The 56549-nt window shown below is 72.7% G+C and carries 51 protein-coding genes and 3 pseudogenes (1 of these 54 running past the window's edge); 25 read left to right on the top strand and 29 right to left on the bottom strand.

Features of this window, described 5'->3' with window-relative positions; all coding sequences use genetic code 11:
- A protein-coding gene (locus ACWEQO_RS21015) for a glycosyltransferase (RefSeq protein ID WP_361457760.1) crosses the window boundary here: on the bottom strand, nt 1–787 show its 5' portion. The gene continues 407 nt to the left of window position 1, outside the view; only the first 787 of its 1194 coding nucleotides appear in the window; it begins with the start codon at nt 785–787; the stop codon falls past the left edge of the window.
- 39 nt (nt 788–826) lie between these two features.
- On the opposite strand from ACWEQO_RS21015, the gene ACWEQO_RS21010 reads away from it, so the two are divergent.
- The 8 genes from ACWEQO_RS21010 to ACWEQO_RS20975 all read left to right on the top strand — a co-directional run bounded on the left by ACWEQO_RS21010 (nt 827) and on the right by ACWEQO_RS20975 (nt 11302).
- Nucleotides 827–1612, top strand: coding sequence for a glutamate racemase (locus tag ACWEQO_RS21010; RefSeq protein ID WP_361457757.1), 786 nt, complete (start codon nt 827–829; stop codon nt 1610–1612).
- Between the two features lie 88 nt (nt 1613–1700).
- Nucleotides 1701–2246, top strand: coding sequence for a phage holin family protein (locus ACWEQO_RS21005; RefSeq protein ID WP_361457754.1), 546 nt, complete (start codon nt 1701–1703; stop codon nt 2244–2246).
- An 85-nt stretch (nt 2247–2331) separates the two neighbouring features.
- A complete protein-coding gene (gene lnt / locus ACWEQO_RS21000) occupies nt 2332–3942 on the top strand; it encodes an apolipoprotein N-acyltransferase (protein WP_452984791.1) in 1611 nt (536 codons plus the stop codon).
- 68 nt (nt 3943–4010) lie between these two features.
- Nucleotides 4011–4490, top strand: coding sequence for an NUDIX hydrolase (locus ACWEQO_RS20995; protein WP_361457748.1), 480 nt, complete (start codon nt 4011–4013; stop codon nt 4488–4490).
- A 210-nt stretch (nt 4491–4700) separates the two neighbouring features.
- Nucleotides 4701–6695, top strand: coding sequence for a helix-turn-helix domain-containing protein (locus ACWEQO_RS20990; protein ID WP_452984790.1), 1995 nt, complete (start codon nt 4701–4703; stop codon nt 6693–6695).
- Between the two features lie 81 nt (nt 6696–6776).
- Nucleotides 6777–8195: an amidase gene (locus ACWEQO_RS20985; RefSeq protein ID WP_452984789.1), complete on the top strand. Its 1419-nt coding sequence runs from the start codon at nt 6777–6779 to the stop codon at nt 8193–8195.
- 156 nt (nt 8196–8351) lie between these two features.
- Entirely contained in the window at nt 8352–8501 is a 150-nt protein-coding gene (locus ACWEQO_RS20980; RefSeq protein ID WP_452984788.1) for a hypothetical protein, read from the top strand.
- Nucleotides 8498–11302 (top strand): hypothetical protein, encoded by a 2805-nt coding sequence (locus ACWEQO_RS20975; RefSeq protein ID WP_452984787.1) that lies wholly within the window; start codon nt 8498–8500, stop codon nt 11300–11302. The genes ACWEQO_RS20980 and ACWEQO_RS20975 overlap by 4 nt, the downstream gene beginning before the upstream one ends.
- 632 nt (nt 11303–11934) lie before the next feature.
- Here the strand turns inward: ACWEQO_RS20975 and ACWEQO_RS20970 are convergent.
- The 7 genes from ACWEQO_RS20970 to ACWEQO_RS20940 all read right to left on the bottom strand — a co-directional run bounded on the left by ACWEQO_RS20970 (nt 11935) and on the right by ACWEQO_RS20940 (nt 17295).
- Entirely contained in the window at nt 11935–12270 is a 336-nt protein-coding gene (locus ACWEQO_RS20970; RefSeq protein ID WP_361457733.1) for a TcmI family type II polyketide cyclase, read from the bottom strand.
- A gap of 28 nt (nt 12271–12298) precedes the next feature.
- Nucleotides 12299–12778, bottom strand: a complete 480-nt coding sequence (locus ACWEQO_RS20965) for an SRPBCC family protein (protein ID WP_361457730.1) — start codon at nt 12776–12778, stop codon at nt 12299–12301.
- A gap of 1 nt (nt 12779) precedes the next feature.
- Nucleotides 12780–13040, bottom strand: coding sequence for an acyl carrier protein (locus ACWEQO_RS20960; protein WP_452984786.1), 261 nt, complete (start codon nt 13038–13040; stop codon nt 12780–12782).
- Nucleotides 13041–13068: 28 nt separating this feature from the next.
- Nucleotides 13069–14325, bottom strand: a complete 1257-nt coding sequence (locus ACWEQO_RS20955; RefSeq protein WP_452984785.1) for a ketosynthase chain-length factor — start codon at nt 14323–14325, stop codon at nt 13069–13071.
- The gene (locus tag ACWEQO_RS20950) at nt 14322–15590 is read right to left on the bottom strand and encodes a beta-ketoacyl-[acyl-carrier-protein] synthase family protein (protein WP_452984784.1); all 1269 of its coding nucleotides are present in this window, start codon (nt 15588–15590) and stop codon (nt 14322–14324) included. Before ACWEQO_RS20950 ends, ACWEQO_RS20955 begins: the two co-directional genes overlap by 4 nt.
- Entirely contained in the window at nt 15587–16069 is a 483-nt protein-coding gene (locus ACWEQO_RS20945) for a cupin domain-containing protein (RefSeq protein WP_361457718.1), read from the bottom strand. Before ACWEQO_RS20945 ends, ACWEQO_RS20950 begins: the two co-directional genes overlap by 4 nt.
- Nucleotides 16070–16137: 68 nt before the next feature.
- Complete coding sequence (locus ACWEQO_RS20940; protein ID WP_452984783.1) at nt 16138–17295, bottom strand: SchA/CurD-like domain-containing protein; 1158 nt, start codon at nt 17293–17295, stop codon at nt 16138–16140.
- A gap of 248 nt (nt 17296–17543) precedes the next feature.
- Between ACWEQO_RS20940 and ACWEQO_RS20935 the strand changes: the two genes are divergently transcribed.
- Nucleotides 17544–19199 (top strand): FAD-dependent oxidoreductase, encoded by a 1656-nt coding sequence (locus ACWEQO_RS20935; protein WP_361457715.1) that lies wholly within the window; start codon nt 17544–17546, stop codon nt 19197–19199.
- Between the two features lie 22 nt (nt 19200–19221).
- On the opposite strand, the gene ACWEQO_RS20930 is transcribed toward ACWEQO_RS20935, so the two are convergent.
- Together ACWEQO_RS20930 and ACWEQO_RS20925 are read right to left on the bottom strand one after the other, a co-directional pair.
- Entirely contained in the window at nt 19222–20196 is a 975-nt protein-coding gene (locus ACWEQO_RS20930) for a hypothetical protein (protein ID WP_361457712.1), read from the bottom strand.
- 197 nt (nt 20197–20393) lie between these two features.
- Nucleotides 20394–21839 (bottom strand): glyceraldehyde-3-phosphate dehydrogenase, encoded by a 1446-nt coding sequence (locus tag ACWEQO_RS20925; RefSeq protein WP_361457709.1) that lies wholly within the window; start codon nt 21837–21839, stop codon nt 20394–20396.
- Between the two features lie 219 nt (nt 21840–22058).
- Here ACWEQO_RS20925 and ACWEQO_RS20920 point away from each other — a divergent pair, with 219 nt between their 5' ends.
- Complete coding sequence (locus ACWEQO_RS20920) at nt 22059–22463, top strand: SseB family protein (protein ID WP_361457706.1); 405 nt, start codon at nt 22059–22061, stop codon at nt 22461–22463.
- A gap of 4 nt (nt 22464–22467) precedes the next feature.
- On the opposite strand, the gene ACWEQO_RS20915 is transcribed toward ACWEQO_RS20920, so the two are convergent.
- From ACWEQO_RS20915 to ACWEQO_RS20895, 5 genes are all read right to left on the bottom strand, one after another.
- Nucleotides 22468–22857: a MarR family winged helix-turn-helix transcriptional regulator gene (locus tag ACWEQO_RS20915; protein WP_452984782.1), complete on the bottom strand. Its 390-nt coding sequence runs from the start codon at nt 22855–22857 to the stop codon at nt 22468–22470.
- A 68-nt stretch (nt 22858–22925) separates the two neighbouring features.
- The gene (locus ACWEQO_RS20910) at nt 22926–23957 is read right to left on the bottom strand and encodes a LacI family DNA-binding transcriptional regulator (protein ID WP_452984781.1); all 1032 of its coding nucleotides are present in this window, start codon (nt 23955–23957) and stop codon (nt 22926–22928) included.
- Nucleotides 23954–24844: a carbohydrate ABC transporter permease gene (locus ACWEQO_RS20905; RefSeq protein WP_452984780.1), complete on the bottom strand. Its 891-nt coding sequence runs from the start codon at nt 24842–24844 to the stop codon at nt 23954–23956. Before ACWEQO_RS20905 ends, ACWEQO_RS20910 begins: the two co-directional genes overlap by 4 nt.
- Nucleotides 24841–25818 (bottom strand): carbohydrate ABC transporter permease, encoded by a 978-nt coding sequence (locus tag ACWEQO_RS20900; RefSeq protein WP_452984779.1) that lies wholly within the window; start codon nt 25816–25818, stop codon nt 24841–24843. The genes ACWEQO_RS20905 and ACWEQO_RS20900 overlap by 4 nt, the downstream gene beginning before the upstream one ends.
- The gene (locus ACWEQO_RS20895) at nt 25815–27131 is read right to left on the bottom strand and encodes an ABC transporter substrate-binding protein (protein WP_361457694.1); all 1317 of its coding nucleotides are present in this window, start codon (nt 27129–27131) and stop codon (nt 25815–25817) included. The genes ACWEQO_RS20900 and ACWEQO_RS20895 overlap by 4 nt, the downstream gene beginning before the upstream one ends.
- A 184-nt stretch (nt 27132–27315) precedes the next feature.
- On the opposite strand from ACWEQO_RS20895, the gene ACWEQO_RS20890 reads away from it, so the two are divergent.
- From ACWEQO_RS20890 to crcB, 6 genes are all read left to right on the top strand, one after another.
- Entirely contained in the window at nt 27316–29337 is a 2022-nt protein-coding gene (locus ACWEQO_RS20890; RefSeq protein WP_452984778.1) for a beta-galactosidase, read from the top strand.
- Nucleotides 29338–29449: 112 nt separating this feature from the next.
- Nucleotides 29450–31009: a glycoside hydrolase family 53 protein gene (locus tag ACWEQO_RS20885; protein WP_452984777.1), complete on the top strand. Its 1560-nt coding sequence runs from the start codon at nt 29450–29452 to the stop codon at nt 31007–31009.
- A 221-nt stretch (nt 31010–31230) separates the two neighbouring features.
- Nucleotides 31231–31527, top strand: coding sequence for an ArsR/SmtB family transcription factor (locus ACWEQO_RS20880; RefSeq protein WP_452984776.1), 297 nt, complete (start codon nt 31231–31233; stop codon nt 31525–31527).
- A gap of 163 nt (nt 31528–31690) precedes the next feature.
- Nucleotides 31691–32137, top strand: coding sequence for a FluC/FEX family fluoride channel (locus tag ACWEQO_RS20875; RefSeq protein ID WP_361457682.1), 447 nt, complete (start codon nt 31691–31693; stop codon nt 32135–32137).
- Nucleotides 32134–32520, top strand: coding sequence for a DUF190 domain-containing protein (locus tag ACWEQO_RS20870; protein ID WP_361457679.1), 387 nt, complete (start codon nt 32134–32136; stop codon nt 32518–32520). The genes ACWEQO_RS20875 and ACWEQO_RS20870 overlap by 4 nt, the downstream gene beginning before the upstream one ends.
- Nucleotides 32517–32891 (top strand): fluoride efflux transporter CrcB, encoded by a 375-nt coding sequence (gene crcB, locus ACWEQO_RS20865; protein WP_452984775.1) that lies wholly within the window; start codon nt 32517–32519, stop codon nt 32889–32891. The genes ACWEQO_RS20870 and crcB overlap by 4 nt, the downstream gene beginning before the upstream one ends.
- A 46-nt stretch (nt 32892–32937) precedes the next feature.
- On the opposite strand, the gene ACWEQO_RS20860 is transcribed toward crcB, so the two are convergent.
- Nucleotides 32938–33984, bottom strand: a complete 1047-nt coding sequence (locus ACWEQO_RS20860) for a fatty acid desaturase family protein (protein ID WP_452984774.1) — start codon at nt 33982–33984, stop codon at nt 32938–32940.
- 133 nt (nt 33985–34117) lie between these two features.
- Here ACWEQO_RS20860 and ACWEQO_RS20855 point away from each other — a divergent pair, with 133 nt between their 5' ends.
- Both ACWEQO_RS20855 and ACWEQO_RS20850 read left to right on the top strand, forming a co-directional pair.
- Complete coding sequence (locus ACWEQO_RS20855) at nt 34118–34858, top strand: FadR/GntR family transcriptional regulator (protein WP_361457670.1); 741 nt, start codon at nt 34118–34120, stop codon at nt 34856–34858.
- Nucleotides 34855–35871 carry an asparaginase gene (locus tag ACWEQO_RS20850; RefSeq protein WP_452984773.1) on the top strand — a complete coding sequence of 339 codons (1017 nt, stop codon included), beginning with the start codon at nt 34855–34857 and terminating at the stop codon, nt 35869–35871. Before ACWEQO_RS20855 ends, ACWEQO_RS20850 begins: the two co-directional genes overlap by 4 nt.
- Nucleotides 35872–35901: 30 nt before the next feature.
- On the opposite strand, the gene ACWEQO_RS20845 is transcribed toward ACWEQO_RS20850, so the two are convergent.
- From ACWEQO_RS20845 to ACWEQO_RS20835, 3 genes and pseudogenes are all read right to left on the bottom strand, one after another.
- Complete coding sequence (locus ACWEQO_RS20845) at nt 35902–37083, bottom strand: D-alanyl-D-alanine carboxypeptidase family protein (protein WP_361457665.1); 1182 nt, start codon at nt 37081–37083, stop codon at nt 35902–35904.
- A gap of 101 nt (nt 37084–37184) precedes the next feature.
- Nucleotides 37185–37453 (bottom strand): annotated as a pseudogene (locus tag ACWEQO_RS20840) (transcription termination factor Rho); the annotation flags it as partial.
- A gap of 11 nt (nt 37454–37464) precedes the next feature.
- Nucleotides 37465–37863: a nuclear transport factor 2 family protein gene (locus tag ACWEQO_RS20835; protein ID WP_361457662.1), complete on the bottom strand. Its 399-nt coding sequence runs from the start codon at nt 37861–37863 to the stop codon at nt 37465–37467.
- 80 nt (nt 37864–37943) lie between these two features.
- On the opposite strand from ACWEQO_RS20835, the gene ACWEQO_RS20830 reads away from it, so the two are divergent.
- Nucleotides 37944–38672 carry a class I SAM-dependent methyltransferase gene (locus ACWEQO_RS20830; RefSeq protein WP_452984772.1) on the top strand — a complete coding sequence of 243 codons (729 nt, stop codon included), beginning with the start codon at nt 37944–37946 and terminating at the stop codon, nt 38670–38672.
- 312 nt (nt 38673–38984) lie between these two features.
- Entirely contained in the window at nt 38985–40676 is a 1692-nt protein-coding gene (locus tag ACWEQO_RS20825; RefSeq protein WP_452984771.1) for a multicopper oxidase family protein, read from the top strand.
- A 158-nt stretch (nt 40677–40834) separates the two neighbouring features.
- On the opposite strand, the gene ACWEQO_RS20820 is transcribed toward ACWEQO_RS20825, so the two are convergent.
- The 4 genes from ACWEQO_RS20820 to ACWEQO_RS20805 form a co-directional block, all read right to left on the bottom strand.
- Complete coding sequence (locus ACWEQO_RS20820) at nt 40835–41902, bottom strand: right-handed parallel beta-helix repeat-containing protein (protein WP_452984770.1); 1068 nt, start codon at nt 41900–41902, stop codon at nt 40835–40837.
- A gap of 106 nt (nt 41903–42008) precedes the next feature.
- A complete protein-coding gene (locus ACWEQO_RS20815; RefSeq protein ID WP_361457650.1) occupies nt 42009–42977 on the bottom strand; it encodes an acetylxylan esterase in 969 nt (322 codons plus the stop codon).
- 190 nt (nt 42978–43167) lie between these two features.
- Nucleotides 43168–43887, bottom strand: coding sequence for a ferredoxin reductase (locus ACWEQO_RS20810; RefSeq protein ID WP_361457849.1), 720 nt, complete (start codon nt 43885–43887; stop codon nt 43168–43170).
- Between the two features lie 73 nt (nt 43888–43960).
- Nucleotides 43961–44566: a sulfite oxidase-like oxidoreductase gene (locus tag ACWEQO_RS20805; RefSeq protein WP_452984769.1), complete on the bottom strand. Its 606-nt coding sequence runs from the start codon at nt 44564–44566 to the stop codon at nt 43961–43963.
- 367 nt (nt 44567–44933) lie between these two features.
- Between ACWEQO_RS20805 and ACWEQO_RS20800 the strand changes: the two genes are divergently transcribed.
- Complete coding sequence (locus tag ACWEQO_RS20800) at nt 44934–45770, top strand: putative protein N(5)-glutamine methyltransferase (protein WP_452984768.1); 837 nt, start codon at nt 44934–44936, stop codon at nt 45768–45770.
- Here ACWEQO_RS20800 and ACWEQO_RS20795 read toward each other — a convergent pair.
- On the bottom strand, nt 45760–47856 hold the full coding sequence (locus ACWEQO_RS20795; RefSeq protein ID WP_452984767.1) for a SpoIIE family protein phosphatase: 2097 nt from the start codon (nt 47854–47856) through the stop codon (nt 45760–45762). The two genes, ACWEQO_RS20800 and ACWEQO_RS20795, sit on opposite strands and share 11 nt — an antisense overlap.
- Nucleotides 47857–48121: 265 nt before the next feature.
- Here ACWEQO_RS20795 and ACWEQO_RS20790 point away from each other — a divergent pair, with 265 nt between their 5' ends.
- From ACWEQO_RS20790 to ACWEQO_RS20780, 3 genes and pseudogenes are all read left to right on the top strand, one after another.
- A complete protein-coding gene (locus ACWEQO_RS20790) occupies nt 48122–48493 on the top strand; it encodes a hypothetical protein (protein WP_361457638.1) in 372 nt (123 codons plus the stop codon).
- Between the two features lie 149 nt (nt 48494–48642).
- Nucleotides 48643–50658, top strand: a complete 2016-nt coding sequence (locus ACWEQO_RS20785) for an FAD-dependent oxidoreductase (RefSeq protein ID WP_452984766.1) — start codon at nt 48643–48645, stop codon at nt 50656–50658.
- Nucleotides 50659–50689: 31 nt separating this feature from the next.
- Nucleotides 50690–51232, top strand: a pseudogene (locus ACWEQO_RS20780) (PadR family transcriptional regulator); the annotation flags it as partial.
- Nucleotides 51233–51397: 165 nt separating this feature from the next.
- Here the strand turns inward: ACWEQO_RS20780 and ACWEQO_RS20775 are convergent.
- From ACWEQO_RS20775 to dhaK, 5 genes are all read right to left on the bottom strand, one after another.
- A complete protein-coding gene (locus tag ACWEQO_RS20775; RefSeq protein WP_361457632.1) occupies nt 51398–51943 on the bottom strand; it encodes a hypothetical protein in 546 nt (181 codons plus the stop codon).
- A gap of 164 nt (nt 51944–52107) precedes the next feature.
- Nucleotides 52108–53139 carry a fibronectin type III domain-containing protein gene (locus ACWEQO_RS20770; protein WP_452984765.1) on the bottom strand — a complete coding sequence of 344 codons (1032 nt, stop codon included), beginning with the start codon at nt 53137–53139 and terminating at the stop codon, nt 52108–52110.
- Between the two features lie 232 nt (nt 53140–53371).
- Nucleotides 53372–53782, bottom strand: a complete 411-nt coding sequence (locus ACWEQO_RS20765) for a PTS-dependent dihydroxyacetone kinase phosphotransferase subunit DhaM (RefSeq protein WP_361457629.1) — start codon at nt 53780–53782, stop codon at nt 53372–53374.
- On the bottom strand, nt 53775–54401 hold the full coding sequence (gene dhaL / locus ACWEQO_RS20760; protein WP_361457626.1) for a dihydroxyacetone kinase subunit DhaL: 627 nt from the start codon (nt 54399–54401) through the stop codon (nt 53775–53777). The genes ACWEQO_RS20765 and dhaL overlap by 8 nt, the downstream gene beginning before the upstream one ends.
- 48 nt (nt 54402–54449) lie before the next feature.
- The gene (dhaK, locus tag ACWEQO_RS20755; RefSeq protein ID WP_361457623.1) at nt 54450–55442 is read right to left on the bottom strand and encodes a dihydroxyacetone kinase subunit DhaK; all 993 of its coding nucleotides are present in this window, start codon (nt 55440–55442) and stop codon (nt 54450–54452) included.
- Nucleotides 55443–56386: 944 nt separating this feature from the next.
- Here dhaK and ACWEQO_RS20750 point away from each other — a divergent pair.
- A pseudogene (locus ACWEQO_RS20750) lies at nt 56387–56549 on the top strand (transposase); the annotation flags it as partial.

Raw genomic sequence — 56549 nt, 5'->3', positions numbered from 1 at the left:
GGTCCGCCAGCCCCAGCCAGACCCGTCCGCCGCCGGACTTGACCGCCCGCGCGAGGGCCACGTCGTCGATGACGGCCTGCCGGACGGCGTCGGGGATCCGCGCCCGCTCGGCCGCCTCGGCGCGCAGCAGCACACAGCCTCCGGCCGCCGCGGCCGTCCGCGTCCCCCTCCGCCCGATCCGGCGGAACGGATACAACTGCGCGAAGAAGTACACGAACGCCGGTACGACCAACCGCTCCCAGGCGCTCTCCACGCGCAGCCGCGCCATCTGCGAGACGAGGTCGAACCCCCCGGTACGGGCCGCCGCGACCAGCCGGCGCAGACTGTCGGGCGCGTGCGCGATGTCGGCGTCCGTCAGCAGCAGGTACTCGGGCGCCCGCGCGCGGGCCAGCTCGATGCCGTGCCGCACCGCCCAGAGCTTGCCGGTCCAGCCGGCCGGCGGTTCACCGGGCGAGCCCACGGTCAGCGGCAGCCCCCCGGACCGGGCCGCCAGCTGCCGTGCGAGCTCCCCGGTGCCGTCCGTGCTCCCGTCGTCGACCAGGAAGACCTCCGCCCGCCCGGGGTAGTCCTGGGTGAGCAGCGACGGCAGGCTCGCGGGCAGCACCGCCGCCTCGTCGCGCGCGGGGACGACCACGCACACCGACGGCCACGCCTCCGGCTCCCGCCGGGACGGCAGCCGGACGTCCGTACGCCAGAAGAAGCCCTGGAAGAGCAGCAGCCACAGCCAGGCGGCGAGGGACACGGCGGCGGTCCACACTACGGCGCTCACAGGCGCAGTCTGCCCCACGGAGGCGGCCGGGAGCGGCTCATCGTCTATCGTGGCCGGGTGAAGATCGCGCTCATGGACTCCGGAATCGGCCTGCTGGCGGCCACCGCAGCTGTACGGCGCCTGCGCCCCGACGTCGATCTCGTCCTCTCCCTCGACCCCGACGGCATGCCCTGGGGCCCCAGGACTCCCCAGGACCTCACCGCCCGCGCCCTGGCCGTCGCCGAGGCGGCTGCCGCACGGCGGCCCGACGCCCTGATCGTCGGCTGCAACACCGCCACCGTGCACGCCCTCACCGCCCTGCGCGCCCGCTTCGAACCGGTCCTGCCCGTCATCGGCACCGTCCCGGCGATCAAGCCGGCGGCCGCCGGCGGCGGACCGTTCGCCATCTGGGCCACCCCGGCGACGACCGGCAGCCCGTACCAGCGGAATCTGATCCGGGACTTCGCCGACGGCGTGACCGTCACCGAGGTGCCCTGCTGGGGGCTCGCGGAGGCCGTGGAACGCGCGGACGAGAACGCGATCGACGCGACCGTCGCCGCCGCCGCCGCACTCACCCCGGAGGACGTGACGACCGTCGTCCTGGGCTGCACCCACTACGAACTGGTCGCCGAACGCATCCGGGCCGCCGTGCAGCGCCCCGGCCGGCCGCCACTGGTCCTGCACGGGTCCGCCGGAGCGGTCGCCGCCCAGGCCATGCGCCGTATCGGCGGACGGCCCGCCCCCGAGGCCCCGGCGACCGGCGCCCTCACGGTGCTGCTGAGCGGTCGCGAGGGCACGCTTCCGCCGACCGCCCTCGCCTACGCGGAAGGCCGGCTGCTGCAGGAGGTCACCCCCGCCGGATGAGACCGTCGAGGGGACCGGTCCCCCGGTCGGCGCAGTCGCACCGGGTGACCCCGCACTCGCGCGGCGAAACCGAAGTAGCCTCAAGCGCATGAGGGACCACCCCCACCGTGCCCGCCCCCCGCACCCCGATGTCTGGACCGGCCGCGCGACCAACCGCATGCAGTGGCTCCTGGCACTCATCGGCGTCGCCTGCATGACGCTCGGCATCGTGCTGGCCCTCGACTCGGCATGGACGACCGGCGTCGCGCCGCTGGTCATGGCCGTCGTCGGATGCATCGCCGCCGGGCTGCTGGTGCTGTTCGGCACGCTCGCCTTCGTGCACGTCGCGCTGCGCGTCGACGAGGACCACCTCGAGGTGCGCTGCGGCCACATGGGCGTACCGCGCCGCCGCATCCCGCTGTCGCACGTCGCCGGAGCCGACTTCGTACCGCACGTCACCCCCCGGCACTGGGGCGGCTGGGGCTACCGCTGGCGGCCCGAGAAGGGCACGGCGGTCGTCGTGCGCCGTGGTGAGGGACTCGTCCTGAGGCTGTGGGACGGACACACCTTCACGATCACCGTGGACGACGCGGAGGCGGCGGTACGCGTCATCCGCGACCGCCTGCACCCGCACCGGCCGGGCCCGGCCCACTGACCTGCGGGGGAGGGCGGTCACCGCGCTCCCGGCGGCCGGGCGCTCGTGCGGCCGGAGCCCAGAACACGCGCCGTAGACTCTCCGGGTGACCGTCACCGCAACCTCCGTCGGCGAGTCGGCCCCGATGCCGCCGCGGACCGCGCCCAGGGCGTGGTCCGGGTGGCTCGCGCGCCTCGTTCCGGCCGCAGCGGCAGCACTCTCCGGGCTGCTCCTCTACGTCAGCTTCCCGCCGCGCACCCTGTGGTGGCTGGCGCTGCCCGCCTTCGCCGTCTTCGGCTGGGTGCTGCGCGGGCGCGGCTGGAAGGCCGCCCTCGGCCTCGGCCAGCTCTTCGGGCTGGGCTTCCTCCTGCCGCTCCTGGTCTGGACCGGTGTGGAGGTCGGGCCCGGTCCGTGGATCGCCCTCGCCGTGATCGAGGCGCTCTTCGTCGCGCTGGTCGGCGCGGGTGTCGCCGCGGTGTCGAAGCTGCCCGGGTGGCCGGTGTGGGCCGCCGCGCTGTGGACCGCCGGTGAGGCGGCACGCGCGCGGGTGCCGTTCCACGGGTTCCCCTGGGGCAAGATCGCGTTCGGGCAGGCGGACGGCGCCTTCCTGCCGCTCGCCGCGCTGGGCGGGACCCCGGTGCTCGGCTTCGCCGTCGTGCTGTGCGGCTTCGGCCTGTACGAGATCGTGCGGGTGGCGGTGGACGCCCGGCGCACCGGGACCGTACGGCGCGTCGCGGCGGCCGTCGGAGCGCTGAGCGTGGCGGTGCCGGCCGCCACCGCGGTGGCCGCCCGGCCACTGGTCAGCGACACGGCCGAGACCGGTACGGCGACCGTCGCGGTCGTCCAGGGCAACGTGCCGCGGCTGGGGCTCGACTTCAACGCGCAGCGGCGGGCCGTCCTCGACCACCACGCGCGCGAGACGGAACGCCTGGCCGCGGAGGTGGACGCGGGCCGGGCGGAACGGCCCGACATCGTGCTGTGGCCGGAGAACTCCTCCGACATCGACCCCTTCACCAACGCCGACGCGTACGCCGTGATCGACCGGGCCGCCAAGGCGATCGGCGCGCCCGTCTCGGTCGGCGCCGTGGTGAACAAGGACGGCAGACTGCTCAACGAGCAGGTCCTCTGGGACCCGGTGAAGGGCCCCGTCGACACCTACGACAAGCGGCAGATCCAGCCCTTCGGCGAGTACCTCCCGCTGCGCTCCCTGGTCGGGGCGATCAACGACGACTGGACGTCGATGGTCCGCCAGGACTTCAGCCGGGGCTCCGAACCCGGAGTGTTCACCATGGCCGGAACCGGGGTCGGCCTCGTCACCTGCTACGAGGCGGCCTTCGACTGGGCGGTACGCGACACCGTCGAGGACGGCGCCCGGCTGATCTCCGTACCCAGCAACAACGCGACCTTCGGCCGCAGCGAGATGACCTACCAGCAGCTCGCCATGTCCCGGGTCCGCGCCGTCGAGCACAGCCGCACCGTCACCGTCCCGGTGACCAGCGGGGTGAGCGCGATCATCATGCCGGACGGGACGGTCAGCCGGAAGACCGGCATGTTCGTCGCCGACTCCCTGGTGCAGGAGGTGCCGCTGCGCTCCTCGCAGACCCCCGCCACCCGCCTCGGCGTCCTGCCGGAGACCGCTCTCGTCCTGGTCGCCGCGGGCGGCCTGGGGTGGGCCGTCGCCGCCGGTGTGCGCGGGCGGCGCGCCGGTGACGCGTAGTCGTAGGGCCGGCGCACACACTCCGAAGCGCCGTGGAGCGGCCCGGCCCGCCCGTTAGGGTCACTGCCATGGCTACTCCTGACTTCATCAGCGCCCTGCGCGCCTCCGCCGGCCACCAGTTGCTCTGGCTCCCCGGGGTCACCGCCCTCGTCTTCGACGACGAGGGCAGAGTGCTGCTGAACCGCCGGTCCGACACCCGCAGGTGGTCGGTGATCGGCGGCATCCCCGACCCCGGGGAGCAGCCCGCGGCCTGTGCCGTGCGCGAGGTCGAGGAGGAGACCGCGGTGCGCTGCGTGGTCGAGCGGGTCGTCCTGGTCCAGGCGCTGAGCCCGGTGACCTACGGCAACGGCGACATCTGCCAGTACATGGACATCACGTTCCGCTGCCGGGCCGTTGGCGGGGAAGCCCGGGTCAACGACGACGAGTCGCTGGACGTCGGCTGGTTCGCCGTGGACGCGCTGCCGGACCTCGACGAGTTCGGGCGCTTCCGGATCAAGCAGGCCATGACCGACGCACCCACCTGGTTCGACCCCACCGGTTCCGGCTGAGCTGTGGGGCGTCACCCCGCGGGGCGGAGGAGAGGGCCGAGGCGGCGGCGTGTCCGTGCGCTCCGCGGGCGTCCTTCGTGACCGGCCCCCCGCTGTACCGGGCGGCGGCCGGACCGCGGACCGAGCCGCCGCCCGACCCGCCGCCCGACCCGCCGGCCGAGTGGTCCACAGGCCTGCCGGAAAGGCCGCGGGATGGGGAATCCTGAGGCCATGTCCCGCGATCACGTGCAGTCCACCGAGCCCTCGGTCCCCGGTCCGACCGTGCCGGGCCGGGGCCGTCCCGACGACCGTTTCGCGTACGGCAGTGCCGAGACGCCGTTCCTGGAACTCCTGGCCCGGGGCGCGTCCGCCGAGGCCTACGAGCAGCCGGTGCTCCTGGCCCGCGCGGAGGGACTGCCCGCCGAGCGGATCGCCGCCCTCGAACAGGCCAGGCGGCTCGCCCTGCGCGTCCGCTCCGACCTGGAGGGGCGGCGGCGCCGGGAGGCCGAGCTGTCCGCGCTCTTCGAGACCGCGCACGACCTGGCAGGGCTGCGCGACCTGGACGCCGTGCTCCGGGCGATCGTGCAGCGCGCCCGTTCGCTGCTCGGCACCGACGTCGCCTACCTCAGCCTGAACGACCCGGCCCGGGGCGACACCTACATGCGGGTCACCGAGGGCTCGGTCGCGGCCCGCTTCCAGCAGTTGCGCCTGGGCATGGGCGAGGGTCTGGGCGGCCTGGTCGCCCAGACCGCCCGCCCCTACGTGACCGACGACTACTTCCGCGACGACCGCTTCGAGCACACCCCCTCCATCGACACCGGCGTACGGGACGAGGGACTGGTGGCCATCCTCGGAGTGCCCCTCATGCTCGGGCACACCGTCATCGGCGTGCTGTTCGCCGCGGACCGCCGGGCCCGGGTCTTCGAGCGGGAACAGATCGCCCTGGTCGGCTCCTTCGCCGCGCTCGCCGCGGCGGCCATCGACACCGCGAACCTGCTCGCCGAGACCCGCTCGGCCCTCGCCGACCTGGAGCGCGCCAACGAGATCATCCAGGACCGCAGCGGGGTCATCGAACGCGCCTCCGAGGTCCACGACCGACTCGCCGAACTCGTCCTGCGCGGCGGCGGGGTCCACGACGTGGCCGCCGCCGTCTCCCGGGTCCTGGACGGCACCGTCGAGTTCACCGAGGCCGCCGCCGCCCCCGCCCAGGCCCTCGAGGCGTCCCGGGCGGAAGGGCACGCGGTACGCCACGGCCGCGACTGGATCGCCGCCGTGGCCGCGGGCGACGAGCTCCTCGGCGCCCTCGTGCTGCGCGGCCACCCCGGCCTGGACCCCGTCGACCAGCGCACTCTGGAACGCGCCGCCATGGTCACCTCGCTCCTGCTGCTCGCCCGCCGCTCCGCCGCCGAGGCGGAGCGGCGCGTCCGCGGCGAGCTGCTCGACCACCTGCTCGACGCCCGGGACCGCGATCCGCGCCTGCTGCGCGAGCGCGCGGCCCGGCTGCACGCCGACCTCGACGCCACCCACGTCGTGCTCGGCGCCCGCCTGGAGGGCGCCGCCGCCGACGCCGACGAGGAGGAGGACGCCCGGCGGCGTCTGTGGGCCGCGGCCTCGCACCTCGCGGCGACCCGCCACGGCCTCGCCTCCGCGCGTGACGGCGGCACCGTCCTGCTGCTGCCCCTCGACCCCGGCGACACCGCCACCGACCTGGCCCGTCGCACCGCCCGACACCTGGGAACGGCCGTGCACGAGCCGGTCACCGTCGGCGCGTCCGCCCCGGTCGAGCACCTCACCGCCCGCCCCGACACCGTGGCGGCGGCCTACGCGGAGGCCCGGCGCTGTCTCGACGCGCTGCGCGTACTGGGCCGCCCCGGCGACGGCGCCGCCGCCGAGGACTTCGGCTTCCTGGGCCTGCTCCTGGCCGGGGAGCGGGACATCACGGGCTTCGTCGACCGCACCCTCGGTCCGGTCGTCGCGTACGACGAACGACGCGGCACCGAACTGCTGCGCACCCTCGACGCGTACTTCGCCTGCGGCATGAGTCCCGCCCGCACCAAGGACGACCTGCACGTGCACGTGAACACGGTCGCCCAGCGCCTGGAGCGCGTCGGCCGCCTGCTGGGCGACGACTGGCAGAGCCCGGCCCGCGCCCTGGAGATCCAACTGGCCCTGCGCCTGCATCGGTTCTCGGCACCGGCGGACCCGTCGGGGCCCGGACGGAGCTGACGGGCGGCCCTCTCGCGCGTTACCCGCCGGTACGGAATGATGCCGGGGCAACCATCCGTACGGCCGGGAGCTGAGGCAGCGGTGACGACTTTCGAGGAACGCGGCACGGTGCACGCCTTCCGGGACGACGCCCTGGGGGAACACGACGCCGTCGGCCTCGCCGCGGCGATCCGGCGGGGTGAGGTGAGCGCCGCCGAGGCCGCCCGGGACGCGGTGGAGCGGGTGCGGTCGGTCGAGGCGAGACTCAACGCGGTCCAGGTGTACGCGGAGGTCCCGGCGCACGTCGGCGGGGCGGGCGGCGGAGCCTTCGCCGGGGTGCCGACGTTCGTCAAGGACAACACCGACTACCGGGGCCTGCCCACCGGCCACGGCAGCGCCGCCTTCACCCCGGCGGTCGCGCGGCGGCACGCGCCGTTCGCCCGGCAGTTCCTGAGCACCGGCGTCACGGTGCTGGGCAAGACCCGGCTGCCCGAGTTCGGGTTCAGCCCGACCACCGAGTACGAGGACGCCGAGCCCGTTCGCAACCCGTGGAACACGGGCTACTCGGCGGGTGGTTCCTCGGGCGGCAGCGCGGCGCTCGTCGCCGCCGGGGCGGTGCCGATCGCCCACGCCAACGACGGCGGCGGCTCGATCAGGATCCCCGCCGCCTGCTGCGGACTCGTCGGTCTCAAGCCCACCCGCGGCCGGGTCGTGGCCAATGCACAGGGCCGCCGACTGCCTCTGGACGTGGTCTCCGACGGCATCGTGAGCCGTTCCGTGCGGGACACCGCCGCGTTCCTCGCCGCCGCCGAGAGGTACTGGCGCAACCCCGAGCTGCCGCCCCTGGGCCTGGTCGAGGGGCCCTCGGGACGGCGGATGCGCATCGGATTCCTGCTGGACTCGCCGAACGGCGTCCCCTCCGACACCGCCACCCGGGAAGCCGTCACCGAGACCGCGGCGACACTCGAACGGCTGGGCCACACCGTGGAGCCCGTGGAACTGGCCATCGACCCCCGCTTCACCGAGGACTTCCTCACCTACTGGGGACTGCTGTCGTTCCTCCTCGGCGTCACGGGCCGGACCCTCGGCGCGGACTTCGACCGGCACCGGATGGACGGTCTCAGCAGGGGCCTGCGCGAGGAGTACGTCAGATCCTGGCGGCGTACTCCGGGCATGCTGCGGAGGCTGAAACGTACCCGGGAGGCGTACGCGGCGGCGTTCCGCGGGTTCGACCTCGTCCTTTCCCCCGTGCTCGCCCACACCACGCCGCCGATCGGTCATCTCGGCCCGGCCGTCCCCTACCCGGCGCTGATCGAGCGGATCCTGGCCTACGTCGCGTTCACACCGGTCGACAACGTCGTCGGTACGCCGTCGGTCTCGGTGCCCGCCCCGGGCGCGACGGAGGACGGGCTGCCCGTCGGCGTCATGTTCTCCGGTCGCCCCGGCAGTGAACAAACCCTGCTGGAGGTCGCGTTCGCACTGGAGGCGGACCGTCCTTTCCGGCGCGTCCAGGACGTGTGAGCGCGGCCGTCGCGCCCGACGCCTTGTCCGTTTCTGACCGATTGAAGGTAATCGCCTTTCCGGGTGGGCGTCTTGCGCCTTGACCGTGTCTCATTCACGTAATGCGGGGTGATGCTCCCTCATGTCGCGCTAACGTCGGCGATCGGGTTTGGCGCCATGCCCGGCGGCTCCGTCGACCTGCGCCGCTACGGGAACGTCAACCTCGTCGACGGGGGATACCGCATCGTGGGCCCGCTCCGCCCGTACAACGTCATGGACCCGCAGGTGGCCCCGCCGCTCGACATGCGGAACGGAGGCCGTCCGTGAACGACACGTTCACCGTGAGGGCGCTGTGGGCCTGGTACAGCAGACAGGCCGGCTCGCTGGACGAGTACGACGTGCTGCGCTGCACCGGCGGAGCACGGCGCCGCGCCGCGTTCTTCGACCACATCACTGCCGCCGGTCTCGGCGACCCGCCCTCCGCGGCGGCCACGCGCGACCGGCTGCCCTGGGTCTCCGTGACGGGCCTGCCCTGCACCGACCGGCAGTGGACGGGCATCTCCGTGCTGGAGCCCTCCCCCCTGCGCGACGGCGCGAACCGGGACGTCACATCGACGCGCTACGTACTGCTCGACTCCACCGAACCGGTGCGCCGGAGGGTGGAGTACGTCACCCTGTGGGACGCCGTTGCCTCCCTGCGTCTGCCGCCGGAGCACGAGGAGACCATCCCGCTGGAGGTGCCCCCTCCGGCCGGCGACGGCCTGCCGGAGGGTCTGGAGACCATCGCCGGCCATGCGCCCGGTACTGCCGGCGACAGCGATCGGCGGCGGACCGCGGCCGTGCACTGGGCCGCGGCCGTGGCCGCGCTCCTGCTGCAGGGCGGTCCCGTCGTCATCACCGGCGGCGGTGCTCTCGGCGCGCGGGCCCGGCTGGCCGTGTTCGACGCGATCGCCGGTCTCCTGCCGTACGGGGTGCGCGGCGGACTGGCCGTGGGCAGCTGCGTCGACGGCGGCGACGAGCCGCCCACCCACCTGGCCTTCGGGCCGGCGCACACGCCGTCCGCCCGCTGTGTCGAACTGGGCACCCTCCCGCAGGTTCCGGCCGGAGCCCCGGAGGAGTACCGGCGACAGCTCCTCCGCCTGATCGGGGGCCTGGGACTCGACGCGGTCACCGCCGGCCTGCGCGAGTCCGACGCGTCCGTCGCACCGGCCGACCCGGGGGCCGCCCTGGGCGTCCTCGACCGGCTCGACCCCTTCCGCGCCGCGGTGCACGCCGTGGAGGCCGGGGAGCAGTCCGTGCAGCTGGTGGCCAGGGGGCTGAACAGCCGCACGGACGGCGAGGACACGGAATCCGAGGGCTTCCTGCGGCTCGTCAGGTGCGGGATCGACTACGCCGTCGAACCCGGGGGCCGGGAGGTGCACGACGCGCTGAACCGCCACTGGGCGCACGGGAAGACGGGACCGCGGGTGTCCGCGCTGATGGCGGAAGCCCTGCTGGACATGGCGCTGAGCGGTGTCTCCGCCGCAGCGGACGGCACCTCGTGCCGCACCGGGCTGCACGGACTCTGGCGGCTGGTCGAACTGTGCCGCAAGGAGGCCGAGGTACTGCGGCTGCTCCCCGGCAGCGGTGGACCGGCCGATGCCCAGCGCCTGCGGTACGCGGCCGACTGCCTGTGCCTGCTGGGTCCGGGCAGGGTCGCCGACGGCCGGCCCGACGCCGTGCACGTGCTCCGGGACACGCGCCGGCTCACCCGTGCGGTGCTGGCGCGGGAATCGGCCGACCCCGCGCGGCTCGCGGGCTGGCTGACCCGGCTCGAGCCCACCGCGCACGAGGCCCCCGCCTGGCTGCGGGCCTGGGCGGTGCTGGCGGTGGGCGAACGGAAGAGGGCGGCCCTCGTCGAACCGCGTCCCACCGTCGAGGACGCCCTTCACGTGCTCACCGCCACCGTCCGTTCCGGGCAGCCCGACTGGACGGCCGAGGCCGTCCGGTGGCTGTGGCCGCAGCTGTGCTCCGCCGCCGTCGGACGCGGGGAGAGCGGGCGAACGGACGACGACGGAGCCACCCCCGGGCCTCCCCTCCGGGGCCGGAGCGGAGCGCGGAGACCCCCGGCCCGGACCCCGGAGCACCCGGGCGGCCCCGCGCATCCGGCGGATCCGGCGGGCCGGCCGGACGCGCGCGGCGCGTTGCGGACCCTGCTCGCCACCGACCCGGAGGTGTGGCGGCAGTGCCGGGCGCGGGCCGACGTCCTGAACTGCCTGCTGGGCGCCTTGGCCGCCGGGCCCTCGTGGCGGGAGTCGGCGTGCCGCGCCTACGCACGGAGCCTGCACCGCGTCCTCCGGGACGAGGGACTGGCGCCCTTCCTGGCACTGCTCGTGGAGGGGCTCGCCACGCCGGCACTCGACGGACCCTGGGGAAAGGAGGGCGAGTCCACCGTGCTGACGGCCCTGCTGCGGGTGCCGGACGAGGCGGCCGCGGAGAAACTGCGCCGCCGCGTCGACGCCCGGAACAACGCGTGGCGGCGACGGCAGGACGCCCTGGAGGCGGACCGAGCCGTCCAGGCCCGGCGCCTCGCCGACCGGGAAGCCGCCCAGAACACCCGACTGCGGGCCGCCCGGGAACGGCACACCGGAACCGGGATCGGCGCCGGTGACCGGACCGGCGACGGGCCCGCCCCCCTGGACGCCCTCGCCACGGCCGTCCAACAGCCCCGCTCCCCCCGCGACATCGCGGTGTTGTGGGCGCCCTTCACCCTCGACCTGGACTCCGGGACGGGCCGCCGGGCACTCGAACTGACCGGCCGCTGGTGGGGGAGGGCCCCTGAAGAGGAACGCGACGCGCTCTTCGGCCACCTGGAACGCGCCTTGCTCACCGAGCACCGGTGCAGCGTCGACGTCACCGCGGACATCCTGCACGAGATCAGGAGCCTGATCATGGCCGGCCACGCCTCCGGGCACAGCAGCGGCGGATGGCTGGCCGGGCCGGTGTTCCGGGAGGCGAAGCGGGAGCTCAGGGACCGCCGCTCCCGGGTGCGCGAGCTGCGGCGGATACGGCTGAGGTCCGCCTTCGACCCGGCACCGGGAACGCCGCGCAAGCACAAGAAGTGGACCAGAGGGAGCAGCGACCGATGAACGACACCCCCACCCGGCGGCCGGCCCGACGCGCAACTGCACGCACCCGACGATCCCGAGGACCGGAACTCCTCCGCGACCGGCCGGCCCGGCCTGCGCAAGCAGGCCTCGGGACCGCCCCGGCCCCGGCCACCGGATGCTGGACGAGTCGGGGCCCCGGACCCGGGCCGCGATGGCGGCGGCTCAGGACGACCCCCGCCCACGGCAGGCCGATCCCGCCGTGGCCGGGGACCAGGACAAGGGGGTGTCCGTCCCGGGGCCGGACAGGCCGGACAGGCAGGAGAACGGGCCGGTGCCGGCCGGATCCGGCCTCCGGGTACGGCTGACCGCCCCCACCGACGCGCTGCCCGCGCACATCGGCGACCTGCTCCGCTCGGTCGGCCTCGGGCCCGGGGAGTCCCGCGACACCGATTTCGAGCTGAGCTCCGCCACCGCTCGTCGCAAGGGGCCGGGGAGCGGCCCCAGGACCGAGACCTGGCAGCCGTCCGTCGACGGTCGGGCGGCCCACGCCGCTTCGCCGGGTGCCGTGACACCGCGGCCCACCCGGGTGCTCCGCACACGGCTCAGCCCCGAGGCCGCCGGCTCCGCGGCGTGCGCGGCAACGGCGGCCTCGGGGCTGTCCGGTCGCCCGCTCAGGAGCCGGCGTCGCGCTCCCAGTGGTAGAAGCACTGCGCCATGGCGTCCTTGGGGCCGCGCCAGGTCGCGGGGTCGTACGGGCTGACGTACGCCTCCAGCCGTTCACTGATGCCGCGGAACTCGGGGTGCCCGGCCGCCTTCGCGATGGCGGGCGCCGGGTCCTGCTCGGATTCGATGAGGTGCAGGTACACGTCGTCACCGAACTGGAAGAGCCTGCGGCGGTTCACCCCGATCAGGTGGGGGAGCTCGCCCCGGTCGGAGGCGGCGAACACGTCGGCGATCTTCGGCGCCGAACCGGGCGCCATACGGGCGACGATGAGAGCGTGGTGCATCGACGGTCCTTTCCGGGTGGGCCGGCGGTCAGCCGGACGTGACGGACGCGCCCTTGCGGTCGCGGGCGGCCTGCTCGATCCGGTCCCGGATGAGCGCCATCTGCGTGCGCGAGTTGCGGTTGATGTTGTCCGTCATCCAGTCGTCGTCGACCGGGGCGTCGGGCTTCATCGCGAAGTCCTGGGTCCAGCGCATCCGGACACCGTCCGGGAGCTCCTCGTACTCCCACAGGATGTCCATGTGGGCGAAGGGCCCCGTTTCGACGCGACGGGCGCGCACGGTCCGGGCGGCGCGGTCGGGGGTGCGCTCGGAGACCCAGCTCCACACCTTCCCGTTGTCGTCCGGGTGCATGGTCAGCCGGAACGTCGTGGTGTTCCCCTCACGGGAGAGCACCTCGACGGACGCGTACTCGCTGAACAGCTGCGGCCAGTTCTCGAGGTCGTTGGTCATCTCCCAGACGAGGTCGAAGGGAGCGTCGACGGTGATGCTGTTCTCGGTGTGTCCTGTCACTTCAGGCTCCAGCCTTGAGGGTGCTGTTGACGAGGTCGAGGAACTCCCGGGGCGTCCTGCAGCGCTCCGAGTCGGGGGGAAACGAACCGCTGTACCGGTTCTCCAGCTCGCCCACGATGCCGAGCAGGCCGAGCGAGTCGAGTCCGAAGGAGTCGAAGGGGGACTCCGCGGCCTGCCTGAGGTCCTCGGGGTCGACGGTGATGCCGGCCGCCTTCTTCATCAGGGCGGCCAGTTCGTCGAAGGTCACTTCGGTGGTGATCATGGGTTGTCTGCTCCTTCCCCGCCCGGCGCTACCGGGCGGATTCGCCACCGCGGCGCACGACCAGCGCCGCGTTGGAGCCCATCAGTCCCCTGCTGAGAACGAGGGCCGTGCGCAGCTCGGCGGGCCGAGCACGTGACATCACCAGGTCGAGGTCGTGGCAGATGTCGGACACGTTGGGCGTGGGGGGCACCTGGCCGTGTTCCATGGCGAGCACCGCGGCCACCGTGTCCAGCACGGGCGCCGCGCAGTGTGCCCGGCCGAAACCGGTCTTGGGCGCCGTGACGGGCACCCGTGTGCCGTGCGTGCCGAGCGCGTCGGCGATCGCCAGCGCCTCGGCGCGGTCCGCCTCCGGGACGCCCATGGCGTCGGCGAACACCACGTCGATCTCCTCCGGGGCCGCGCCCGCCTCGTCGAGGGCGCCGCGGATCGCGCGGGCCAGCCCCTCCCGGGACTCCTCCCAGCGGGAGGCGCCGGTGAAGGTGGCGGCGTGGCCGGCCACGGTGGCCCGCACCGGCGCCCCGCGTCCGCGGGCACGCTCCTCGTCCTCGACGACGAGCAGGGCGCCGCCCTCGGCGGGTACGAACCCGCAGGCGTGCGGGGTGAACGGACGGTAGGCCAGGTCCGGGTCCTCGGCGGTGCTGAGCTCGGGATAGCCGAGCTGGCAGACCATCGAGTAGGGGGCGAGGGGTGCCTCCGCGGCGCCGACGATCATCGTGTCGGTGCCGCGCCGGACCGCCCCGGCGGCGTGCGCGAGGGAGTCGAGCCCGCCGGCCTCGTCGCTCGCCACCACCCCGCACGGGCCCTTGAAGCCGCCGCGGATGGAGATCTGGCCGGTGCTCGCGGCGTAGAACCAGGCGATGGACTGGTAAGGACCGACGAACCGCGGGCCCTGCCCCCAGAGTTTCTGCAGTTCCCGCTGCCCGAACTCGCCGCCGCCGGAACCGGCCGCGGTGACCACGCCGATGGAGAACGGCTCCGCGGGGTCCCCGCTGCCGAGCCCGGCGTCGTCGAGGGCGAGGGCGGCCGCCGCCATCGCGAAGTGGCTGAACCGGTCGGTCTGGACCAGGAAACGGTCCTCGATGAGGTCCGTCGCGTCGAAGGCCCGGACCTCGCCCGCCACCCGCAGCGGCAGGTGCCCGCAGCCCTCGCGGGTGATCCGGTCCAGCACGCTGATGCCCTCGCTGACGGACTTCCAGTAGGCGTCGGTCCGCAGCCCGTTCGGCGCGATCACCCCGATGCCGGTGACGGCCGCGCGGCGGGGGCGCTGAGTGCGCTGAGTGCTCATCGGATCCTCCCACCCGGTTCGGTCAGCAGCACCGCGGACTGGAAACCGCCGAATCCGCTGCCGACGGAGAGCACGTTCCTCAGCCTCCGCGGACGGGCGGTGCGCGGCACGTAGTCCAGGTCGCACTCGGGGTCGGGGGTCTCGTAGTTCGCCGTCGGCGGTACGACCTGGTGTTTCAGGGCGAGCACACAGGCGACCACTTCGATCGCGCCGATCGCGCCGAGCGAGTGCCCCACCATCGACTTGATGGAGCTCATGGGCGTCTCGTGGGCGTGGGCGCCGAGGGACCGCTTCACCGCGGCCGTCTCGTGCCGGTCGTTCTGCCGGGTACCGGAACCGTGCGCGTTGACGTAGTCGATCAGTGTGGGGTCGAGACGGGCCTGGTCGAGCGTGCCGTCGATGGCCCGCGCCATCTCCAGACCCTCGGTGGTCAGACCGGTCATGTGGTAGGCGTTGCCGTACGTGGCGTACCCGCCGATCTCGCAGTGGATCTCCGCGCCGCGGGCCCGGGCGTGCTCGTACTCCTCGAGGACGAGGACCGCCGCGCCCTCGCCCATCACGAAGCCGTCGCGGCGGGCGTCGAACGGCCGGGAGGCGTGCTCCGGGTCGTCGTTGTTCGGCGAGGTCGCCTTGATGGCGTCGAAGCAGGCCATCGTGATCGGCGAGATCGGGGAGTCCGACGCCCCGGCGATGCAGACGTCGGCCCGGCCCTCGGCGATGGTGTGGAAGCCGTAACCGACCGCGTCGAGGCCGGAGGTGCAACCGGTGGAGACGGTCTGCACCGGGCCCCGCGCGTCGAACCGCTCGGCTACGACCGAGGCGAGGGTGCTCGGCTGGAACGCCATGTGCAGGTTCGGGTCGGCCTGCCGATGGTCCACGTCCCAGCGCTTGCCGTGCTCGCTGACCTGCACGTAGTCATGCTCCAGCCGGGTGGTGCCGCCGACCGCGCTGCCCAGCGACACCGCGGTGCGCCAGGGGTCGCCGGTGGCGGCGTCGAGCCCGGAGTCGCGGACCGCCTCGTCGGCGGCCACCGCGGCGAACTGGATGTACCGGTCGGCGTGCTGGCACAGATCAGGGTCGAGGCCGTGGGCGAACGGGTCGAAGTCGCACTCGGCTGCTATTCGGGAGCGAAGACCGCTCGGATCGAACAGGGTGATGCCGCGGGTCGCGGTGCGGCCGGCGGCGAGCAGATCCCAGAACGCCGTCGCTCCGGTGCCGCCGGGAGCGACCACACCGATACCGGTGACGGCCACTCGCCGGGTCATGTGATGGCCTCACTGCGATCGGCCGGCCGCCCCTGTCCCGGACCGGACGCACCCGGCCCGCCCACGGTCAGCTGGGGACCGGCCAGGGAACCGGCGTTCTCCTCGGTGTCGACGTGACCGAGACTCGGGTGCGGGGCGAGCGGACCCAGGTGGAACACCATGCGGGCCTCGGCGTCGGAGACGTTGCGGAAGCGGTGCCGCATGTCGATCGGGATCATCAGCCCCTGATCGGCCCGGAGCGCGAACGGCTCCCCGTCCAGGTCGACTTCGAGGGCGCCGCTGACGACGTAGACGAACTCCTCGGAGTACGGGTGGTAGTGCTCGCCGATGCGCTCGCCGGGCTGGATGACGGCCAGCCCCATGAAGCCGCTGGTGGAACCGACCGTGGCCGGGGTGAGCAGGGTTCTGAGATCGCCCCCGCGCCGTCGGTTGGGTTCCGTCTCGCTCAGGTCCACGATGCGTGGATGCTGTTTGGACATGGTTGGTACCTCCGGGTGTGGCGGGAACGTCCGGACGCGCGGGCCGCGGACGTCCCCACGGTGTGCCGTCAGGAGTCCGCCGCGCTGCGGTCGGCGACGGCCAGCATGTCGGCGTGCGACAGCAGCCGGTTGATGTTGCGCTCCGAGTCCAGCGGGCCCTCGACGCCGACCGCGGCGCCGTCCAGGAGCCGCTCCAGCTCCGCCGCTTTCCCCGCGCCCTTGATGCCGAGCGCCGCGAGGGGGTCGAGGTCGAGGTCGCCGGTGGCGTCGATCAGACGGACCACGACCTCGTCGCGCTGGAAGACGGTGCTCGAGTACACCGGTCCGTCCGGCTCGTCGGCCGCGGCCTCGTCCTGTCGGGAGAGGAACCGGGCCAGTTCCTCCCCGCGGCCCTCGACGGCCGGGTAGTACAGTGCGTGCCGCCGCAGCCCCGCGGGCCGGGGCCCGTTCCTGTCGACGTGGTGCACGGCGGGGAGCGCGGCCCTGGTGGAGAACACCCGCGCGGAGCCGGGGTCACCGAGATTGCGGGCGTACTCCAGATGGGGGTTGACGGCCTCTTCGACCGCCCGTGCCTCGGGCTGCTCGGCCACGTGACGCAGCGCCGTGGCCAGGTCGCCCTCCACCTCGACGGTCCGCACCACGCGGTTGCCGTGCATGAACACGGAGGTGCGGCGCAGTCGCGTGCTGTCGTCCAGCGCGGCTTCGGGGGACGCGTACCCGGCCAGGTGCTTCGCCACCTTGGACTCGGTGCCCGGCTTGACGGTGAAGGTGAGGGCGTGCCGGGCCACACCCTCGCCCACGCGGGCCTGCGCCTGGAGGTCCGCGGCGGCCTGCCCGGTGAGCGGCCGGCCGTCCCGCATCTCGCGCAGGACGCTGTAGCGCATCGACCGGGTGTCGCGCACGCAACTGTGCAGCGGGCGGACGGTCTCGATGTGCTCCTCGCTGTTCACCCAGGCGAGGAAGGGCGGGGCGCTCTCCCACTCGCTGGTGATGAGCCACTGCGAGGGGTTCTCGATGGACTGGCAGAGCTGGTCACTGATGTGACCGGGGACGGACGCGATCATGCTGCTCATGTGCTCGTACGCGTCGAGGAACTGCTCCTGGGCCCCGTCGTACAGATCGAGCATCAGGATCACCCGCAGCCTGGAGCCGTCGAACGCCGACTGCGGTATGCGTCCCGCCATAGGTCCCGTCGTGCGGTCCGTCGTGCGTCCCGTGGTGGTCATCCGGCGCACCTCTCCTCATTCTTCACGGAAGGTTCTTGACTGGAGGTCGGGAACGGCCGCCGCATCCGAAGGTCCGGGGTCGCCCTGCATCGATCGTCGACGCGCCCGGTGATCCGCGCGAGCGCCACGGGGCAGGTGGGTGAACCCCGCGTCAACCGGGTGCCGCCAGGACGCGGGACGGCCCGTACCGGGCATGGATCCGGCGTCCTTTCCCACCGCCCGTCGCGGGCGACGCTGGAGGCAGTTCAATGAACCGTTCGGAAACGGCCGACGAGATCGGCCACCGCACGCCCGTCCTGATCGTCGGCGGCTCCCTGGTGGGCCTGTCCATGTCCGTGTTCCTGGGACGTCTGGGAGTGCCGCACACGCTCGTCGAACGTCACCCGGGCACGTCGATCCACCCGCGCGGGCGCGGGAACAACCTGCGCACCATGGAGCTGTACCGGGTGGCCGGAGTCGAGCAGCAGATCAGGGAGGTCGCGTCGGTCCTCGCGGACAACCACGGGATCATGCAGACGCCGAGCCTGGTGGAGGGGGACGGCGAGTGGCTCTTCAAGGAGATCGACCCCGGCGGCGGGCTGGCCCGGTTCAGCCCCGGCGGGTGGTGCCAGTGCAGCCAGAACGACCTCGAACCGGTGCTCCTGGCGCGCGCCCGCGAACTCGGCGGCGACCTGCGCTTCGCGACCGAGATGATGTCGTTCGAGCAGGACGGCGACGGTGTGACGGCGCGGGTCAAGAGCCGGGAGACCGGCGAGCACACCACCGTCCGGGCGGACTACCTGGTCGCCGCGGACGGCCCGCGCAGCCCTGTCCGGGAGCGGCTCGGCATCGGGCAGAACGGACCGGGCGACCTGTTCCACAACGTGAGCGTCACCTTCTCCTCCCGCGACCTCGCGGCCATCGTCGGCGACCGGCGGTTCATCCTCTGCTACCTCACCGGCCCGGAGGCCGACGGGGCGCTGCTCCCGGTCGACAACGCCGAGAACTGGGTGTTCCACGCCCCCTGGCACCCCGAACACGGCGAAACCTTCGAGGAGTTCACCGACGAGCGGTGCGTCGCCCACATCCGGCGGGCGATCGGAGCCCCCGACCTCGACGTCAAGATCACCGGCCGGGCCGCCTGGCACGCCGCCGAACGGGTCGCCGAACGCTACGCCGACGGCCGGGTGTTCCTCGCCGGTGACTCGGCCCACGAGATGTCGCCCACCGGGGCGTTCGGCTCCAACACCGGCATCCAGGACGCGCACAACCTGGCCTGGAAACTGGCCGCGGTCCTCGGCGGCTGGGCGGGGCCCGGACTGCTGGACTCCTACGACGCCGAGCGCCGTCCGGTCGCGGAGGCGACCAGCGCCCGCGCCTCGAACCGCTCGGCCGAGCACAGCCACCCCGGCTACACGCCCGCGGCGGGCGCCGGCGGCAAGGGCCCGAAGGGCGGAATCCTCAACGTGGCGCTGGGCTACCGCTATCCGCGGGGCGCGGTCCTCGGCGGCGACCCGACGGCGCCGGTCGTCCCCGACGGTCTGCAGCTGACGGGGGAGCCCGGCAGCCGGGCCCCCCACCTGTGGCTGGACCGCGCCGGCGCCCGCGTCTCCACCATCGACCTCTACGAGCGGTCACTGGTGCTGCTCAGCTCCGAGGACGGCGCCTGGCACGCCGCCGCGGAGCAGGTGGCGAAGCGCCTGTCGGTGCCGCTCGACTCGTACCGGATCGGCAGCGGTCCGGCCGCGGACCTGACGCCGGACGCCGACGTGGACTGGGCGCAGGCCCACGGCGTCACCGAGGACGGCGCGGTCCTGGTCCGCCCCGACGGGTTCGTGGCGTGGCGCTCCGAAGGGGCGGCCCCGGACGCCGCGACGGCGCTGCACGACGCCGTCGCGGCGATCCTGGACCGGCGACAGGACTGAGGAGGGGCGTGGAGCGGAGGCGTCAGGCTCCTCCGATGCCGCCCTGCCGCCCCCGCTCCGCCTTGGCCTGGTGCTGTTCGAACCGCTGGACCGCCGGCCCGTCGTCGTTCCACGGCCACGGGGTCACCGTGCCCTGAAGCGCCTGGAACACCGGGTACGCGTCGGCGGCCCGGCCGGCCGCGCACAGCGCGTACGCCAGCACGTTCAGATCGGCCTGGGCCGCCGCGTGCTGGAAGAAGCCGGGCTTGGCCCAGAGGGAGGCGGCCTGCTCCAGTGAGGCCGCGATCTGTCCGCCCTCCCACAGCTGACCTGCCGTCATGGCCCGGACACCGCCCTGCGCCACCAGTCCCTGGTACTGCCGCACGGCCGCGGTCACCTCGATCGCGGCGCACGGCGCGTTGGCCGGTATCCGGGCGCGCACCACGTCGATGAAGTCGAGGACGGCCGCACTCGAACCGCCTTCCTCCGGCGACAGATGGGCGAGCATCTGCAGGTACGCCTCACGGTGCCAGCGGTCGCGTGCGGTGGCCTCCCGCCAGATGGCGTTGACCTCGCTCTGCGCGTACCGCTCGATCCGGGCCATGCCGAGCAGGGTCACCCAGGGCAGCGGATCCGCCGGATTCAGCTCCGCGGCCCGATGGCACTGGTCCACCAGCTGCCCCGCGTCCTCCAGATGCCTGTCCCGCAGGCCGCGGGCCAGGCCGGTCCTGGAGTGGAACATCAGAGCGTCGGGGTTCTCCGGCTCCTTGGCCAGCCAGGCGGACGCCAGATCCGACCCCGACTCGACCGTCGAGTCGGCCAGTACGGAGACACGGTGGCCGCGTCGGTCCCAGTCGCTCCCGGTCTCCTTGAGAAGCGTGGCGACGAGTGTCACCTCCGCCTGCTTGACGCTCCCACCGCGCTTGTTCACCTGCTTGAGGACGCGCGCGAGGTCGGCGTCGTCGAGGGCGGGGACGATTCGGGGACGTTTGGCGGTACGACTGCTGAAGAGGGACATGCCCGCAGACTAGGAACTTTATCGAGCCGGGCAACCGGTACGAGACGATCGTTACCGATCCGGCTCTCTGGGTCACGTTCTGCGTCCGTCGGTCCGGCGCAGGGGGCCCGAGCAGGGCAAACGCCGGCGGGGGCGGGGCCGGACCGCTTGCCGGTCCCGCCCCGCCCTGTCCGTCCGTCAGTCCGTCAGAGCGTCCGTCAGGGAGCCGGTGCCGGGAAGGTCGGGTACTCCACGCCGGAGACGTACTGGACGACCCGGACGACCTGGCAGGAGTAGCCGAACTCGTTGTCGTACCAGAGGTAGAGGATCGCGTTGTCGCCCTCGACCTTGAGGGCGCCGGCGTCGACGATCGAGGCGTGCCGCGAGCCGATGAAGTCGCTGGAGACCGCGTCGGGGGCGCTGGTGAAGTCGATCTGACGCTTCAGCGGCGAGGTGAGCGACACGTCGCGGAGGTGGTCGAGGACCTCGGCGCGGCTGGTCGCGCGGCCCAGCTGGAGGTTGAGGATCGCGATGGACACGTCCGGCACGGGGACCCGGATCGAGCTGCCGGTGATCGTCGCCTCGAGGTCGGGCAGCGCCTTGGCGACGGCGGAGGCGGCACCGGTCTCGGTGATCACCATGTTCATCGGCGCGGAGCGGCCCCGGCGCTCGGACTTGTGGTAGTTGTCCAGCAGGTTCTGGTCGTTGGTGAACGAGTGGACGGTCTCCACGTGGCCGCGCAGCACGCCGTACTCGTCCGCCATCGCCTTCAGCGGCGGGACGATCGCGTTGGTGGTGCAGGAAGCGCAGGACAGGATCTGCTCGTCCGGCTTGAGGGTGTCGTGGTTGACGCCGTGCACGATGTTGGGCACGTCGCCCTTGCCGGGGGCGGTCAGTACGACCTTGTCGATACCGGGGCGCAGGTGCTGCGAGAGGCCCTCGCGGTCGCGCCACTTGCCGGTGTTGTCGATGAGGATGGCGTTCTTGATGCCGTACGCCGTGTAGTCCACCTGCGCCGGGTCGTCGGCGTAGATCATCTTGATCGTGTTGCCGTTGGCGACGATCGTGCCGGCCGCCTCGTCGACGGTGATCGTGCCCTGGAACTGGCCGTGCACCGAGTCGCGGCGCAGCAGCGAGGCCCGCTTGACGATGTCCTGTTCACCGCCCCGGCGGACCACGACGGCACGGAGCCTGAGGCCGTTGCCCGAGCCCGACTTCTCGATGAGCAGGCGGGCGAGGAGCCGGCCGATGCGGCCGAAACCGTAGAGGACGACGTCGCGCGGCTCACGGCGGTCGATCTTGTTGGCGCCGGTGGCGCCTGCCACGGCCTCGGCGGTGAACTCCGCCACCGACAGTCCCCGGTCGTCGCTCCGGTAGGTCGCGGCGAGCAGGCCGAGGTCGATCTGGGACGGACCGAGGTCGAGCGTGGTGAGGGCCTGGAGGAACGGCAGCGTCTCGGTGACGGAGAGTTCCTGGCCGGCGATCTGGCGGGCGAAGCGGTGGGTCTTGAGGATGGAGACCACCGACTTGTTCACCAAGGAGCGGCTGTGCAGCAGGACGGTGACGTCCCGCTCGCGGTGCAGCTTCCCGATGATCGGGATCATCGACTCCGCGATTTCCTCGCGGTGCTTCCAGTTGGTGAACGAGTCTTCGTTGACAGTCACAGGATTATCTTTCGAGCTAGGCGGCGCTCATATGATAACCATGCGGGTCAAGGGGGTCTCAGGGGGTGTCCTTCCGGCCTCTCGGGGGGTGTTCTTCCGGCAGGGTTGCGTTCCGTGCGATCGGGTACGCGTGCAGGACCGTGCCCGGAGCGGATCTTGTTCCGATCACCGATCCGGTCCGGGGCGGTCCGTACGACCACCGCTACGAGGGAAACAGCCATGGAGACACCCGCGCACGAGAACAACGGACCCACGCCCGCCCAGCGGGCTCTGGACGCTCTCTCGGAGAACACCGAGGACACGGCGGCTCTGGACGCCCTCGCCAACAGTGACGTACTGATCCCCGTGCCCGACGACACGGGCGACGAGGCGGCCGCCGACCCCGGCGCCGTCGCGCTGCCGGTGATGGAACAGCCGGACGGCATCCAGGTGGTGCCCGTGTTCACCTCGGAACTGGAGATGTCGGGACTGCTCCCGTTCGTCTCCCGCTACCGTCTGGTACCGCTCGGCGCCCTGGCCGCGCAGTGGCCGGCCGACGAGCTGTCCCTCACCATCGACGGCAGCTCCGAACACCGCCTCACGCTGACCTCCGAGGGGGTCCGCACCCTGCTGGCCCGTCCTTAGGAGGTCATCGGCCCAGCGCGCGGGCGAGGGCCGCGCGCTGCAGGGGCAGTACCTCGGCATGCAGGGCGCGGCCCTTCTGGGTGAGCGTCACGTACACGCCCCGCCGGTCCTCCGCGCAGACGCTCCGGGCGACCAGGCCGTCCCTCTCCAGCCGGGCGATGAGACGGGACAGCGCGCTCTGGCTGAGGTGGATCCGCCCGGCCAGGTTCTGCACCCTGCACTGCTCGCCCTCCGCGGGCGGGGAGGACGTCAGGAGGTCGAGCACCTCGAAGTCGGAGGCCCCCAGGCCGTACGGATGCAGCGCGCGGTCGATCTCGCCGAGGGTGCGCGCGTGCACCGACAGGATCTCCCGCCACCGCTCCTCGAGCCGCGAGTCCACCGCCTCAGCTGCCATGGGTGAACGGTAGCACTTGTTGGTTTTTCAACGAACCTGTGCGTTCCCGTCGGTGGCCGGGACCGGCACTACGTCGACCCGCGCTTCACCAGTTCCGTCGGGAGGATCACCGTGGCCGGGTCCTCGCCGCCGATCCGTGCCAGCAGGACCCGCACCATCTCGGCGCTGATGCGGTCCCAGGGCTGGCGGATCGTGGTGAGGCCGGGGCTGGCGGCGACGGCGGCCGGGGAGTCGTCGAAGCCCCCGACCGCCACGTCCTCCGGTACCCGGCGCCCCGCGCGGTGCAGCGCCGTCAGCACCCCCTGCGCCATCAGGTCGGAGGCGACGAACACGGCGTCCATGTCCGGCGCGCGGGCCAGCAGCCGCTCCGCGCCCGCCTCACCGCTGGCCCTGCTGTAGTCGCCGGAGACGACGAGCCGCTCGTCGGCCTCGAGACCGGCCTCGGCGAGCACCTCCCGGTACCCGGCGAGGCGCTCCACCCCGCCCGGGGTGTCGAGCGGTCCCGTCACCGTGCCCACCCTGCGCCGGCCCAGGTCCAGCAGATGACGCACCATGTCGCGGGCGCCGTCCCGGTCGTCCGCGGCCACGTAACTCACCTTGGAGCCCAGCCCGATCGGTTTGCCGCACGCGACCAGCGGCACGCCCGCCGCCCGCAGCTCCTCGGCCACCGGATCGCCCGAGTGACTGGAGACCAGCAGCACCCCGTCCACGTGTCCCGCGGTGATGTACCGCACGATGCGCCGCCGTTCGTCCCGCGTCCCGGCGATCATCAGCAGCAGCGGAATGTCGTGCGCGGCCAGCGCCTGCGTACAACCCCGCAGCAGGACGTTGAAGTTGGGGTCCTCGAAGAACCTCTCCTGGGGCTCGGTGAGCAGGAAGCCCACCGAGTCGGAGCGGCCGGTGATCAGTGAGCGGGCGTGCCGGTTGACGACGTAACCCGTCTTGCGGATCGCGGCGTCGACCGCCCGGGCCGCGGCGGGGCTGACGTAGTGGCCGCCGTTGAGCACCCGCGAGACGGTGCCGCGCGAGACACCGGCCTCGCGCGCCACGTCGTGGATCGTCGGCGGCTTGCGCCTGCCCCCCGTGTTGCTCATGGTCATGACTTTACGGCCCCGGAGAGCAGGTCCAGGCTCCAGAACCGCTGGATGACCAGGAAGAGCGCGATCAGCGGGAAGACCGCGAGGAACGCACCCGTGATCACCAGGGTGTACAGCGCGGGGGTGTTGGCGCCCTGTTCGAGGAGCGTGTACAGACCGAGGGTGATCGGGAACTTCTCGTCGTCGCTGAGCATGATGTACGGCAACAGGAAGTTGTTCCAGACCGCCACGGACTGGAACAGGAAGACCGTCACCAGACCGGGCGCCATCATCGGCAGCGCCACCCGGGTGAAGATGCGCCACTCGCCCGCGCCGTCCATCCGCCCGGCCTCCACCACGTCCGCCGGCACCGCGGCCGCGGCGTAGATCCGCGCGAGGTAGACCCCGTAGGGGGAGAGGATCTGCGGCAGCAGCACGGACAGGTAGGAGTCGGTGAGATCCGCCTGCGCCAGCAGCAGGTACTGGGGGACGGCGAGGATCACCGGAGGCATCAGCACACCCGCGAGCAGCACGTGGAACAGCGCCTCGCGGCCCCGGAAGCGGTAGACCGCCAGCGCGTAGCCGCTGACCGCCGACACACACGTCGACAGCAGTGCGCCCAGACCGGCGTACAGGGCGGAGTTGCCCATCCACTGCCAGTAGACGCCGCCGCGGTAGGCGCCGAGGTCGGAGAGGTTCTCCGCGAAGCCGGTGCCGGGCCGGAACGTGAAGGTGGAGAACAGTTCCGAGCCCGACTTGGTGGACGCGACGACCACCCAGACGACCGGCAGCAGGCAGTACAGCGCGCCCAGCAGCAGGGTCACGGTCGGGATCAGCGCGGTCCGGCGGCGGCGTGCCGGACCGTGGGCGGTGGTGCCGGCCGCAGGCTCGGGCAGGGCGGGGGAGCTCATCGCGCGGCCCCCTGCCCGGTGCGCCGGTTCCCGGCCCTCAGGAAGCCGAAGGACAGCACCAGGGTGGCGAGCGCGATGATGGTCGCCTGGGCGGCCGCCGCGTGCAGGTCGCCGTTGCCGAAGGCGTCCTGGTACACCTTCATCAGCGGACTCCAGGTGGTGGACACGGAGTTGGTGAGCGGCTTGAGGGTGGTCGGTTCGTTGAACACCTGGAGCGTCGCGATGATCGAGAAGAAGAAGGTCAGCACCAGCGAGGGCGCCACCATCGGGATCTTGATCCGCAGCGCGATCTGCAGCGGGCCGGCGCCGTCCAGCTTCGCCGCCTCGTACACCTCGGCGGGGATCGCCCGCAGCGCGGTGTAGACGACGATCATGTTGAAGCCGGTGCCGCCCCAGACCGCGATGTTCGACAGCGCCAGATACAGCGGGCCGCCGTCCAGCAGGTCCGGCTGCGGCAGACCGAGCCGGTCGAGCACGAAGTGGAAGGGGCTCACGTCCGGCAGGTAGAGGAAGCCCCACAACAGGGCCGCCACCACACCGGGGACGGCGTACGGCAGGAAGATCGCGAGCCGGGTGAAGGGAGCGAGCCGCACCTTCTCGGAGTCGAGCATCAGCGCGAACAGCAGCGCCAGGCCCAGCATGACCGGTACCACGATGCAGCCGTAACCGAGCACGCGCAGCGCGCCGCCGAGCAGTTCGCTGTCGGACAGGGCGCCGGTGTAGTTCTCCAGACCGGCCCAGACCTCCTCACGGGCGCCCGCCCCCAGCCCTAGACCCGAGACCCGCACCTTGCGGAAGCTGAGCCAGAGGGCGTACCCGATGGGCAGTGCGAAGAACAGGAGGAACAGGAGGATCGCGGGGACGAGGAAGAAGTAGGGGGCGCTTCGCGCTCGTTCGAGGGTGGCGGTGGGAGACGGGTGTGCGTACGGGGCCCTCTTGGCCCCGGACGACGTCCGGTGGACCGGGGACCTCACTCCGCGACCCCGAAGCCCTGCTTCTTCAGGTCGGCGACCGTGTCCGCCTGCACGGTGTCCAGGGCGGCGGTGAAGTCCGACTTGTTCTTCGCGGCGGCACCGAAGGCGTCCTTGAACGTCGTGTAGGCGACGTTGACGTTCGGTCCCCAGGCGGAGGGCGCGGTGGTCTTCGCGATCTCGGCGGCCTTGTCGTAGAAGTCGGGCTGGTTGGAGAAGTACTCGGGCGGGCTGCTGAAGGCGCCGCTGAGCTGGGCCGAGGTGGAGGCCGGGTAGATGCCGCTCTCCTTCGCCAGCGCGTTGAGCGCATCGCCGTCGGTGTTCAGCCAGGCGGCGAACTTCGCGGCGGCGTCCTTGTTCTTCGAGTCCGTGGTCACGGCGGTGGAGGAGCCGCCCCAGCTGCCGGTGCTGCTCTCGCCCTCGTCCCACTGGGGGAGCGGGGCCATGGCCCACTTGCCCTTGGTGTCGGGGGCCGCCGTGGTCAGGGTGCCCGGCGCCCACACGGCGCTCACCCACGCTATCTGCTTGCCGGTGTTGAGCGCCTTGTTCCAGGCCGGGGTGTACATCGGCTGGTTGTCGACGGCGCCCTCCGCGACCAGGCCGCCCCAGAACTCGGCGACCTTCCTCGTCGCCTCGTCGTCGATGCCGACCTTCCACTTGTCACCGGAGGTCGTCCACCACCGGGCGCCGGCCTGCTGGGCGAGGCCCGCGAACAGTCCGGAGTCGCCGGCGGAGAAGGTGGTCAGGTCCTTGTCGGGCGCCGCCTTCTTCAGCTTGCGCGCGGTCTTCGCGAACTCGTCCCAGGTGGCCGGGACGGTGAGGCCGTACTCCTCGAACAGGTCCTCGCGGTAGTAGAACATCATCGGCCCGATGTCCTGCGGGACCGCGTAGACGGCGTCCGTGCCCAGCGTGGTCTGCTGCCAGACGCCCTCGGCGAACCTGCTCTTCGCGTCGCCCACCGTGTCGCCGATGTCGGCGAGCGCGTCATGGCTGACCAGGGTGGGCAGCGCCTGGTACTCGGCCTGCACCAGGTCGGGCGCCTTGCCGGCCTTGTGCGCGGTGAGGATCTTGGTGACCAGCGTGTCGCCGGACGCCTGCTTCTTCACCGTGACGGTGATCTGCTCCTTCTTGCCCGGCCCCTCGTTCCACAGGTCCACGACCTTGTCCATGCCGGGGGCCCAGGTCCAGTACGTCAGTGAGACCGGACCCGACCGGGCCTCGCCGTCGTCGGACGAGCCACAGGCGGCGAGTGCGGAGGCGCCGAGCGTGACGGCGACGGCGGAACTCACGAGGCGACGGCGCTTCGTGTACGGCATGGATCTCTCCCCTGACCTGGGGCCTCCGCCCGATGCGAAGACCAGCCATGCTTCTGTGAGCGTTCACAGTAGAGAAACAGATCGGACACTTGTCAATGGTTGTTGCTGTGCGGTTATGTTGGCTTCGCGCCGCCGAGAATGTGTGTGCACGTTCTCAGAACATCGACACATCGGGAGAGAATCCATGCCGGAGACCACCCCCAGGGGCCTCACCGGGCTCGCCTTCGGTGGGGACTACAACCCCGAGCAGTGGCCGGAGACCGTCTGGGAGGAGGACGTCCGGCTGATGCGGGAGGCCGGCGTCACCATGGTGAGCGCCGGGATCTTCTCCTGGGCCCTGCTGGAACCCTCGCCCGGCGTGTACGACTTCGGCTGGCTCGACCGCAGCCTGGACCTGCTGCACGAGGGCGGCATCCGCGTCGACCTCGGCACACCCACCGTGGTGCCCCCCGCCTGGTTCTACCGCGCCCACCCCGAAGCGCTGCCGGTCACCGCGGACGGTGTACGCCTGGAGTTCGGCTCCCGCGGCGCCATCTGCCACAGCAACGCCGACTACCGGGCCGCCGCCGCGAACATCACCACCCGGCTCGCCGAACGCTACGGCGACCATCCGGCGCTGGCGATGTGGCACGTCCACAACGAGTACGGCGTCCCCGTCTCCGCCTGCTACTGCGACTCCTGCGCCGCGCACTTCCGCCGCTGGCTGGCGTCGGTCCACGGCACCGTCGAGGCCGTCAACGAGGCCTGGGGAACGGCCTTCTGGGGCCAGCGCTACTCCTCGTTCGCGGAGATCGACCCGCCGCGCGCGACCCCCACGGTCGGCAACCCGGCGCAGGCGCTGGACTACCGGCGGTTCGCCGACGCCACGATGCGCGAGAACTTCACCGCCGAGCGGGACATCCTGCACCGCCTGACGCCCGGCGTCCCGGTGACCACGAACTTCATGACCGCCCTCAGCCAGTGCGACTCCGTCGACTACTGGGCCTGGGGCCGGGAGGTGGACCTCGTCACCAACGACCACTACCTGATCACCGACGGCCGCCGCACCCACGTCAACCTCGCCATGGCCGCCGACCTCACCCGCTCCGTCGGCGGCGGCGCCCCCTGGCTGCTGCTCGAGCACTCCACCTCGGGCGTCAACTGGCAACCACGCAACCCCGCCAAGGCACCCGGCCAGATGGCCCGCAACTCCCTCGCCCACGTGGCCCGCGGTTCCGACGGCGCGATGTTCTTCCAGTGGCGCCAGTCCCGGCGCGGCGCCGAGAAGTTCCACTCCGCGATGCTGCCGCACGGCGGCACCGAGACCCGTGTCTTCCGTGAGGTGACCGAACTCGGAGCCGTCGTCGGCTCGTTGGCGCCGGTCCGGGGCACCCGCACCGAGGCCGACGTGGCCGTGGTGTGGGACTGGCAGTCCTGGTGGGCACAGAGCCTCGACTGGCGCCCCAGCGAGGACCACGACGCCCGCGAACGCGCCGACGCCTACTACGAGGCCCTCTACGACCACCACCTCACCGTCGACTTCGCCCACCCCGAAGCCGACCTGTCGGGGTATCCCCTCGTCGTCGTACCGGCCCTGTACCTGATGACGGAGGCGGCCGGGAACAACCTCAGGGAGTACGTCGAAGGCGGCGGCACCCTCGTCGTGTCGTACTTCTCCGGCATCGTCGACGAACACGACGCCGTGCACGAGGGCCCCCACCCGGGCGCCCTGCGCGACGTCCTCGGCCTGACCGTCGAGGAGTTCTCCCCCCTGCTGCGGGGCGAGCGGGTCCGCCTCACCGGCCCCGGCGGAGCGGAACTCGACGCCGACGTCTGGACGGAGTTCGTGGTGCCGCGGGGCGCCGAGACCGTGTGGACGTACGCCGACGGCCTCACCACCGGCCGTCCCGCCGTCACCCGGCACCGCCTCGGCGAGGGCGCCGCCTGGTACGTCTCCACCCGGCTCGGCGCCGAGGGCCTCGCCGCGCTCCTCGGCCGGGCCGCCGAGGACGCCCGGATCGCCCCGCGCACCGACCTGCCCCGCGACGTCGAAGTGGTGCGCCGCACGGGCGAGTCGGGCACCTTCCTGTTCGCGGTCAACCACACCGCCACCGACGCCGAGGTGCCGCTGGACACGCCCGGCACCGAGCTGCTGACCGGTGAACGCGCCGCGGACCGCCTCCCGGTCCCGGCCGGAGCCGTCCGGGTCGTACGACTCGACGCCTGAGCCACGACTCCCCTCCGCCCGCGTGAACACACCGCCCGCGGGCGGAGGGGGCCCCACTCCCTCCCCGGGCGCGGGGCACCCCCTCCCCACGTCGAAGGGACGACGAACACCCATGTTCCATCCCAGACGCACACTCCGGGCCCTGCTGCTGCCGCTCGCCGCGGGACTCTCCCTCACCGCACTGCCCGTCCAGACCGCGACCGCGGCGAGCACGCTCACCAACGGGGGCTTCGAGACCGACGGTTCGGGCACCGCCACCCCGGCCGGCTGGTCCGAGTACGGCGCCACGGCCGCCTCGTACACGGAGTCCGGCGGCCGTGGCGGCGGGCACCGCCTGTCCCACTGGTCCTCCTCCGCCTACAAGGTCGAGACGTACCAGTACCTGTCGGGCCTGACCAACGGCGACCACAGACTCACCGCCTGGGTCCGCTCCGGCGGCGGCCAGAACGCCGCCCACCTCGCCCTGAAGAACTGCGGCGGCACCGAACAGCGCACCGATCTGCCGGTGTCCGACTCCGGCTGGATACGGATCGTCGTGCCGGTGAGGGTGACGAACAACCAGTGCACGATCAGCGTCACCAGCGACGCGAACGCGGGCAACTGGATCAACGTCGACGACCTGACCTTCACCCCGGGCGCCTCCGGCCTGACGATCAAGGGCGCCGACATCTCGTCCCTGCCCAAGAGCGAGGACCGGGGCGGCGTCTACCGGACCGCCTCCGGCGCCGCCGGCGACGGCGTCGCCATCCTGAGATCCGCCGGAATGAACTACGCCCGGCTGAAGGTCTGGGTCGACCCGGCCGACGGCTACCACGACAAGGCGCGCGTCCTCGCCATGGCGAAGCGCGTCAAGGCCCAGGGCATGAAACTGCTGGTCGACTTCCACTACTCGGACACCTGGGCCGATCCGGGCAAGCAGACCAAGCCCGCGGCCTGGTCGGGGCACTCCTACAGCCGGTTGAAGACGGACGTGTACCGGCACACGTACGACGTCCTGAGCGCCCTCGAGGCGCAGGGCACCACGGCGGACATGGTCCAGGTCGGCAACGAGATCAACGGCGGCATGCTGTGGAACGAGGGCTCCACGAGCAACTGGACCCAGCTCGCCGGACTGCTCAACTCCGGCTACGACGCGGTCAAGGCGGTCAGCCCCTCCACGGTCGCCGCCCTGCACCTCGCCGAGGGCGGTGACCTCGACGGCACCCGCTGGTGGTTCGACAACGCGGTCTCCCACGGCGTGAAGTTCGACGCCGTCGGCCTGTCGTACTACGGCTACTGGCACGGCACCCTGCACGACTTCCAGACCACCCTGGACGACGCGGCCGCCCGGTACGGCAAGCCGGTCTTCGTCGCCGAGACGGCCTACCCGTTCCGCCTGGACAGCGAGGACGGCCACGAGAACATCATCGACCTCGCCGAGGAACTCGTCCCCGGCTATCCGGCCTCCCCGGCGGGGCAGACCCGCTGGATGAACGACGTGGCGAGCATCGTCGAGGCCGTCCCGAACGGACGCGGCCTCGGCGTCTTCTACTGGGAGGCCACCTGGATCGCCCGTACCGGCAACGGCTGGGACCCGGCCGACCCGGCCTCCGGCAACGGCTGGGAGAACCAGGCGCTGTTCGGCTACGACGACCGGGCGCTGCCCGCGACGGCGTGGTTCCGCCACCGGTGAGTCCCCGAGTCCCTGAGTCCCTGAGTTCCTGAGCCGCGGCGGGGCCCGGCCGCACGAGCGGTACCCGTGCGGCCGGGCCCCGCCGCGGGACGAGGGCTGTTCGACCACCTTGCGAACAAGGGGCCGACTCTCGGACAAGACGCCGGAGCGCATGACACGGGGGCTCCGGCCGCGGGACAGTGGACGTGCCCGGAGAGGACGCCGGGACGGAGGTGAACGGCATGCCGAGGAATCCCGCCGACGGGACCCGACTGCAGATCCTGACGTGGCTGAAAGAACCCGGCCACGCCGCACACGGCGTCACCGCGAAAGCCGTCGCCGCCCGGTTCGGCATGTCCCACCCCGTGGCCCTCACCCACCTCCGGCTGCTCACGGCCGTCGGCCTGCTGCGCACCGGCCAGGTCGCCGGACGCCCGCACTACCGGCGCGACGAGGTACGGATCGCCGAGGTCGCGGCGTTGTTCGAGGAGGGCTGGCGGACCCCACCGCCGCGCGACGACCACGGCAGCGCGCAGTGACCCTCTCGCGCCCCGGCGTCACGCCGGCCTTCGGCCGCGAGCGCGTATCGTGGCGCGGCGGTGGGGTCCGCCGTACCCGAACCGCGGCACGCCGCCGACGGTCTCCGCTTGTGGAGGCGCGCCCGCACGTCCGGGCCGCGCGACGAGTAGGAGACGCACACCCGTGACAGGCACGCCCACCGAGGTTCTCCGCGGACGCCGCCCCGCCCGGCGCGCCGCCGCTCCCGTCGTCGCCGTGGTCGCCCTCGGCGGGGCAGCGGGCGCCACCGCCCGGTACGCGGCCTCCCTGTGGTGGCCGACACCGGCGGACGGGTTCCCCTGGACGACCCTGGGGGTCAACATCACCGGCTGTGCCGTGATCGGCGTGTTCATGGTGATCATCACCGAGGTCCGTACCGCCCACCCCCTGACCCGCCCGTTCTTCGGCACCGGCGTCCTCGGCGGTTTCACCACCTTCTCCACCTACGCCGTCGAGGGCCGGAACCTGTTCGACGGCGGCAGCCACGGCCTTGCCCTCGCCTACCTCGCCGTCACCCCGTTCGCGGCGCTCGGCGCCGTGTGGGCGGCCGCGTCCGCGACCCGCCGCGTTCTGAACAGGAGGCAGCCATGACAGGTCCGACCGGCAGGGCGCTGCGCCTGACCGTGTTCATCGGCGAGAACGACACCTGGCACCACCGGCCGCTCTACTCGGAGATCGTCCACCGGGCCCACGCGGCGGGACTGGCGGGCGCCAGCGTCTTCCGCGGCATCGAGGGCTTCGGCGCCTCCTCGCTGGTCCACACCTCCCGGCTGCTGTCCCTGAGCGAGGACCTGCCGGTGGCGGTCGTCGTCGTCGACACCGAGGAGCGGGTACGGGCCTTCCTGCCCGAGCTCGACACGCTCGTCACCGAGGGCCTGGTGACCCTCGACGCCTGCGAGGCGGTCCGGTACCCGGGCCACGGACGGCCTTCCGGCCCTCCCACCGCTTCCGGAACGGAGGGCGAGGGGCCGTGAACTGGCTGCTGGTCGTCCTCGGCGCCGTCGTCGGGGCACCCCTGCGCTACCTCACCGACCGCGCGGTGCAGTCCCGGCACGACTCGGTGTTCCCCTGGGGCACCTTCGCGGTGAACGTGACCGGCTGCCTGGCGCTCGGCCTGCTCACCGGCGCGGCGGCGGCGGGCGCCGCGAGTTCGCACCTCCAGCTGCTGCTCGGTACAGGTCTGTGCGGTGCCCTGACCACGTACTCCACCTTCTCCTACGAGACCCTCCGCCTCGCCGAGGCGGGGGCCGTCCGCCATGCCGCCGCGAACGTCGTGGCGAGCGTCGCGGCCGGCCTGGGCGCGGCCTTCGCCGGCGCGGTCCTGGCCGACGCGCTGTGGGCGTGACGGACCTCCCGGCCGCTCGCCGGGCCACACGGGGGCCGCAGTCCCCTCAGCGGGCCTCGCGCAGCGGTTCCCCCACGCTCCTGAGGTGGCGTAGCGCCGTGCCGTACGAGGAGAACAGCCCTGTCCGGCAGTACGGGACGCCCAGCTCCGCGCAGTACCGCTCGGTGATGACCTGGGCCCGGCCGAGGGCGGGTGTGGGCATGCTGGGGAAGAGATGGTGCTCGATCTGGTGGTTCAGCCCGCCCATGAAGACGTCGACGAACACACCGCCCCGGACGTTGCGGGAGGTGAGGACCTGACGACGCAGGAAGTCCAGGCGCGTCCCCTCCTCGATCATCGGCATGCCCTTGTGGTTGGGGGCGAACACCGAGCCGAGGTAGATCCCGAACAGACCCTGGTGGACGGCGAGGAAAGCGAACGCCTTGCCGGGGGAGAGCACCGTGAACAGGCCGCCGAAGTACACGGCGAAGTGGGCGACCAGCAAGGTCCCCTCCAGCACCGGCCGCTTCACCGACGGGCCGCGCAGCGCCTTGAAGCTGCTGAAACTCAGATTGAGGCCCTCCAGCGTCAGCATCGGAAGGAACAGCGCCGCCTGGTGCTTTCCGACGAACCGCGCGATGCCCTGGGCCCGGCTCGCCTGGCGTCGTGACCAGACCAGGAGGTCGGGGGCGACGTCCGGGTCCTTCTGCTCGTGGTTGGGATTCGCGTGGTGGCGGGTGTGCTTGTTCATCCACCAGCCGTAGCTCATGCCCAGCAGGACGTCGGCCACCAGCAGTCCACCGGCTTCGCTGGGGCGCCGGCGGGAGAACACCTGACGGTGCGCCAGGTCGTGCGCGGCGAGTGCGAGCTGCCCGAAGACCAGGGACAGGGCCGCCGCGACGAGCAGCTGGCTCCAGCTGTCGCCCAGGACGAGGAAGGCGGTCACCCCTCCCGCGAGGGCGAGAGCAAGGGCCCCGAAGCGCAGGGTGTAGTAGAGCGGGCGGCGCCTGAGCAGCCCTTCGGCGGCTATGCGCCGCGACAGTTCGGCGAAGTCGCTCCCCTTCTCGCGGTCGCGTGGGGACGGGGTTCCGGTGAGCACCGTTGGGTTGGCCATGCACTTGAGTATGTGAACGGTCGCCCGGCCGCAGAATGATGTTGACCCCCAGAACGAGGGGGTGGGCAGCCCCACCGCGCACCGGGCGGGCCCCCGCTTGACAGTTCCCGCGCCCGCCCGCACGATCACTTCCGTGAACCTGTCAGACAGCCGGACAGGTGGGCCGGGGCCGCGGCGCGTGAGCGCGATGGAAGCGGTTCTCTCCCACCTCCGCGACGCCATCGAGCGGGGCGCGTACGCGGTCGGGGACAAGCTCCCCTCCGAGGCGGAGCTGTGCCGCACCCTCGGGGTCTCCCGGCCGGTGCTGCGCGAGGCCCTGCGGGCACTGCAGACCATGGGCCTGACCGTGTCCAGGACCGGCAAGGGCACCTTCGTCGTGGCCGACGCGGTGGGGGAGCCCACCTTCGGCGACTACGCGGCCGGTGACCTGCTGGAGGTGCGCCGCCACGTCGAACTCCCGGTCGCCCGGTACGCGGCCCGCCGGCGCACCCCCGAGAACCTCGACCTGCTGAACCACCTGCTGGACCGGATGGACCGGGAGACCGACACCACCGTGTGGGTCGCCATGGACACCCTCTTCCACCTCACCGTGGCAGAGTCCACCCAGAATCCCGTGTTCCGCCGGGTCATCGAGGAGATCCGGGACGCGCTGGCCCGCCAGTCCGCCTTCCTGAACCAGCTGGGGGACCGGCGCGAGCAGTCCAACCACGAGCACCGGGCGATCGTGGAGGCACTGACCGACGGTTCCGAGGACGACGCCCTCGCGGCGATGTCCCACCATCTCGACCGCGTCGGGACGACTCTCGCCGCCATCGTCCGCCCGCCGGGCGCGCACACCCCCACGGACACCACCACGGAAGACCGATCCCGATGAACCTCCCTTCCCCCGCGGCCGCACCCCCGGTCCGCGAACCCCTCCACGCCCCCGTCGCCCACCTCGTCCGCGGCGGGGTCGTCGAGGGGGTCCACTACGGTTCCGTCGTCGTCCTCGACGCCGACGGCGAGGTCCGGCTCCGGCTCGGCGACATCGAGGCCGCCTGCTATCCGCGCTCCGCGCTCAAGCCCGTCCAGACCGTCGCCATGGTGCGCGCCGGGCTGCCGCTCGACGGCGAACTGCTCTCCCTCGCCGCGGCCAGCCACTCCGGGGAGGAACGCCACCTCGCCGGCGTCCGGCGCGTCCTCGCGGGCGCCGGACTCACCGAGGACCACCTGCGCAACGTCCCGGACCTCCCGCTCGGCCCGGCCGTGCGGGACGCCTGGGTGCGCGACGGCCGCCCGCCCTCCCGTCTCGCCCAGAACTGCTCCGGCAAGCACGCCGCCATGCTGCTCACCGCGAAGCTCAACGGCTGGTCCCTCGAGGACTACCTGGACCCCGCCCATCCCCTCCAGCGGGCGATCGCCGCGAGCGTCGAGGAGCTCACCGGGCAGCGCGTCGCCCGGGTGACCGTCGACGGCTGCGGCGCGCCCCTGTTCGCCGTCTCCCTGCACGGACTCGCCCGGGCCGCCGCCCGCGTCGTCACCGCCGCGCCCGGCACCCCCGAGGCCCGGGTCGCCGACGCGATGCGGGAACACCCCGAGATGGCCTCCGGTTCCGGCCGGGACGTCGCCGCCCTGATGCGGGCCGTCCCCGGGCTGCTCGCCAAGGACGGCTACGAGGGCGTCCAGATCGCCGCCCTGCCCGACGGCCGCGCCGTGGCGGTGAAGATCTCCGACGGAGCCGGCCGGGCGCGTGGCCCGGTGACCGCCGCCGCCCTCGCCCGGGCCGGGGTCGAGCCGGCCCTGCTCACCGGGTTCGCGGGCGAACCGCTGCTCGGCGGCGGCCGTCCGGTCGGCGACGTCCGCACCGCACCCGCGCTCGCCCCGCTCGACCGGTCCGGTGCGCGGTGAACGGTCCTCGCGGGCGGGGGAGCCACCCCCTCACGACCGGGCCCACCTGAGCCGCAGGAACAGTGCCATGCCCGCCGCGCCCAGCAACGTGGTGCACGCGACCGTCCACACCGCCGGCCGCTCCGGATCGGCGCCCCGTACCGCGGGGGCCGAAGCCGGGGCCGAGGCCGGACCGGCCGCGGACCGGCCCCGGGGCCCCGGCATCGACGTGGCCCGCAGGGCGTCCAGCGACCCCACCGGATCGACCCGGCCGGAGGCCTCGAACCCCCAGTCCAGCAGCGCGCGTGCCTCGTCGTACACGGTGTGCCCGCCGTCCGACCGGGGGTTGAGGACCGTGACCACGAGGGTGCGCCCGTCCCTGCGGGCGGCCGCCACGAGGGTGTTGCCGGCATTGCTGGTGTAGCCGTTCTTGATCCCGAGGAGGCCCGGGTAGGGATCCACACCGCCGGCGCCGGTGAGCAGCCGGTTGGTGTTGAGGATTCCGTACGATCCACCGTCACGGCCGGGGAACATCGCCTCCGCACGGGAGCAGTACCGTACGAAGTCGGGGCTGTGCAGTCCGGCCCGGCCGAAGACCGCCAGGTCGAACGCCGAGGACACCTGACCGGGAGCGTCGTAGCCGTCGGGCGACTCCACCCAGGTGTCGTGGGCGCCCAGGGAGCGGGCCTTCTCCTGCATCTGCTCGGTGGTGGCCTGCCAGCCGCCGTTGAGTGCGGCCAGGACGTGCACGGCGTCGTTGCCGGAGCTGAGGAAGACCCCGTTCCACAGGTCGGAGATCCGGTAGGTGCGGTCCTCGGCGATCCCGACGAGGCTGCTGCCGGGGCCGATGTCCGCGAGTTCCTCGTAGCTGACGGTGTGTTGGAGACTGCCCGGCAGGACGGGCAGCACGGTGAGGGCGAACAGGGTCTTCAGCGTGCTGGCGGGCGGCAGCCTGCGGTGCGCGTCGTGCGCCGCGAGCACCTCACCGGAGTCGGCGTCGGCCACCAGCCAGGACCGGGCGGACAGTTCCGGGACCTCGGGTGCCTCGGCGCGGGGGCGCACCTGTGTGCCGGAGCGGTACAGCAGCGAGTGCGGCGCGGTGCGTGAGCCGGCCGGCGGCGCGGGGTTCGGACGCGTACCGGCGGTCGCCGCGGCGGGCGCGAGTGCCAGCAGGCCCGCCGTGCAGAGGGCACAGGTGGACACGGCAGCCCGTGAAGCGAATCCGATAGTCATATCGCAAACGTAGGAAGGGAACCCCGGAAGGCCGTGGCGACCGGGCCGGGGACCCTTCGTGAGCACCCGGATGCCGCACGCCGTCGCCTCGGTCGGCCACCGGGCAGGGCCGGCCGGACGCTCCGGAGGAAGGCCGCGTCGTCGGGGGTCTCCCGCATCCGCTCCGGCAGGGTTTCCGGGCCGGCCGCCCGCCCCGGGGCCGCAGGACCCGTCGCGGACCGCGGGTGGCGGTCGACTCCGCCGGGGTGGGCGGCAGTTCCTCGCGACGGGTGCCGGACGGGACGATGACGACGGCCGGGAAGATCCGGCGGGGGGCCGCTTCGCGGCTCAGACGGAGCTCCATGTCGCCGGTGCTCCTGAGCTCCTCGAACCCGAGTGCGGTCAGGCCGAGCGGTCCCGCTCCTCACGCGCGATCTTCTCGAACTGCGCGCCCATGGCGGCCGCGAGTGCCTGCGCGCCGGACAGGGGGCGCACCATCACGGTGAACTCGTCGATACGGCCGTCCTCGTCGACGTGGATGAAGTCGCAGCCCTCGATCTCGCGGTCACCCACCCGTGCGGAGAAGACCAGCGCGTGGTCGCGGCCGTTCACGTCGTTGATCTCCCGCAGGTACCGGAAGTCCTCGAAGACCTCCGCCACCGCGCGCAGGATCGCCGCCGTGATCGGCTTTCCGGTGTAGGGCTTGAAGACGACCGGGCTGGTGAAGACGACGTCCTCGGCCAGCAGCGCTTCGGCGGCGTCCATGTCGTGCGCCTCGACGGCCTCGCGGAATGCCCTCATCACAGCTCCTCACCTCAATGGTTCGCACAGGAGTGCACGAGGTTAGCCCCTCGGGCGGCGCCCGGGTCTAGGCTGGTCCGATGTTCAGCCCCGAAGGCCCGCGTCTGCGGGAACTCGCCGTCCAGGCGCTCTCGTCGGTGGAGCACGGCTACGACCTCCTCGCGCCGAAGTTCGACCACACCCCCTTCCGTACGCCCGACCCGGTGCTCGACGCCACCGCCGGGACGCTGCGGAGGCTGGGGCCGTTCGACGCCGGACTCGATCTGTGCTGCGGCACCGGTGCGGGCATGGACGTACTGGCGCAGGTGTGCCGTCGCAGCGTCACCGGCGTCGACTTCAGCGCGGGCATGCTCGCCGTCGCGCGCGAGCGGGTCCGGCGCGGGGGACCGCCGGCCGGTCATGTGCGGGCGGACGCGCGGGCGCTGCCGTTCGGGCCCGTCTTCGACCTGGTGGTGAGCTTCGGGGCGTTCGGCCACTTCCTGCCGCGCGAGCTGCCGGAGCTGTTCGCCCAGGTCCACCGCGTGCTGCGGCCGGGAGGACGGTTCGCCTTCCCGGTGGGCGCTCCGCCCCGGCCGGACTCACTCATGTACTGGAAGCTGCTGGGCTTCGACACGGCGATGCGGGTGCGCAACGCGGTGTGGCGCCCGCCGTTCGTCATGTACTACCGCACCCTTCGTCTCGGCGGCCTCCGGCGCGAGCTGGACCGGGCCGGGTTCCAGGTCGAACTCCACCCGCTGCCCGACTTCGGGCAGCGGGTGGACGGCAGTCCCCGAGCCCGTCTGGTCGTCGCCCGGCGGCCCGGGGAGTAGCCGGAGCGCGCCTCCTCGGCGCCTCGGCAGGCCCTCCGCGTGTTCCCGGGCCAACGGCCCGGTGGCGTCGAGGAGAAACGCTACGCCGACCAGGCAGCGGCCGAACCGGTGAAGCCGAAACTGCGTCACGCCGCTCTGACCAGCGGTTCCGTCACCCTCGCGCGGCGGGTGAACATCGGATCGTCATAGATTTCCATTCGGGATGTACCGGATGTTCCGGGCATCGTGCCCCATGCTGGATCGCGCTGCGTCCAACCCCACTCGAGGCCCTTCCGGGCAGGGGTGGGTACGTGTGCGACCGACCGGAGGGCCATGTTCAGCCAGGAACACAACCGTCAGACCTCTTCTCGACCTCGCCGCGCCGTACTCGGCGCCGGGATCGCCGCCGTGGGATCCGGCCTGCTCGCCGCCTGCGCGGACGGCGCACCGGACCGCAAGCGCGTCGAGGGTGCTCCGGGCCCCGGGCCCGAGCGCTCCACCCCTTCGCGGGACGGCGCGCAGACACCGTCCGCAGGGACTCCCAGATCCGAACGGCCGGCCCGGGAGCTGACCCTCACGGCGACTGCCGGCACAGTCGACCTGGGGGGTGGGCAGACCGTCAGGACGTGGACGTACAGTGACGAGCTGCCGGGCCGCGAGCTCCGTGTCACCGCAGGTGAGAAGCTCGAGGTGACCGTGAACAACCATCTGCCGGAGGCCACCACGGTTCACTGGCACGGCATCGCCCTGAACAACGACATGGACGGCGTGCCGTACGTGACGCAGCGGCCGATCGCCACGGGCAAGTCGTTCACGTACCGGTTCCGCGTTCCGGACCCCGGCACCTACTGGTTCCACCCGCACCTGGGCGTGCAGATCGACCGCGGTCTCTACGCGCCGCTGATCGTGGACGACCCCCGCGAGCCCCTCTCCTACGACCGGGAGTGGGTCATCGTGCTCGACGACTGGCTCGACGGGGTGAACGGCTCGACCCCGGACGAGGTGTTCGCGCAGCTCCGCAAGGGCAGACCCGCGATGGGACACGGCCCGGGGCACGGAGAGCACGAGGGTGACGGCGCGCCTTCCCGTCCCCGGGGAGGCATCGACGTCGGGCACGGGCCGCCCCTGTCCTACGCGCCGGGGCGCGGGGACGAGGACCCCTCGGGGCCGTCGCACGGCGGCAAGAGCACCTACCGGGTGCTGAAGGGCGCCTTCAGTAAACTGCTCGGCGGTCACGCGGCCAGCGTCGACCACCCGTACTACCTGATCAACGGGCGGACCTCGGTCGACCCCACACAGTTCAAGGCCAAGCCCGGCGAACGCATCCGGCTGCGCATCATCAACGCGGGCGCCGAGACGGCGTTCCGGGTGGCGCTCGGGGACCATCAGCTCACCGTCACGCACAGCGACGGCTTTCCCGTACAGCACCGCAAGGTCGACTCGCTGCTCCTGGGCATGGCCGAGCGGTACGACGTGCTCGTCACCGTGAAGAGCGGGGTCTTCCCGTTCACCGCGCTCGCCGAGGGGAAGGGCGGGTCGGCGATGGCCGTCCTGCGCGCGGGCAGCGGCCCCACGCCGAAACCGTCCGCGCGTCCGGCGGAGCTGAACCGGAACGTGCTGACCGCGGCCGGGCGGCTCAGGCCGCACGAGTCCGTGGCCCTGGACCGGCGCACACCCGACCGTCAGATCAAACTCATCCTGACCGGCGGCATGAAGAAGTTCGACTGGGGCATCGACCACCGGCCCTACTCGCCGGACCGCATCCACAAGGTCGAACGCGGTGAGCGGGTGCGGTTGATCATCTTCAACGGCACGGACATGTGGCATCCCATCCATCTGCACGGCCACACCTACGGCCTGGCCGGCGCCGACTCCCCCGGTGCCCGCAAGGACACGTCCGTGGTGCTGCCGCACCACAAGCTGGTGGCCGATTTCGACGCGGACAACCCGGGGCTGTGGATGCTGCACTGCCACAACATCTACCACTCGGAGTCCGGGATGATGACGACGCTCGGCTACCAGTAGCCGCGTCACCGGGCGAAGTCCGGAGCGGGACCCGCCGACGGCGAAAGGGCCGGTTCGAAGGAGGAGGTTCTCCTTCGAACCGGCCCTGCCGCACAGATGCCGTCACATCCGCCCGACGTGCGGCTCTCCCCGCCGGGCGGGCGAGGCCGACCGGCCGGTCAGCACGCGCCGGCCGGTTCGGAGACCTGGCAGAGGTTGTCGACGAACTTGTTGTCCTTCGCCTTCTCGTCGCGGGTGACCAGGTCCGCCGGACCGTTGCCCAGGACGAGGTTGTCGCGGACGGTGTTCTGCTCGTTGGAGACGCCGTCCATGCTGCCGAACACGACGATCCCGCCGGAGTACGGGGAGTCCCCCACGTTGTCGCGGACCGCGTTCTGCGTCACCAGCACCTTCTCGGCACCGACGAGGACGATGCCGACCCCCTGGAGGTGGGGCAGGCGAGCGGAGGCGGGGCAGTACTCGTTGTTCTCGTGGACCGCGTTGCGGCGGACGGTCAGGTCGCCCGTCGTGCGCGGCAGCACGACGAAGACCCCCGCGCAGTTGTCGGTGACGACGTTGTGCTCGACGGTCAGGTTCCTGAGCCGGCGGGTGGTCAGGCCGATCCGGTTGCCCGTCAGGAGGTTGCCGCTGATCACCGTGCCACGGGAGTCGAGGGTCTTGCTCTCCGCGTCGGCCTCGAACACGTTGGCGGTGTAGAGCCCGGCGTCGCCGTTGCCGCTCGCGGTGTTGTAGCGGAACGAGCCACGGGTGGAACGATCCTGCGCGATGCCCCACCGGCCGTTGTCCCGGGCGGTCACCCGGCGGACCTCCAGCTGGTCGGTGTGCGTGGCCGTGACGCCGTTCCTCTTGAACCCCTCGACGGTCAGCGACTGGATCCGCGCCCCGGTGACGGGCTGTTCGTCCGTGCCGGTGACACAGATGCCGTCGCCCGCCTCGGCGCACGCACTCCCCGCCTCCTCGTCCTTGCCGGGGACGATCACGGTCTGCTCGCCCGCGCCCCGGAGGGTCAGCGGCTTGGTGAGCGTGACGCTTCCGCGGTAGGTGCCCCGCGTCAGGACGATGGTGTCCCCGGGGGCGGCCGCGTCGACGGCCTCCTGGATGGACTGGTCCGGACGGACCACCTGCTCCGACCCACTGCGGGCGGAGGCGGCCGGCGCGAGGGCGCCCACGCCGACCACGAGGGGCACGACGGCGCAACTAAGGCATGTGACTTGGGATTTCCTCATGATCCCGACGTTATGGGCGACCCCGCGGCGCCGCCACTCTGGGCAACCATACGGATGCGGAAAGGAGCCGATCGGGCCTGTTCCCCGGCCCCGCGCCCCGGCGGGATCAGACGTGCGAGCGCATCCAGCGGAGCTGGACCGCCTCCTGGAAGGGGCCGCCGCCCTCGTGGTCGTTGAAGTCGTACACCTCGATGGACTTGTCGTCGTGAGCCCAGGCGTTGAAGGCGGCGAAGACCGTCGAGGGCGGGCAGGTCTGGTCCTCGAGGGCCGCCGAGAACAGGGCCGGGGCGCGGCCGCGGGCGGCGAAGTGCACCCCGTCGAAGTAGGACAGGGTGCGCAGGGCGTCCTCGGTGCGTCCCCGGTGAGTCCTGAGGAAGAGGCCGATCTCCCGGTACGGGTGCCGGTCGGTGAGCGTCGCGGCACGGGGGAAGTCGCACAGGAACGGCACGTCCGGGGCGACGGCCGCCAGGTCCGGGACCAGACCGCCCACCGCCAGGGCGACCCCGCCGCCCTGACTCGCGCCGACGGCCGCGGTACGGGCCGCATCGGTCAGCGGGTGCGCGCGGGCCGCCTCCACCGCACGCACCGCGTCCGTGAACACCCGGCGGTAGTAGTAGTTCTCGGGTGCGTCGATGCCGCGCGTCATGAACCCGGGGTACGCCGGCGCGCCGCCCACCGGGTCCGCCGTGCCACCGCCGGCGCCCCAGGCGCTGCCCTGGCCGCGGGTGTCCATCACGAAGTGCGCCCGGCCCGTGGACGCCCACAGCAGATGCTCGTGGGGCAGGCCGCGGCCCCCGCCGTAGCCGATGAACTGCACGACCAGCGGCAGCGGTTCCTCGGCCCCGGCGGGCAGCGTCAGCCAGCCCTTGACCGGATGGCCCCCGAAACCGGCGAACGTCACATCGAGGACCCGTACCGTGGACAGGCCCGTGTCGACCGGCTCGAAGCGGACGTCCAGATCGTACTCGCGTGCCTCCGCGAGCGACTTGGACCAGAACGCGTCGAAGTCCTCCGGAGCCGTGGACGCGCTCCGGTACTCGCGCAGTTCGTCGAGCGGTAGGTCGAACAGGGACATCAGGGACCGCCTTTGCACGGAGACAGTACGAAGCGGTCACACCGTACGTGGGCCGTGTGAGCGGTCGCCAGAGCGCGTACGGGACTCCGTCCGCGTCCGACGCGAGAACGGAGGAGCGCAGGTGAAGGGTGTAGAAAGCCCTTGTGCCCGGTGGGGCCGCCGTCCTGCGGCGGCCCCGGCGCGGCGCGGGTCAGCCGAAGCGCTCGATGCGGATCCGGTCCACGGGCTGGCCGGCCGCGACAAGCAGCCTGGAGGCGTGCTCGGCAAAGGAGTTGGAACCGCACACATAGGCTTCCCACCCGGCCTCGGGAGCCTCGGCCAGGAGCGGCGCCACATGTGCGGCCGCCATACGTCCCACGGCCACACCCTCCGGCGCGCTCCGGGTGAACACGGGCAGGGTCTCCGCCCCGAGCTCGTCCCGGTAGATCAACTCCTCGGGGCTGCGCGCCGACACCAGCAGCCGCAGGGGCAGCGACAGGCCCCGGGCCCTGTGGTGCCGCACCATCGACATCAGCGGGACCACCCCCGAGCCGGCTCCCAGCAGCAGCGCGGGCCGGTCGCCCGGCCAGGCGAAGAAGCCGCTCAGCGGGCCGCGCACCTCCACCCGGTCGCCGGGCCGGGCCACCGAGTGGAACCAGCCCGAGACCTCGCCGTCCGCCACATGGTCCAGGGTCAGCTCGATGTGCCCGGAGTCGTCCGGTGCGGACGCGATCGAGTAGTGGCGCTGAGCCACATAGCCGTCCTCGGCGGTCAGCCGCAGCAACAGGTGCTGACCCGGCACATGCCCCGGCCAGTCGGGCACGGCGAAGCGGAAGGTCGCGGCGCGCGGGGTCTCGCGGCGGATCCCGGTCAGGGTCGCCGTCCGCCACACCGAGGCCGTCTGCCGGCCCACGCCGATGCGTCCGGGCACGGCGAACCGTGTCGGCGGGGCGAACCGGGCGGGCGGAGCCGGGTCCTCGGGCCCTCGCGGGAGTGTCACTCGCTCAGTCACCGGAGTACCGCTGCTCCTCCCAGGGGTTGCCGCGCGGGTGGTAGCCGTTGCCCTCCCAGAAACCCGGCTCGTCGTGGTCGAGGATCCGCAGACCCGCGATCCACTTGACGCTCTTCCAGAAGTACAGGTGCGGCACGATCAGCCGGGCCGGGCCGCCGTGCTCGGGAGGGATCGGCAGGCCGTCGTACTCCCACACGATCCAGGCCCGCCCGCCGGTCAGGTCGGCGAGCGGCAGGTTCGCCGTGTAGCCGGTGTGCGAGTAGGCGACGGCATGGGTGGCGGACCCGTCGGGCCGGACCAGGTCCATGAAGGCGTCCAGGGAGGCGCCGCCGAAGCGCACCCCGAACTTCGACCAGCCCGTCACGCAGTGGATCGCGCCCTCGTACGCCGAGGCCGGCAGGGCGTGCGCCTGCTCCCAGTCCCAGGTACGGGGCTCGGCCACCAGCCCGTCGATCCGGAACGTCCAGTCGGCGGGCGCGAGGTCGGGGGTGACCTCGGCGGACAGCACGGGCCATTCGTCGCCCGCGTCGTACTGACCGGGCGGCAGACCGGGGTGGTCCACGCGGGGGCGGCCGGTGAAGCCGCGGGTGATGTTCACGTGATCGGCGATTCCGTTGCGAGTGGTGCTCAGGTGGTTCCGGGGGTTCCGGTGTTTCCGGCTTCAACCGTACGGGGTGCCGGGGAGCACCCGCACACCGATCCCGCCTGCCGGCCCCCGGCCGTCCCACCGGCCTCGGTCCCGCCGCACCGTGTGCACCGCGCCGTACGGAAAACCCCGTGGGACCGGTGGCGTCGTCGGGTAGGGTGGCGGCTCGGCTGCGGAGGGTCCCGGCCGTCGACGGCCCGGGGAGGTGAGACCCGTTACCGCTGTGTCAGGTCGGGTGCTCTCACCTCGAAGCGATGCGGATCACCCGCAGTAGGTGACCGCGGGAGCGCCCCTCGGCTCCCGAAAGGCTCTTGCCGCCATGCCGTCCCCCTCGCCCGTCCCGCAGTCCTCTCCCGCCGAACCGCCGCCCGTCCCGCCTTCCGCGCCCGCCGACCGGGACTCCGTCGTCGCCACGCTGCGCGCCGCGGGCTGTGTCTTCGCCGAGGACGAGGCCGAGCTGATCCTCGCCGCCGCGCACACCCCGGACGAGGCGACCGCGATGGTCGCGCGCAGGGTGCGCGGGCTCCCACTCGAACTCGTCGTCGGCTGGGCCGAGTTCAGGGGCCGGCGGATCGCCGTGACCCCCGGTGTCTTCGTACCCCGGCGCCGTACCGAGTTCCTCGTGGCGCAGGCGCTCGCCCAGGCGCCCGACGCGGCCGTCGTCGTGGACCTGTGCTGCGGTTCGGGCGCCGTCGGCGCGGCGCTTGCCGACGGGCTCGGCGCGGTCGAACTGCACGCCGCCGACATCGACCCGGTCGCCGTGCGCTGCGCCCGCCGCAATGTCGCGGACGCCGGCGGCCGGGTGCACCTCGGAGACCTGTTCGAGGCGCTGCCCGCGGTGTTGCGCGGCCGGATCGACATCCTCGCGGCCAATGTGCCCTACGTCCCCAGCGGCGAGATCGGTCTGCTCCCGCCGGAGGCCCGCGACCACGAGCCGCGCGTCGCACTCGACGGCGGCACGGACGGGCTCGCCGTGCTGCGCAGGGTGGCCGCCGGGGCTCCCGACTGGCTGGCGCCCGGCGGGTGCCTCCTGGTCGAGACGAGCCGCCGGCAGGCTCCCGCGGCCTCCGCCGTCCTCACCGGCGCCGGGCTGCGGGCCCGCCGGGCCGTCTCCGAGGAGGGGTACGCCCATGTCGTGATCGGCGTCAGACCGTAGGACCGCCGGGAGCCGTCGCGCGGGCGATGAGGAGGGCCACGTCGTCGAAGTTGTCGGGCTCGTGCAGCGTGCGCAGCAGCAGGTCGCACATGTCCTCGAGGGAGCGGTCGGGGCCCTCCAGCAGGGTGAGCAGGCGGTCGAGACGCTGGTCCAGCGGGTGCCGGCGGGTCTCGACGAGGCCGTCGGTGTAGAGCACCAGCCGGTCGCCCGGCTCGATCCCGACGACGGTCGTGGAGAACTCGACGCCGCCCACGCCCAGCGGCACCCCGGTGGGCAGATCGAGCAGTTCCGGGGTGCCGCCGGCCCGTACCCGTACCGGCGGCAGATGCCCCGCGTTGGCGATCAGGCACTGGTGCTCGCGGGGGTCGTGGACGGCGTAGACACAGGTGGCGATGGCGTCCTCCAGGCCGCCGACGATCCGGTCGAGGTGCTCCAGGAGCACCGCAGGATCGAGGCCGAGCGGGGCCAGCGTGTTCGTCGCCGTGCGCAGCTGTCCCATGGTGGCCGCCGCCGGGATGCCGCTGCCCATCACGTCTCCCACCACGAGGGCCGTCCTGCCGCCGTCCAGCGGGATCACGTCGAACCAGTCACCGCCCACCTCGCTGGTGCTGCCCGCGGGCTGGTAGCGGGAGGCGACCTCGAGCCCGCCCGTGACGGACGGATGGTTGGGCAGCAGACTGCGCTGCAGGGTGAGCGCGGCGTCGCGGGCACTCTGGTACCAGCGGGCGTTGTCGATCTGCACCGCCGCGCGGGCGGCCAGCTCCCGGGCCAGCAGCAGATCGTCCTCGTCGAACGGCCGCGGAGTACCGGTGCGCTTGAGGTCGAGCGCGCCCAGCACCTCGCCGCGCGCGATGAGCGGTACGGCCAGATAGGAGTGCACACCCGCCCGGCCCAGCAGTTCGGCCGCCCGGGCGGAGCGGGCGATGCGGGTGAGGTGTTCGTCCTTCACCTGCGGCAGCATCACGGGCAGGCCGGTGCGTACGCACTCGGTGACCAGCCGGTCCGGCCCGTACCGGACCACCTGGCCCGTCGGATCGGCCGCCCGCAGGGCGTCGTCCGAGCCCACGCCCTCGCCCCGGATCGCCAGCGCCCGGATCATCGCCGGCTCGGCCGGGGCCAGGGTGCTGCGGTGGCCCCGGACCACCGTGTCCAGCAGGTCGACGGCCGCCACGTCGGCCAGTTCCGGCACGGCCACGTCGACCAGCTCACGAGCCGTGCGCTCCAGGTCCAGGGTGGTGCCGATCCGCACCGAGGCGTCGGCGACGACGGCCAGCCGGCGCCGGGCCGTCTCGGCCTCCACGGCCGCCCGGTACTGCTCGGTGATGTCCACCACGGACACGGCCACGCCCAGCACCGAGCCGAGCGCGTTCTCCAGCCGGTAGAGCGAGACCGACCAGGCGTGGTCCTCCTCGGGATCGGCCGGGGTCCGGCCGATCATGGACTGGTCGACGACCGGTTTCCCGGTCTCCAGGACCCGGAGCGCCGTGGCCTTGACGGAGTCGGCGTCCAGCCGCGGCAGCACCTCGGAGACCGTGCGGCCCAGATGGTCGTCGGCCGGCACACCGTTGATCTGTGCCAGCGCCGGGTTGACCGAGACGTACCGCAGATCGGTGTCCAGTACGGCCAGCCCGATCGGGGACTGGGCGACGATCCGGGTGGACAGCGCCACGTCCCGCTCCATCCGGCGCACGGTCGACTGGTCGACCGCGAGGCCGAGGGCGTAGACGGCGCCGTGGTCGTCCGTCAGCCGCATGTTGCGGAACTCCACCAGCCGGGTGCTGCCGTCCTTGCGCCGGATGGGGAAGGCCCCGGCCCAGCTCCGTCCGGTGCGCATGACGTCGGAGAACAGCTTGACCACCAGGTCCAGATACCGCTCGTCCACCATGATCCGCGCGGCGTACCGGCCCAGCGCCTCCTCGGCGCCGTACCCGAACAGTTCCTCGGCCTGAGGGCTCCACAGGACGATCCGCCCTTCGGGGTCCAGCACCACCGAGGCCACACGCAGCACGTCGAGCAGCCCGCTGGGGCGGGCCGGCCCCGATGCCGTTCCGTCACCCTCGACCAGGGGTGACTCGGCTGAACTCATCGCACGCCCTGCCTTCGCCGATTCCCGCGGCACACCGTCGCGGTGCCGTCATCCCTTGTTCTACCGCGCGTGGGGGCGATTTTCCGCCGCTCCGACCGTCTCCTGCCGCCTTCTTCCCCTCGTTCTCCCCTCGTTCTCCTCTCGTCCGGCGGGTGCCCCGCGAGCCCCCGCGCACGCCGGTGGTGCGCGGGTGGTGCTCCCCCGTGCGCGGTGTTTCCCCGGGGAGGTGCGGGGAAGCCGGGGGGCGACGAGAGGAGCGATCACGATGGGCAGTGAGCGAGCGCACCCGGAATCCGTCTCGGTCGAGATCAGCGGGTGCGACAAACATGACGCGCGGATCGTCTTCGACACGCTGTGCGCGTGCTACACGTCCGACCGGTGCTCCGAGGACGTACCGGAGAAGTTCCACGAGACCCGCCCGATGGTGTGGCTCGGCACGTTCGACGTCGCCTCCCCGCGGGAGGGCGGCGCCCGCCCGGCCCGGCTGTCCTCGTCGGTCGACGCCGACGTGCACGGCGGCTACTGGGCCGTCGAGCGGTTCCGCACCACTCTGGACTCCCTGTTCACGGTGCACGATCTGAGCACGGCCTCGGGCGACCAGGAGGAGGAACTGCACATCCGCCTCGAAAGCCGGTGACCCGCCGGGGCGCGGCGGCGCGCACGGACACCCCGAGGGTCCTCCGCGCCGCCGGCTCACCGCACCCTCCGTCACGTTTGTGCAACTAGTTGCATAAACGGGTGCGCGTCCTCTACAACAGAGGCACCACACCGCGCACGGAGGGCCCGATGAGCCGATACCCGCACCTGCTGACCCCCCTCGACCTGGGCTTCACGACCCTGCCCAACCGGGTCCTCATGGGCTCCATGCACATAGGCCTCGAGGAGGCCGAGGGCGGCTTCGCGCGCATGGCCGAGTTCTACGCCGCCCGTGCCCGCGGCGGCGTGGGCCTCATCGTCACCGGCGGCATCGCACCCAACGACGAGGGGCGGGCCTTCGAGGGGGGCGCGAAGCTCACCACCGACGCGGAGGCCGAGCAGCACCGGACCGTCACGGAGGCCGTGCACCGCGAGGGCGGGCGGATCGCCCTGCAGATCCTGCACTTCGGCCGGTACGCCTACCACCAGGACCTGGTCGCCCCCAGCCCGCTCCAGGCGCCGATCAGCCCCTTCACACCCCGCGAGCTCACCGACGCCGAGGTCGAGCGCACCGTCGACGACTACGTCCGCACCGCCCGCCTCGCCCGGCAGGCCGGCTACGACGGCGTCGAGATCATGGGCTCCGAGGGGTATCTGATCAACGAGTTCATCGTCGAGCAGACCAACCGGCGCACGGACCGCTGGGGCGGCTCGTACGAGAACCGGACGCGCTTCCCCCTGGAGATCGTCCGCCGGGTGCGCGAGGCGGTCGGTGAGGACTTCATCGTCATCTACCGGCTCTCCATGCTGGACCTCGTCCCCGGCGGCTCGACCCTGGACGAGGTGATCGCACTGGCCCGCGCCGTCGAGGAGGCCGGCGCCACGATCATCAACACCGGCATCGGCTGGCACGAGGCCCGCATCCCCACCATCGCCACCTCGGTACCCCGCGGTGCGTACACCTGGGTGACGAAGCGGCTCATGGGCGAGGTCTCGGTCCCCCTCGTCACCACCAACCGCATCAACACCCCCGAACTCGCCGAGGAACTGCTCGCCGAGGGGCACGCCGACATGGTGTCGATGGCCCGCCCGATGCTCGCCGACCCCGACTTCGTCGCCAAGGCCGCGGACGGCCGGCCCGAGGCGATCAACACCTGCATCGGCTGCAACCAGGCCTGCCTGGACCACACCTTCAGCGGACAGATCACCTCCTGCCTGGTCAATCCGCGCGCCTGCCACGAGACCGAACTGGTGCTGTCGCCGACCAGGCACCGCAAGCGCGTCGCGGTCGTCGGCGCCGGACCGGCCGGGCTCGCCTGCGCCGTCAGCGCCGCCGAACGCGGCCACGACGTCACCCTGTTCGACGCCGCGAGCGAGATCGGCGGCCAGCTCAACGTCGCACGGAAGGTCCCCGGCAAGCAGGAGTTCGACGAGACCCTGCGCTACTTCCGCACCCGGCTCGCCGAACTGGCCGTGGACGTACGCCTGGACACCCTGGTCACGGCCGACGACGTCGTCGGCCACGACGAGGTCGTCGTCGCCACCGGCGTCAGCCCGCGCGTGCCCGACCTCCCCGGCATCGACCACCCGAGCGTGCTCGGCTACCTCGACGTGCTGCGCGACGGCGCCCCCGTCGGCGACCGGGTCGCGATCCTCGGCGCGGGCGGCATCGGCTTCGACGTCGCCGAGTTCCTCACCGACGGCGGCGACAAGGCGCACGAGCACCCCGAGACGTACTTCCGTCAGTGGGGCGTCGACATGGAGCACCGCACGCCCGGCGGCCTCACCGCACCCCAGCGGCCCGCCCCGCCGCGCACCGTCCACCTGCTCCAGCGCAAGACCTCCAAGGTCGGCGCGGGACTCGGCAAGACCACCGGCTGGATCCACCGCACCGAACTCCGCCACCGCGGCGTCACCATGATCCCCGGGGTGCGCTACGACCGGATCGACGACGCCGGCCTGCACGTCACCGTCGACGGCGAGAGCACCGTCCTCGAGGTGGACACGATCGTCCTGTGCACCGGCCAGGAACCGCGCCGCGACCTGTACGAGGAACTGGTCGCCGCCGGGCACGCCGTCCACCTGATCGGCGGCGCCGACGTGGCCGCCGAACTGGACGCCAAACGCGCCGTCAAGCAGGGCACGGAGCTGGCGGCGGCCCTGTAGAGCGGCGCGCTCCGTCCCTAGGATCGGTCCCATGTCACTCCCGCACGCCATCCTCACCGCCCTGCTCGAGAAGCCGTCGTCCGGGCTGGAGCTGACCCGGCGCTTCGACAAGTCGATCGGCTACTTCTGGTCCGCGACGCACCAGCAGATCTACCGCGAGCTGGGGAAACTGGAAGCCGAGGGGCTGATCCGGGCGCTGTCCGCCGAACAGCCCGCCCGCGGACAGAGGAAGTCCTACGAGGTCCTGCCGGCGGGCCGCGCCGAACTGGCCCGCTGGACCTCCGCCGCACAGGACCCCAAACCGCTCCGCGACGCGCTGTTGCTGCGGCTGAGGGCGGCGGCGGTGGTCGGCACCGAGGGACTCGAGGCCGATTTCCGGCGCCATCTGGAGCTGCACGAAAGGCAGTTGGAGGAGTACAAGGACATCGAGCAGCGTGACTTCCCGCCCGGCAGGGACGGCAGGGAGGACCGGCTCCGGCATCTGGTTCTGCGGGCCGGCATCGACCTGGAGACCTTCTGGACCCGGTGGCTCGAGCATGCGCTGACGGAGTTCGCGGAGCTGCCGGACGGTGAGTGGGCGGGGCGGAGCGAGCGGACCGGGTCGGCCGACCCGCCGGACCCCGCCCCCACGGACCCGTCCGGCCCCGTGCGCGCGGAGCCGGACGGATCGGGCTCCGGAGGGAAGTGACGCCGACCGCCCGACCGGAGCGCGTCGGACGCGATGGCGGCCGGCGTCGTCTCAGAGGCGGTTCGGCCTGCCGCGCCGCCGCAGGTACCAGGCCGTGGCGAGGAGACCGGTACCGACCAGCGCGCCGCCGGCCACCATGGTCACCGTGCCGTAGTCCGTGGAGCCGCCACCGACGCCGCCCAGCACCCCACGGGGCGGCGAGGGCGGGACGGAGGCCGCCGGGCTGGGGGTGGGAGCGGGATCGGCGGCGACGACGACGGACTGCGTGCCCGCGGTGGTCCCGTTCGAGCACACCACGATCACCGTGTGGGTCCCCGGGCCGACGTCCGACCAGGCGGCGGACTGCCCCGAGCTGCTCCCGGACAGCGCCACCCGGCGGCCCTGGGAGAAGTCCGACTGGCTGCTGTGCAGCAGCGAGGCGGTACCCCAGCTGCCGTTGAGCTGGGCGCACGCGGTGGTGGTGACGGAGACCGTCGAACCGGTGGTGCTCACGGAGATCCCGGGACCCGAGGCGGCCGGTCCCGCCAGGGTCAGAGGCAGCGCGGCAGCGGCTGCCACGGTCAGACCGGAACGGAGCAGTGGCTTCGAATAGCGCATGTGGACTGCCTTCCGGCGGCACGGCCGGCGGTACATCCCTTGCGCCGCCGAGGGTCGGGGAACGCCCGTGCTGCCACGGGCCCAGCCAATGCGCACCCGGCCCGCGGCGCATTCCGGCCGCCGCCGGGCAGGTGACGGCTGCCGTCACCCGGACGAGGTGGGGCTCAGCGGCGCGGGCCCGTGGTCACCGTGCGCTCCGCCGAGAAACCGCCCCAGGTCCCGTCCGGCAGCCTGGCCCGGATCCGTACCCGATGGGTGACCCCCGCCTCCTCGCCCGCGTAGAAGCTGTACGTCGCCCGGTCGCGGGGTGCGTCCCCTCCGTAGACGAGCGAGGTGGCCGCGCGGCCGTCCAGCCGCACCTCGTACTCGGTGATCACCCCGTCCACGCGCGGCGGCACCCAGCTGAGCTCGATGTGGTACGCGCCCTCGGAGCGGTGGCTCGCGGCGCGGAAGCCGGTGGGCGCCGTGGCGCTGCCGTCGTCACGGCCCGGTGTGGTGAGGCGGACGGGGCCGCCGGCGGGGGAGAGATTGTCGGCGGCGTCCCGGGCCCGGACGGTGAAGACGTAGCGGGTGCCCGGCCGCAGCCCCGTCACCACGGTGGCGGTCTGGCCCCCGCCGACGCTGTGGATCTTCGTCTCTCCCTGGTACACGTCGTACGAGAGCACGCCCCGGTCGTCCGTCGAGGCCGACCAGGACAGCTGCACCGCCCGGCTGCCGGCCGCCGTGCCGCGGACGTCCGCGGGGAGGCTGGGCGCGGACCGGTCGGCCGCCGTGGCCGCGGGTGTCGTCGCCCGCACCTCCCGGCTGCGCGGCCCGAGCCGCCCGTCCGTGTCCCGCGCCCGCACGGTGAAGGCATACGCGGTGGCGGGCCGGAGTCCGGTGACGTCCACCATGTGCTCGGAACCGGGTACTTCCTTGACCTTTGTGGCGCCCCGATACACCTCGTACCGGCTCACCTCGGCACCCGCGAGGGCGACGGTGTTCCACATGACGTGCACGCTGGTGGCACTGCCGGCCTCGGCCGTGACACCCGTCGGAGCCCCGGGCGGCCGTTCGCCGCCGTTCCCGTTCCCGTCCCCGGATCCGCCCCCACCGCAGGAGACGATCAGCAGGAGCCCACCGCAGAGCGCGCCACGGAGCGCCCCGCGCAGCGCGCCGCACCGGCGCGGGGGCACGGCGACAGGAACGCCTCGCACGGCTCTGCCTCCCGAGGGGCACAGGGAACGGTGGAATGGTCCGTACCAATATGGCGTGACTGACGCGGCCACATCAAGAGGGTGCGGCGGAGTCCTTGTGAGGCGGCCGCAGGCGCCTTGCACGGCCCCTGGAGACCTATGCCCCGCCCTGAGGACCGCCGGGCGGCGGTGACGACAGGGAGAGAAGCACGCCCGGCAGTCCGTGCACGGCGACCGCGCCGAAGTCCGGCCCTCACACCTTCCGATACGTGTACGCGTCCGCCGCGGCGGCCTCCACCGCCGCGAGGTCCGCCCCCGTCGCCGCCGTGACCACCGCGGCCACCGCTCCCTCCACGAACGGCGCGTCCACCAGCCGGGTGTGCTCCGGGAGCTCGTCGCCCTCGGCGAGCAGCGCCTTCACGGTGAGCACCGCGCTGCCCAGATCGGCCAGGACGGCCACCCCGGCGCCGCCGTCGACGGACGCCGCCGCGGTGGCGACGAGTTCGGCGCTCGTACCGAGACCTCCGTCCTCCGTGCCGCCCGCCGGGGCGACGGCCACCGCGGCACCGGAGCCGGCCAGGCCCCTCGCCAGCTCGGCGACCGAGGCCGCCACCTGCGCGCTGTGCGACACCAGGACGATCCCCACCAGCTTCCCGTCACTCACCGGCAGCCTCCGCGGCCTCGGCGGGGCCGGAGGCATCGGCGAGGCCGGCGATCAGCAGCGCCGCCGACGTGGCCCCGGGATCCTGGTGCCCGATGCTCCGCTCGCCCAGGTAGCTGGCCCTGCCCTTGCGGGCCCGCAACGGCGTCGTGGCCACCGCACCCTCCTCGGCGGCGGCCCGCGCCGCGGCGAAGGACTCGCCGAGCGCGTCGACCGCGGGCACCAGGGCGTCGATCATCGTCTTGTCACCTGGCGCCGCACCCCCGAGCTGCCGGACCGCGTCCACTCCGGTGCGCAGCGCCTCGGCCAACTGCTCCCTGCTCACCTCGGTGGCCTCCCCGAGGGCCTTCCCGGTGCGGCGCAGCAGTGTCCCGTACAGGGGCCCGGACGCGCCGCCCACGCTCGAGATGAGCAGGCGCCCGGACAGGGTCAGGACCGCGCCGGGCGTGGCGGGCGGCTCCTTCTCCAACGCGGCCCGCACCGCGGTGAACCCGCGCTGGAGGTTGCTGCCGTGGTCGGCGTCCCCGATGGGCGAGTCGAGGGCGGTGAGCCGCTCCGCCTCACGGTCGACGGACGCGGCGGTCACCGTCATCCAACGGCGGAAGAATTCGACGTCGAGCACTGGAACTCCTTGCGAGATAGGCACAGTGAACCGATACCCCGGTGTCCGTCAGACGCCCCAGCGCAGTCCCGGGGTGTTCACCGGCGCGTCCCACAGCCGCAGCAGCTCCTCGTCGATCTGGCACAGGGTGACCGAGGCGCCGGCCATGTCGAGCGACGTCACGTAATTGCCGACGAGGACCCGGGCGACGGGGACGCCGCGCTCGCCGAGCACCCGCTGCACCTCGGCGTTGAAGCCGTACAGCTCCAGCAGCGGGGTCGCGCCCATGCCGTTGACCAGGACCAGGACCGGATTGCGGGGGGTGAGGTCCTGGAGGATCGCGTCGACGGAGGCATCGGCGATCTCACCCGAGGTCATCATCGGCCGCCGCTCCCGGCCCGGCTCACCGTGGATGCCGATGCCCAACTCCAGCTCGCCGGACGGCAGATCGAAGGTGGGGCTGCCCTTGGCGGGCGTGGTGACGGCGCTCAGGGCCACGCCGAAACTGCGGGAGTTCTCGTTGACCTGACGGGCCACGGCCTCCACCCGCTCCAACGGCTGCCCCTCCTCGGCCGCCGCGCCCGCGATCTTCTCCACGAACAGCGTCGCCCCGGTGCCGCGCCGGCCGGCGGTGTAGAGGCTGTCGGTCACCGCGACGTCGTCGTTGACCAGCACTTTCGCAACCTGGACGCCCTCGTCCTCGGCGAGCTCGGCGGCCATGTCGAAGTTGAGCACGTCACCGGTGTAGTTCTTCACGACGAACAGCACCCCGGCCCCGCTGTCCACGGCCGCCGCCGCCCGCACCATCTGGTCGGGCACGGGGGAGGTGAACACCTCGCCGGGACAGGCCGCCGAGAGCATCCCGGGTCCCACGAACCCGCCGTGCAGCGGCTCGTGCCCCGATCCACCGCCGGAGACCAGACCCACCTTCCCGGCCACGGGGGCGTCCCGCCGGACGATCACCCGGTTCTCCACATCCACCGCGAGTTCGGGATGAGCCGCCGCCATCCCGCGCAAGGCGTCCGCGACCACGGTCTCCGGCACATTGATGAGCATCTTCACGGGTGCCTCCTAGGGGGCTTGGCAGGTGGGTCTTCCACCCGCGTTTTCGCTGGTCAGGGCAGGTAGGGGAAGTTCTCGATCGTGACGGTCCGTGGCGGCCCGAAGCGGGCTGTGGCGGTGCTGATGCCGACTTTGGTGACGGGTCGTCAGGTCTGCTGGGCGGTCGGATGCGGGCCGGCTGAAGTCCTCTTGTCTGAAGTATTGACCTTGCAGGAGCGAAGGTCACGTACGCGGGCGCTCAGGTGTGCCCGGGGGTGGGACGGTCCGCAGCCTCCGTTGTGTGGCAGGCCGCACTGAGGGCGGGGTCCGCGCGGCCGACGCGGCAGTGCCGAGGAGGAGCCCAGTCGTGAGGCTCGGGAAGAGAACGTTCGAATCTTTTGGTGACCCGGTGTGCGAAAACCTCGGCCCCGACGATCCCGGCAGCTCATCGGAGCCGAAGTGCTTCCTTCACCGGTCCGGCCTGTACCTCACCAAGTTCTTCGCCGGGCTCGGCACGAACCGGGCGCGCGACGGCTCACCCCGGCACCGTCGGGTCGCCGACATCCTTGGAACGATGCCGGCCGAGCCGCACGGCGGTCCTGCTCGGACCCCGGAGTCCTTCCGCAGGCTCATTGGTCACCGGATGAGCCCCGCCGACGCCCTCACCAAGGGGCCGAGCCGGCCTACCGCGCTACGCCGGCTCGATCGAGCACCCGTCCGGGAAGGTTTCGAAGCGTTCCGGCTGCCGATGGCCACTGCTGTCTCCGCCACCTCGGGACGAAGGTCGTCCCGGCCTAGAGGGCGTCTGGAAAGCCCGTCAGCGGGCAAGTTGCTGGTAGCGGGGTGGTAACGCACGTTCGGGGGCCGGGGTGTGCGGGCTGCGTACCCGTTACTCGACGGATCTGTCTGATCCGGAGTGGGAGATCATCAGGCCGCTGGTCCCGTAGGTCAAACCTGGTGGGCGGCCGGCGAAGCACGCTCGGCGGGAGATCCTCAACGCGTTGGCGTACCGGTTGCGTGCCGGCTGCGCCTGGAGACTCCTGCCGCATGACCTGCCGCCGTGGCAGACGGTCTATCACTACTGGCGGCAGTGGCGAAAAGAGGGCGTGTGGGAGCGGATGCCGGCCA

The sequence above is a fragment of the Streptomyces sp. NPDC004051 genome (genome assembly GCF_053604275.1).
Note: the sequence above shows the minus strand (reverse complement) of the source record. Positions and strands in the feature narration are given on the sequence as shown.

Excerpts from the sequence above, each read along its gene's own strand:
- ACWEQO_RS21005 (WP_361457754.1), top strand. The coding sequence starts at position 1,701 with ATGAGGGACCACCCCCACCGTGCCCGCCCCCCGCACCCCGATGTCTGG.
- ACWEQO_RS20995 (WP_361457748.1), top strand. The coding sequence starts at position 4,011 with ATGGCTACTCCTGACTTCATCAGCGCCCTGCGCGCCTCCGCCGGCCAC.
- ACWEQO_RS20990 (WP_452984790.1), top strand. The coding sequence starts at position 4,701 with ATGTCCCGCGATCACGTGCAGTCCACCGAGCCCTCGGTCCCCGGTCCG.
- ACWEQO_RS20980 (WP_452984788.1), top strand. The coding sequence starts at position 8,352 with ATGCCCGGCGGCTCCGTCGACCTGCGCCGCTACGGGAACGTCAACCTC.
- ACWEQO_RS20970 (WP_361457733.1), bottom strand. The coding sequence starts at position 12,270 with ATGCACCACGCTCTCATCGTCGCCCGTATGGCGCCCGGTTCGGCGCCG.
- ACWEQO_RS20960 (WP_452984786.1), bottom strand. The coding sequence starts at position 13,040 with ATGATCACCACCGAAGTGACCTTCGACGAACTGGCCGCCCTGATGAAG.
- ACWEQO_RS20955 (WP_452984785.1), bottom strand. The coding sequence starts at position 14,325 with ATGAGCACTCAGCGCACTCAGCGCCCCCGCCGCGCGGCCGTCACCGGC.
- ACWEQO_RS20950 (WP_452984784.1), bottom strand. The coding sequence starts at position 15,590 with ATGACCCGGCGAGTGGCCGTCACCGGTATCGGTGTGGTCGCTCCCGGC.
- ACWEQO_RS20945 (WP_361457718.1), bottom strand. The coding sequence starts at position 16,069 with ATGTCCAAACAGCATCCACGCATCGTGGACCTGAGCGAGACGGAACCC.
- ACWEQO_RS20940 (WP_452984783.1), bottom strand. The coding sequence starts at position 17,295 with ATGACCACCACGGGACGCACGACGGACCGCACGACGGGACCTATGGCG.
- ACWEQO_RS20935 (WP_361457715.1), top strand. The coding sequence starts at position 17,544 with ATGAACCGTTCGGAAACGGCCGACGAGATCGGCCACCGCACGCCCGTC.
- ACWEQO_RS20930 (WP_361457712.1), bottom strand. The coding sequence starts at position 20,196 with ATGTCCCTCTTCAGCAGTCGTACCGCCAAACGTCCCCGAATCGTCCCC.
- ACWEQO_RS20920 (WP_361457706.1), top strand. The coding sequence starts at position 22,059 with ATGGAGACACCCGCGCACGAGAACAACGGACCCACGCCCGCCCAGCGG.
- ACWEQO_RS20915 (WP_452984782.1), bottom strand. The coding sequence starts at position 22,857 with ATGGCAGCTGAGGCGGTGGACTCGCGGCTCGAGGAGCGGTGGCGGGAG.
- ACWEQO_RS20910 (WP_452984781.1), bottom strand. The coding sequence starts at position 23,957 with ATGACCATGAGCAACACGGGGGGCAGGCGCAAGCCGCCGACGATCCAC.
- ACWEQO_RS20905 (WP_452984780.1), bottom strand. The coding sequence starts at position 24,844 with ATGAGCTCCCCCGCCCTGCCCGAGCCTGCGGCCGGCACCACCGCCCAC.
- ACWEQO_RS20895 (WP_361457694.1), bottom strand. The coding sequence starts at position 27,131 with ATGCCGTACACGAAGCGCCGTCGCCTCGTGAGTTCCGCCGTCGCCGTC.
- ACWEQO_RS20890 (WP_452984778.1), top strand. The coding sequence starts at position 27,316 with ATGCCGGAGACCACCCCCAGGGGCCTCACCGGGCTCGCCTTCGGTGGG.
- ACWEQO_RS20885 (WP_452984777.1), top strand. The coding sequence starts at position 29,450 with ATGTTCCATCCCAGACGCACACTCCGGGCCCTGCTGCTGCCGCTCGCC.
- ACWEQO_RS20880 (WP_452984776.1), top strand. The coding sequence starts at position 31,231 with ATGCCGAGGAATCCCGCCGACGGGACCCGACTGCAGATCCTGACGTGG.
- ACWEQO_RS20870 (WP_361457679.1), top strand. The coding sequence starts at position 32,134 with ATGACAGGTCCGACCGGCAGGGCGCTGCGCCTGACCGTGTTCATCGGC.
- ACWEQO_RS20860 (WP_452984774.1), bottom strand. The coding sequence starts at position 33,984 with ATGGCCAACCCAACGGTGCTCACCGGAACCCCGTCCCCACGCGACCGC.
- ACWEQO_RS20850 (WP_452984773.1), top strand. The coding sequence starts at position 34,855 with ATGAACCTCCCTTCCCCCGCGGCCGCACCCCCGGTCCGCGAACCCCTC.
- ACWEQO_RS20845 (WP_361457665.1), bottom strand. The coding sequence starts at position 37,083 with ATGACTATCGGATTCGCTTCACGGGCTGCCGTGTCCACCTGTGCCCTC.
- ACWEQO_RS20835 (WP_361457662.1), bottom strand. The coding sequence starts at position 37,863 with ATGAGGGCATTCCGCGAGGCCGTCGAGGCGCACGACATGGACGCCGCC.
- ACWEQO_RS20830 (WP_452984772.1), top strand. The coding sequence starts at position 37,944 with ATGTTCAGCCCCGAAGGCCCGCGTCTGCGGGAACTCGCCGTCCAGGCG.
- ACWEQO_RS20825 (WP_452984771.1), top strand. The coding sequence starts at position 38,985 with ATGTTCAGCCAGGAACACAACCGTCAGACCTCTTCTCGACCTCGCCGC.
- ACWEQO_RS20820 (WP_452984770.1), bottom strand. The coding sequence starts at position 41,902 with ATGAGGAAATCCCAAGTCACATGCCTTAGTTGCGCCGTCGTGCCCCTC.
- ACWEQO_RS20815 (WP_361457650.1), bottom strand. The coding sequence starts at position 42,977 with ATGTCCCTGTTCGACCTACCGCTCGACGAACTGCGCGAGTACCGGAGC.
- ACWEQO_RS20800 (WP_452984768.1), top strand. The coding sequence starts at position 44,934 with ATGCCGTCCCCCTCGCCCGTCCCGCAGTCCTCTCCCGCCGAACCGCCG.
- ACWEQO_RS20795 (WP_452984767.1), bottom strand. The coding sequence starts at position 47,856 with ATGAGTTCAGCCGAGTCACCCCTGGTCGAGGGTGACGGAACGGCATCG.
- ACWEQO_RS20790 (WP_361457638.1), top strand. The coding sequence starts at position 48,122 with ATGGGCAGTGAGCGAGCGCACCCGGAATCCGTCTCGGTCGAGATCAGC.
- ACWEQO_RS20785 (WP_452984766.1), top strand. The coding sequence starts at position 48,643 with ATGAGCCGATACCCGCACCTGCTGACCCCCCTCGACCTGGGCTTCACG.
- ACWEQO_RS20775 (WP_361457632.1), bottom strand. The coding sequence starts at position 51,943 with ATGCGCTATTCGAAGCCACTGCTCCGTTCCGGTCTGACCGTGGCAGCC.